This window comes from Nostoc sp. (assembly GCF_036916655.1).
Taxonomy (GTDB): Bacteria; Cyanobacteriota; Cyanobacteriia; order Cyanobacteriales; family Nostocaceae; genus Nostoc.
In genome coordinates, this window is the sequence record NZ_JBALFY010000041.1 from 1 (window position 1) to 43,372 (window position 43,372).

The following is a 43,372-nucleotide window of genomic DNA, read 5'->3' on the forward strand; positions in this document are numbered from 1 at the left end:
CAGTGGAGTATGCTTTCATTCCAGATACACTTTGCTACAACATTCATCATCTTCCCACATTGTGTATTTCACTCAAGCGAGAACCGCTATAGTAACTTTATTGCACGTCTGTTCGGTTGCCGATGTACAGATTACTGAACTGAGATTACTAATGAAATTGAGCCAGGATCAAGCCACTCATTTCCTTCGTAGTAGTCAAAGTGGTGATGATAGCCTGATTCTGTACTATTGTCAAAATTAAACCAGTCTGCAAAAACTTCCAGTTTCTCTGGTGTTCCTTCAATCTTTAAAGAACTGCCAGCAACCATAACTTTGAGAGAACAATCACTCTTACGAATGAGGAACGAATTTAAACAAGAATCATAATGTGCTGGATCAACTTCATTAGCAGGAATACAAACTTGCACATCCTCAGCTTGAAGCAATTCAATAATCGATTGGTGAATGCTTCTCAAATCTCCCGGTGTACCTGATAGATCAATCTCACCGCCATAATGGTTGTCACTAAAACGGATATGAATCATACTTGTCCATCTCAACCATCCATTACCTTAAGCTGGATTTTTACTATTCCTGTAAAACGGTCTTTGATACAATCCTAGTTTTCTTGAGATCTGCTTCCGAAAGTTCTTCACCAGCTTGCAAGCGAGTGGCTGAAGTTTGCAACACTGTCGCCGCCCCTTTATCTCCGATTTGTAAAGCGGTTTTAGCTGCCGTTTGTAGCATTGTGGCTGCACCAGTGCGATCGCCTTGTTGCAATTTCGCCTCAGCTAACTGGGTTTGGCGATACTTGGCTAATGCTAAAATAGACTGTTGCACCTGGGGATTAGAAGTCGGTTGATACGTCCGCACTACATCTGCATAAACTGGCATCAAGGGCGAAAGTAAACCTTCTTCGTTAACCAACGGGTCATCATAACGGATTTGCAGATGAGCGATCGCTTGTTTACCTTCTGGCAATTGTCCCAGATAAATGTTTGCCAAAACTACCCTTTCCACATCCTGCATCAAATCTCCCAAACGGACAGCAAAGCTACCATCGGCTTCGGATTCCACTGGTAACTCGATTGTGTCTGGGGCAACCTGGGCAATGGGTTTCAATTCTGCTAGTCGGACATTGGGCACTAGAGATAAGAGCAAGTAGGCATTAGTTAGCCCAATCGATTGAATCCGTCCAAACAGTCGGCTAAATTGCTCTAGAGCTTGTTCAGGATGCTCAATATGGGCTAAAGTCCCACCACCGACATCGGCAATTTTTTCTAGCAAATCTTGATTCCAGCTATTGCCAAATCCAAAAGTGTTGATAGTTAGGTTTAGCTTGGCAGCCTTTTGCGCCAGTTTGAGACAGCGCTTGTTGTCATCTCGCCCGATATCCCATTTCCAAATCCGCAAAGCGCTTTCACCATGCCCATCCGTCAGCAGAAACGCCTGGGAAACAGCGCCTCTCGTCCCCTTCATCAATTCTGTAATTCCCAGTTCCAAACCATCAGCGATCGCAGTGCCACCGCTAGCAGTCAGTTTGCTTTTTATTTGAGATTTGATGCTTTCGGGGTCTTCGATCGCTTGGTTAGGGATAATGACTTCCGCAGTGCCAGAAAAAGCCACAACTGAGATGCGATCGCCTGGTTTCAACTGATCGATTAATCCTTCCACTGCCTGGATCACCGTCTTAATTGGTTGTCCATGCATGGAACCACTTCTATCCAAAATCAAGCAAAGATTAAGGGGGAGATTTTGATCGGACTCACCAGCGATGGCAAAAATTGTTATTGCTAGTTGACGTTGGCTACTTGTTTGAGCCACATCAACATTATTGTCATTTAACGCCGAGAGCAATTTAACTTTCATTGGGGAGGGGTATCTTGCAAAATTGTTTTGGAGACAATTCTGGTTTTCTTGCGATCGCTTTCAGATAAATCTCCACCAGATTGTAGCTGGGTGGCAGAAGTTTGCAACACTGTCGCCGCCCCTGTATCTCCCATTTGCAAGGCAGTTTTCGCAGCCGTTTGTAACATTGTCGCCGCACCAGAGCGATCGCCCTGTTGTAATTTCGTCTCGGCTAGCTGGGTTTGGCGATACTTCGCTAATGCTAAAATAGAATGCTGCACCTGGGGATTCAGGTCTGCTTGGTAATTTTTGACTACATGGGCATAAACTGGGATATTTGGTGTAACTAAACCTACTTTGTTGGCAGATGGATCGTCGTAGCGGACTTGCACATTAGCGATCGCTTGTTCACCTGTTGGCAATTGTCCCAAATAAATATTAGCTAAGATTACCCGTTCTGCATCTTTCATTAAATCTCCCAACCGCACAGCGAAACGTCCATCAGTTTCTTGTTGCAGTGGTAACTCAATTGTGTCTGGGGAAACTTGAGCAACCGGTTTGAGTTCCGCTAGCCGGACATTGGGCATCAGGGAGAATAACAGATAAGCGTTAGTCAATCCCACCGTTTGAATGCGGCTGAATAGGCGATTAAACTCTTCCTCTGCCTGTTCGGGTTTTTGAATATAAGATAAAGTACCTAAACCAGCATCAGCAATTTTTTCTAAAACATCTTGGTTCCAATTGTCACCAAATCCCAAAGTGTTCAAAGTCAAATTATAGCTAGCAGCCAATTGAGCAAATTTTAAACAGCGATTATTATCACCGTGTTCATTTTCGCCATCGGTTAAGAGGAAAGCTTGGGAAACAGTATCTTTTTTGCCCTTCGCCAACTCCTCAATCCCCAAGCGTAGTCCTTCATCAATGGAAGTTCCACCATCGGCGGCTAGGCGGTTAATTTGCTGTTTGATTTTTTCTGGATCTTCGATACTTTGACTGGGTACTAAGACTTTGGCACGGTGATCGAAAACTACCACACTGAGGCGATCGCCAGGATTGAGTCGATCTACCAGACGATTCGCTGCTTTTTTGACCGTTTCTAGCGATCGCCCATTCATTGAACCACTATGATCGAGAATTAAGCACAAATTCAGGGGTACATGGCGGTCTTGAGTCTCTGCGATCGCCGAAATCGAAACTCCTAACTGACGCTGACTGTTCAGTTGATTCGCGTCCAAATTACCATCATTCAAGGCAGGCTGCAAGCTAACCTTCATAACTCAAAGTCCTTATTCAGGAGATACATATTAAAAAATAACTTCAAAGCACTACTTTAACTCTACGGAAAACCTATCTAACACAAATACACTAATATAATCAGAATATCTTAGAAGCCAAGCATTGGCAGATGCGAAGCCGCCTTGAGCATTAGGGAGAAATCCGCACCTTGAGGGAGGCGTGCATCGCGCTAGGATGTATTACAGTTAACGGCATAGTTTCAGGCGATCAGTTGCTATGGACATTTCCCCAATTAAGGCTGTTCAAGCCCCATATTACGGCGATAACTTTTACCGGACACCGCCGCCAGATTTACCTTCCCTGTTATTGAAGGAGCGAATTGTCTATATTGGGATGCCACTGGTGCCTGCTGTCACCGAATTAATCGTGGCCGAATTGCTGTTTTTGCAATCCGACGACCCGGAAAAACCGATTAAAATCTATATCAACTCCACCGGCACTTCCGGCTACAGTGGCGAACCCATTGGCTTTGAAACCGAAGCCTTCGCCATTTATGACACCATGAAATATATCAAGCCTCCTATCCACACCATCTGCGTCGGTTCCGCGATGGGTATGGCAGCAATGCTACTCAGTGCTGGTACAAAAGGTTGCCGTGCTAGTTTGCCTCACTCCTCAATTATCCTGCATCAGCCCAAGAGCTACGCCCAAGGTCAAGCAACGGATATTCAAATTCGCGCCAGGGAAGTTTTGGTAAATAAAGGGGCGTTAGTTGATATCTTACATCGCACCACTGGACAGGCCCCAGAAAAAATTACTAAAGACATGGATAGGTTGTTGTATCTGACACCTTATGAAGCGAAGGAATACGGTTTGATTGACCGAGTTTTTGAGAAAGAAGAACTTGCAAATCCCCCACTCCCTGCCAGTGTTCTTTAATTTGTCCTACCCTGCGGGAAGCCGCTGGCGCGTCTATGTCATTTGTCCTTTGTCTTTTGTTAATAACCAAAAATTATTAATGTTAACGACCAATGACTAATGACCAATGACTAATGACTAATGACTAATGACTAATTAAAAACGGAGTAAATTATGCCTATAGGCGTTCCTAAAGTTCCTTACCGGATGCCCGGTGGACAATATACAGATTGGATTAGCATCTATGATCGCCTTTACCGAGAACGGATTATATTCTTGGGGCGTGATATTGATGATGAAATTGCCAATCAAATTATTGCTGTAATGCTGTATCTGGATTCAGACGATCCAGGTAAAGATATTTATTTATACATCAATTCCCCCGGTGGGATGGTTACATCTGGCATGGCGATTTTTGACACCATGCAACATATCAAATCAGATGTAGTGACTATTTGCGTAGGTTTAGCTGCTTCAATGGGGTCTTTCCTGCTGGCAGCTGGCACCAAAGGCAAACGGTTAGCATTGCCGCACTCACGGATTATGATTCACCAGCCTTCAGGTGGCACGCGTGGACAAGCAACCGATATCGAAATTGAAGCTAGAGAGATCCTGCGGATTCGTCATCAGCTTAATGGTATCTATGCCGATAAAACAGGTCAGACCATAGCAAAAATTGAAAAAGATATGGATCGTGACTTTTTCATGTCTGCCGAAGAAGCTAAAGAATACGGTTTAATCGACCGTGTGATTGAAGAACGAACCTCGGTAATAACTGGGGAGTAGGAAGGCAGGGGGCAGGGGGCAGGGAGCAAGGGAGGAGAGTTTTCCCCTCTGCCCCCCGCACCCTGCCCCTCTGCCTCTTTCCCACTCCCCACTCCCCACTCCCTTCTTTAAACAAACTGTCAACATTGAACTTTAAAAAAGCAAATTAGCCCTTATTATTGATAGTTCAGGCGTGAAGCTGATAGCTGATAGCCTCTAGCTGCATATTCGATAGCTCATAGCTCAAGATGGATCTTGGAGATTGCTACCGTTTATTGGGTTTAAGATCGGGAGCTTCTTTTGCTGACATCAAGGCGTCTTATCGACGACTGGCGCAGCAATATCATCCCGATATCAACCCAGATGACAACAAAGCCAAAGATAAATTTATTGCCTTAACAGAGGCTTACAAACTCCTGCTGACAGTAGTACTGCCAGAGGAAACTGCTGCACATTCAAGTCAGGTGTCAACATCTGGGCATGATGATACCAAGGCAACGCAGCGGCAGAAAGCACCAGTAACAACGGTGACAAGCCAAGAATCAGGGAAACCAAAGCCGCCTAATCTGTTGGAAATAGAAGAACGGCTGAAGTGGAAGACTTATGAGCAATTACAGCGATTTTTGCAAGAAAGACGATTTCCCCAAGCGATCGCCCTAGCGGAAGCTTTAGCAGATCGGTTGTCAACAGATGCAGAAGTTCGCCAATGGCTAGCGATCGCTTATCAAATTTGGGGACGGGCGTTAATTTCGGAAAAACAACTACTCAAAGCCAGAATTTATCTCAAAAAAGCTCTGAAGACAGACCCCCATAATAAAAGTCTCTGGTATGAAGTCCAGCGCGATTTTCAACGTTTAGAACAAATTTTTTAAGCTTACAAACTTTTCAATCTTGTTTTCATGTCTAAGAGGCTGTTTGAAAAGTCTAATTTAATACCAACCCTGGCGATTAGAAATCGCGGCTATACAGACAAAACCCACCTCCGTGGGTTGAAGAACTTGATTTTGTGTTAGTCCTCGGAGGCGGACTTCGCCTGTGTAGTAGCGAATTCTATTCGCCCACAACTTTTCAAACATCGTCTAAGAAGGAAATGCTTTTCGTTGCTGGGAACAAGGTAACAAATTACGAATTACGAATTACGAATTACCGCCATTCGCGCAACACTTTTCCCAAGACAGCAATTCCTTCGACAATCTTCTCCGTTGTTTGAAAGCTAAAAGCTAGTCTGATGGCATCATCTCCCTGGCCATTGGCATAGCAGCGAGTTCCTGGTAGAAAGCTGATGCCGTATTCATTGGCAGCAGTTAGGAGTGCTTTGGCGCTGATATGTGGTGGCAATTTACACCAAACGAAAAAGCCGCCACCTGGTCGCAAAGCAACTACATCACTGGGAAACTCGTGAGCGATCGCTTCTAACAACAAATTACACTTATGTTTGTAGCAAGCAATTAGCTCCTGAATGTGATGATCTAGTTTGCCTGTAGCACAGTAGCGAGCGACCACATGGCTGACAAATGGCCCCACAGGCCCCTCACTTTTGAACATTGCCAGCCGTTGAATAATTGCTGGATCGCCGCAAGCCCAACCCAGCCGGATACCAGGCGCAATAATTTTTGAGAAGGTACTCACATATAAAACCCACCCATCCTTGTCAAGGCTTGCCAGAGAGGGCACTGTTTCACCTTGAAATCGCAAATCGCTATAAGCATCGTCTTCCACTACCAGCACACCATATTCAGCCGCTAACGCTACCAGTTTTTGGCGGCGAGATAATGGCATAGTCGCGCCTGTGGGATTATGAAAGGTGGGGATAGTGTAAATAAATCGGGGTCGAATCCCCTGTTTTTTCAAATCGCTCAAAGTTTCTTCTAAAGCGTCCACATCCATTCCTAATTCATCCACAGGAATGCTAATTAGGCGTGCGCCAGCGTGGACAAATCTAGTCACTACTCCCAAGAAGGTTGGCCCTTCCACAATTACCACGTCACCAGGTTCGACAAATACATCTGGTAGCAAACCCAAAATCTGACCAGAACCGTAGCCAATAATCACGCGATCGCGATCAGCAGGGATTCCTTGAGCCTGCAAGCGGACGATAATTTGCTCATAAAGTTGGGCTGAAGGTGGCCCGTAATTGAGAGCGATCGGAGCCTCTTCTGCCAGCACAGCTGCACTTGCAGTAGCCAAGTCGGCATGGGGAAAGAGAATTGGGTCAGCTAAACCATAGGCAAAGCTAACAGTGATAATTTTGGTTAATTCAGTGCCATAAGTTGGTGGTGCGATTTTTATCGCTCGTTCGGCGAATAAATCAGTAATTTGGTAAGCAGAAGTGGTGGGAGGCATAGAGAGGGAGTTGTCTTCTAGGTTAATGTGAAATCAGCATTTTCTCGAACAAATACTAATATTAAAGAGGCAGGAGGACGTTCGCGCAGCCTGTCGTAGACAAGAGGTAATCCCCATAAATAAATTTAGTTGCTCTGAGACCTTGTGGCAGAGGGCAAAAAAAATATTTTCTTCCTCCTGCCCTCTGCCTTTCTTCGGTCAGTTTTATTCTAAGCACTGGCTTCTCTGTGTGAGGTCAAAAAATCTGAAAATCAGTGTCAGGTGAATTAGTGCGATCGCTGCACGAACAAAACTTGGATAGTGGTCTGAATCCCCGAATAATTTTTCCAGTCCCCAGTCCCTTTTTCAACCACATCATATTTGCGAAACCGCCTCACCACCCAAATAAGCATCACGAATTTGCGGGTTATTCAATAATTCACCAGATGAGCCAGACAGCACAATTTGACCATTTTGAAGTACATAACCATAATGAGCAATTTGCAGTGCTAAATTGGCATTTTGTTCAACCATAAATATGGTTACACCCTGCTGATTAATCGTCTCAATTAATTCCAGCACGCGCTCGACATACAAAGGTGAAAGACCCATCGTTGGCTCATCCATGCAAATTAAGCGGGGTCGGCTCATGAGTGCGCGAGCCATTGCTACCATCTGCTGCTCACCGCCGCTAAGTGTCCCCGCACGTTGGCGCAAGCGTCCACCCAGGCGGGGAAAGAGTTCTAGAACCCGCTCAAAGTCTGCATTGATTGTTGCGCGATCGCTACGGGTATAAGCTCCCATTAACAGATTTTCCCGTACTGACATCGCCCCAAATAGCCTTCGCGCCTCTGGTACTGAGGCAATTCCGCGTCGAATTAGTTGTGGCGTGGATAAACCTGTAACAGTCTCGTTGGCGAAGGACACAATACCACTACGGGGACGCACTAAACCCAAAATCACCTTCATGGTGGTTGATTTACCGCTTGCATTGCCACCAAGTAGACAAACAATCTGTCCTTGATTTACTGCCAAGCTTAAATCAAAATGTACCTGTACTGAACCGTAGTAAGTGACAATTCCATCTAGTTTGAGAAGTGCAGTACTCATGTTTCTGCCTCCACTCCCACCATCGCTGCCCCGATTTTGCGATGTCCCAAGTATGCCTCAATTACTTCTGGATGGTTACGCACAAATTGGGGTAACCCTTCAGCAATTTTTTTACCATTATCCATAACCACTACGCGATCGGAAAGCTCCATTACTAGTGACAATTTGTGTTCAATCAGCAAAATTGTCAGACCACCAGCTTTCAGTGTGCGGAGCAATAATAGCATCTCGGCAGTTTCGGTGGGATTCATGCCAGCAGTTGGCTCATCTAGTAACAGCAGACGCGGCTGTAAAGCCAGGGCCCGAGCGATTTCGATGCGCCGACGGTTGGCGTAAGATAGACTATGAGCAGGCAGATTTGCTCGTGGTAAGAGGCGATCGCCAAATAAGCTGAGAATTTTCAGCGCCTCCTGACGTAGTTTTTCTTCTTCTTCCCTAACAGCAGCAGGCTGTACCAGTGCCAATAGTAATTCTGCCAAGGGCCCCAGCAATGGCAATTTGGGACGCACAGCCCGTAGTCTGGTATGGGCACCCACTAGTACGTTATCCAGTACACTGATATTTCCGAAGACTCGCCCATGCTGAAAAGTCCGGGCTAATCCACGGTAGGCGAGTGCTTCTGGGCGCAATCCGACAATTGATTGATTGTAAAATTGGATACTACCTGTGTCTGGTTGGTCTAATCCACTAATTAAGTTAAAAAGTGTAGTTTTGCCTGCACCATTTGGCCCAATTACACTAACTACCTCACCGAGTCCTACCTTGAGGTCGAGGTTATTGACAGCGACTACTCCCCCAAATGAGCGAGAAAGCTTCGCAACTTCCAGGATATTCATATTGTCCCCATCAGTCCTTGGGGACGGAAGCGAATTAATACCACAAGTAATACGCCATAAATCAAGATCCGTTCTTCGACAAAACCCCGAAAGAACTCAGGGAGGATAATTAACAAAATTGCACCGATTACCGCACCGACGGTATTACCCAAACCTCCGAGAATTGCCATTGTCAATCCCAGAATCGAAATCGTGTTATTGAAGGTTTCGGGGTTGATATAAGAGTACATGTGTGCTGTGAACGCCCCACTAATTCCCGCAGCAAAGCTACTAACGGCAAAGACTAGAGTTTTATAGCGATTCAGGCTGATGCCGTAACATTGGGCTGCAACTTCATCTTCGCGGATGGCTCTGAGGGTACGTCCTAAATGCGATCGCACCAGGCGCATTTGCAGCAGTGCTACCAACAACAATAGAATCAGCGCTAGCCAGTAAGTAGCTTGCGGTGTAACAATCTGCTGTCCTACCAAAGTTAGCGGCGGAATGTTATTTAAACCCACAGGGCCAGCCGTCAAACTTTGCCAGTTAAGCAAAATTAAACCAACACTTTCACCAATACCCAAAGTGGCGATCGCTACGTAATGGCCCCGCAGTCGAAATGCAGGTAATATCAACAACGTACCTAAGCCAGCAGTAATTAATCCCGCCGCAGGTAACGCTACCTCAAAGGGCAATCCTAACCTCATCACCAATAGCGCCGAGGCATAGCCACCAATAGCTAATAATCCCGCGTGCCCCAAGGACATTAACCCTGATGTCCCTGCAACCAGTGTGAGGCTGAGAGCTAGCAAACCATACAACCAAGCGTTGGTAAGAGTTTGTAATACATAACCGTTGGAAACAAACAAAGGTAACGCTAAAGCTAGCAAGCTCAAACCCCACACAAGTCTCGGTGGTAAGCGTAACGGCCGACTGATGGCAATAAATGTACCTGTAAGCGGCTCCGGTGGTAGCCCCCGCTTCCCACCAAATAACCCATTGGGAAACAGTACCAATACAATCAACAAGATGATAAAAGCAAACAGATTGCGATAGCTAGCTCCCAACCATGCCACCCCGTAGCTTTCCGTTAGTCCTAGTATTAAACTACCAGCGATCGCACCAGGGATATTACCCAGTCCTCCCAGTAGTGCCGCCGCAAAGCCCTTGAGTCCTGCCTGATAGCCCATTGTCGGAAAAACAACGTTGAAATACATACCCACGAGCATTCCGACAATCCCTGCTAGGGCTGAGGCAATGGCAAAAGTCCCCTGGTTAACTAAATTTACATCCACACCCATCTGCTGCGCCGCATCCCGATCCTGAGCCATTGCCCGGACTGCCCAGCCCAAGCGGGTGAAGCGCAAAAAGCAGTAGAGAAACAACCCACTAGCAAGACTGATTCCAGCAATCAGCAAATCTAGAACACCAATGCTAACTCCAGCAATGGGAATGCGTTCTGAGGGTAGTGGACTGGGAAATGCTTGGGGAAACGGGCCAAAAACGATTTGGGCTGTTTGTTCCAGAATCAAGCTGATACCGAGAGTTGCCAGCAAGGGTGCAATCCGGGCTGAACCGTAGAGTGCCCTTAGTCCAATGCGCTCAATTCCTATCCCCAAACCCCCACAGAAAATAGCCACTAATCCAAAGGTTACTACTAACGGCAAGTGCAACCGAGTGATACATAGCCAACCGACATAAGCACCAGCCATGTGAACTGAGCCGTGGGCAAAATTCAGTACATTTGCCACTCCGAATATCAGCGCTAACCCAATAGCTACTAAGGCATAGAGATTACCAAGTACCAAACCATTGATAGTTTGATCGAGCAAAGCAATACCAATCTGCTCAGACATATACTTGTACCATAGCCTGCGCCAACTTCTTGCCGTCCCAGAGTACGAATTTTCCGTTTTTAATGATTAAGCGCCTATCTACTGGTTTAACTGCCCGCCGTGTTTCTGGATTGAAAGTAACTTTGCCATAAATAACGCTAGGTACATCTTTGAGTTTACCCAGTGATTCTTTAATAGCGGTGCGATCCGGGCCACCCAAGTCAATCGCAGCTGCCACTAACTTAATTGTGTCGTAAGCGTGGACGGCAAAGGAATCTGGTTCCTCATGATATTTAGCATCGAACTTTTTCAAGTATTCCCGTACTTCTGGGCGTGAATCAAAGGGTGAAAAATTGGATGTCAGATAAATGCCTTCTACTGCCTTACCACCAAGTTCGAGAAACTTGGGTGAGTGGTTTGAGCCAGTGGTGACAATTGGTAAGTTGATGCCCAGCGATCGCGCCTGCTGAATAATCAACGCGGCGTCACTATAATATGAAATCAACGCGATTCCATCAGGTTTAGCTTCACGTACACGAGTTAGAGAAGTCCGAAAGTCTTTTTCATCAGCCAAATAAGGTTCTGTGAATAAAATCTCAATGCCGTTTTCTTTAGCTCTTTGAGCAAATAAGTCATAGCTAGTTTTTCCCCAGTCAGTGTTGAGATGGAATACGGCAATCCGCTTTAAACCCAAGGCTTGGATATAATTGGCGTGTAGTGGCGCTCCATCTTTTTGACTAACTGCATTACTCCAGATATAATCACCGCCCTTGGTGAAATCGGGATGGGAGTTAGTAAAGCCAAACTGAACTAGTTTGTTACGTTGATAAATTGGCGATGCAGCCATTGATGCTGGGCTGCTAAAATCTCCCAATTCAATGACAATTTTAGGGTCAGCAACAAATTTCTGAGCAATAACCACAGATTGCTTCGGATCGCTCTGGCTATCTTCAAAAATATATGCCAGCTTACGCCCTTTAATACCGCCAGCCCCATTGATTTCGTCGAGTGCTAAATCAAACCCTTTTTTCCACTGGGCACCATACTGGGCATTATTACCAGTCAATGGGCCACTCACCCCAATGTAAATTGGCTCCGTCGCTGAGGATTGTACTTGTTGAGAACTGGCACTACAAGCGACCACAATAAAAGTTAGCAGTCCAAGTAGTACGTATGTATATAGCGATCGCTGCAAATTTGACAGAAGTGACATTAATCAACCCCTCCGGGAATTAAAATCGAAAATTTCTACAGAGCAATCTCAATAGCTCAAAAAATGTATGTTTACAGGTGTAGATAAAAGCAAAATTAAACTAGTCACGTAGTCGCGGCGATCGCGCAGCTAATACCCAATCTCCAGTTCCTTTTACAAATATGTTGGTTGATTTCCACCATGCTGTAATAGCCTTATCCTGGGGTTGAGAAGCTGGAAATCTCGCTAAAATCATTTAAACTACGGCAAGCTAATCGATTTACCGTTGTATTAACTGAGTAAGAACATCTCACACCTAGCTAGAAAAATCAAGAGGGGTATTGGGCATTGGGCATGGCCCAGATTTCTCACGAGTGAGAAATCCAGGTTTAGCTAGCTTAAAGTATGTGATTCTTCTATGCCTAGAATATGTTTTTTAAGCAAGCGGATTTCTACTGCTAATTCTTGCCGAGTCGAATCTTTGAGCAAATAGCGGAAAGCAAACCAAATTGTGTAACCAAGTCCAATTAATTCGAGAAATGGAGAAACTAGGGGAATATCATTTATGGCCTTGAGTACTGCTAGAAAAATTCTTAGTGCTGTAACTGTTATCACAAGCAACACAAAATAGACGCTGTTGCAGCAAAAAAAAGTCTTGACGGTAATTTTTATTCCAACCTCTTGCCTTATTCACACAAGGTTAACAGCCGCCTCTAACATTTGTATTGTCCCAAGTTCAGCATTTATTTCCACTTCTACACCGATTGGCAAGGTAAATTTATCCTTAATATGACCAATCATGGAACCATACCAAGCGGGAATACCTAAAGGAAGTATGTGTTGTTGCAATACTTGCATTAACGTAAATGACGGTTCATCTCCAAGACTACATTTAGTGCATTGCCCAAAGATAAAACCTCTAATTTGATTCAGTATGCCAGCAGTTTTTAATTGCGTCAGCATCCTATCTATACGATAAACATCCTCGCCAACTTCTTCCACAAACAGAATGCTTTTGTTCCAAGAAGGTAGGTAAGGTGAACCTACCATTGCTGATAGTACTGATAAGTTTCCACCCACAAGTTTACCCCTCGCCTTTCCTGGTGCTATTATCTCCAAGCGTACTTCGCTAGGGTTGAGATTTTGCATAGTTACCGCTTCACCATTAAATAGGATGCGCTTGAAGTAATCTACTGTAAATTGATTCCAGGTAGATGTAGCAACTGGCCCATGAAAAGTAATCATTTGACTACGGGAATTAATTGCTAACAACAGGGTAGTAATATCGCTGTACCCGATGATAATTTTTGGATGGGAACGGATCAGCGAATAGTTGAGTAAGGGTAAAATGCGATTGCAGCCCCAGCCACCACGCATAGGAATAATTGCTTTGATGGTGCGATCGCTAAACATCAAGTTTACATCATCGGCGCGATCGGCATCTTTACCTGCTAAATAGCCGTAATGGTCTAAAATATGCTTCCCCAGCTTGACTTTTAACCCTAACTGTGAAAATGATTGCTGCGCTGCTTCAATATCTTTGGCGTCAACGATACCCGCAGGGGAAATCAATCCTACTGTATCACCAGCTTGCAGGCGAGGCGGCTTGCTGCTGGTGTTTAGAGATGGCTTTCCTTGGGCGGTAAATGATGGTATCTGGGTGGCTAAGGTAGCAAGTCCACAAGTTGTGATAAATTCCCGACGTTTGATAGTCATAACCATTGAGTTGGGGACTAGAGATTGTTTTCCTAATACCCAGTACCCAGTTTGGCAAAGATGTAATTATAACATAATATGCTTGGGTTAAGACTAAAACCCTTTGTCAAAGTCAATTTTTTTAACGTAGACGCAAAGCGCTGCTGAACCCGGAGGGCTTGCCGCAGGCTACCACAGAGACGCAGAGAAGCCAGTGCGTTGGGCGGGTTCCCCGACTTGTTCGCGTAGCGTCTTCCCCTGGGAGAAGCAACTGGCGCGGCACTGAGAGAAGAGACAAATGCTTAACTTAACTGTATTGTGTATAACTAAATACAGTTAAGAATGAGCAACAAAACACTTGTAGAGACGGCGATTTATCGCGTCTCGAAAACCCAAGCGTATTGTAATATTAGGACTTCTAGAAATCAATATTATTGCTGACTACTTAAAATTTGAATAGGAATTTCAATTTGAAATTCAGTCCCCTTACCTAATGCAGAGATACAACTGAGCTTACCCTGATGCTTTTCGACAACTATTTGATAACTGATGGACAACCCTAAACCAGTTCCTTTACCAATAGGTTTAGTAGTGAAGAAAGGATCAAAGATATGTTCTTGAACCTCTGGATTCATACCAGAGCCATTATCTTTAATACTAATTAAAACTCTCTCTTTATCTATAAGTAAAGTCTTAATTTGAATAGTTGGTATCTGGTTTTCAGACTGCCAAGATTGAATATTCTCCTTTAAGGTATAAATTGCGTTATTAAGAATATTCATAAAAACCTGATTCAACTGGTTTACATAACAACTAACCTTTGGTAGGTTACTATAGTCCTTAACTATCTGGATATGAGGTAATTTATTGGGCAGAGTCAACTGATGATTCAGAATCATTAATGTGTTATCTATACCTTCATGAATATCTACAGACTTCATTTTTGCTTCATCTAGTCGTGAGAAGTTCCGTAAGCCAAGAACAATTTCTGTAATTCGCTCACTACCTACTGTCATAGATGTCATTAATTTAGGTAGATCGTCACACAAATACTCTAGATCAATAGTATTTATTTTGGCTGCTATGTTGGGATTTTCTTGAGGATATTGCTCTTGATAAACTGCAATTAAATCTAGTAAATCATTGATGTAGCGATTTGCATATCCGAGATTACCAGCAATAAAACTAATGGGATTGTTAATCTCATGAGCAACCCCCGCTACCATTTGTCCTAAACTCGACATTTTTTCACTGTGAACCAGTTGAGCTTGTGTATGTTGTAAGTCAAGCAGAGCCTTTCTTAATTCAGCTGTTCGTTCTGTAACTTTTCGTTCTAACTCGTTGTTAGCCTTTTGTAAAGCTTCTGCGGCTCTGACGGTTTCTGTTGCAATACTGGCAATATGAGTAGCTGTTTTCAGAATTTCTAGATGATGCGGAGTTGGATGACAGGGAAATTTATGAGATATAGCAAATGTCCCTAAAACTTCACCAATTTGTGAAGTAAAAGGTGATGACCAACAAGCTCTAATATTGTAACTCAAAGCGAAATCTCGAAAATCAGCCCATAAAACATCAGTAGCAATATCATTAGCAAATACTGAATCTCCTCGATAAGCAGCAGTACCACAAGAACCACAACATTCACCAATCATCAAACCATCCACACCCTTAGCAAATTCTTCTGGCAAAGTTGGTGCTGCTCCTCCCCGCAGTTGTCGATTTTCTCGATCTACAACTAAAATTGAGCAATACGCCCCTGGTAATTCTTGCTCTAGCAAAATACAAAGATTATTAAAAATTTCATATAGGTTAACTCCAAAAGTCACTTGTTCTAAAATTTTGCTTTGGGTGTACATTAACGCTTCTGAACGTTTGCGTTCAATCGCTGTTGCTAAGATATGGGTTACAGATTGCAAAAAATGAACATCATCTGAAGAAAAATCTCTCGCCTCACTAGCATATACTTCTAGGAAACCTAAAGCTTTACCTGCACCAGGAATTAATACACTCAAACCAGTAACGCTATCTGGAGGAGAAGGGATAGTTAAATCATCTATCTCACAAAAGGGCGTGTTGAGCTTAATAATTGGCTGAGTATTCTCTAATAATTGTTGGACTTGTTGATTAGTTGTGATATTAATCTCGGTAGAGTCTGTTTCTAAGGGTGTTTCTCCAACGCTAGCGACTTTACGTAAAGAGTTACTATCTGAAAGTAGTTGCCAAATTCGACTATATTTTATATCTAGTATTTGAGCTACTAACACAATTGTATCTTGGAACAAATACGACAATTCAACCCCTGAAAGTGCTTTTTGTCCTAGTGCATTCACTGCGGCTTGATAGCTGAAACCCATTGATAAATTATCAGCTTTATACCAGTTGTTGTTTGAATCAGTTGTTTTGCTTGATGTCTCTAAATTTAAGTTCATAAACAAAGTATTATCTTATCTGTGTATCTAATGCTCCCCTAAAAAAGGTTTAAATTCAACCCGATATTAAGAAATTTAAGAAAATAGAATAATTTATAAATCAAAGATAAAGTAGGGGGCAAACTAAATACATTTAAATTATTAAACATATTTCCCCCTAAGTACTTTCTCGTAATATTTTTCAAAGAGTCATCTGGATTCCTATATAAAATCTGTATTACCAATTACGGGCAAAAGATTGTCATATAATTGCATCGCCTGCAAACAAGTATTAATACTAGAAGTGGCTGAATTATATGCGCCAATATTTTCTTCAACAATATTTAATAATCGGCGATTATTCGCAATTTTTTCTTCAGCTTCTTGTTCTAGTGTTTTCTCTAGATAAGCACGCGCCTGTGGATATTGCTGCAAAATCTCATCTGCTTGCTGATCTGCCATTGGTAACAACTGAGTTTTGAGTGTTTGGTTGATGGTTTGACGGAAAGACTTACGAATAGTTTGGGAAACTTTGGGTTCAAAATCTAACTTTAATAACTGTCTAATTGCTGGTTCTGCTTCTATGATACTTTCAGCGTCATAACCTTGAGAAGTTTGTGATAAAGTTTGGCGAAATTGATATATAGAAAAAGTACCTTCATCGTAAAATCTGGGGCTTTCTCGCACGAAGCGATCGCACTCTACGCTAGCTGCACTAACTAAGGCTTGACTAACTTGTTTTTCTAAATTTCTCATCTCTTGTTCAATGCCGCCATCACAATCTAATAAACGATACAATTGGCGATAGTATTCTGACTTACGAATCTTTTCAATCAACCGCTGAAAATAATTTGCAACTAACTGCTGAGAAGATTCAACCAAAATATCTTCTAATTGATTTGCTAAGTAATAAAATGCCTCTACTAAAATAGCAATCAAAGGTGCAGTGGCGTTGCGGGGATGGCTGATGGTTGCACGTCGATAAGCATAAGCTACAGAAAAAGTATCTAGCAATTCATCTAGACGGCGAATCATTCGTGATTGCAATTGCTTAAAATCTGCTTCAAAACTATCACAAGAATTATTAATTACATGGTTAACTTCTTCTGTGATATGCTCACTAAAATCTTTGCCAATTTGTTGGAGTTGCTGATTTAGTCCTTGCAATTCTTGCGCCTTCATCGTCTCAATTTCTTGAGGCTGACTATCTAAATTGCGTTGGACACTCTGATAATGTTTCTTCAGTTTAATACAAATATCTTCCAAATCATCAGCGAGATTTTTAAATAATTGTGGGCGCTTTTCTTCGGTAAGATAGCGAGTAATTGCTGTCCGAAATTCTTCAGTACCACTATCTTGAATTAGCTGTTGTGTTAGTTCATTTCCCCAATCTCCCAAAATCCGCACATAATTTTGATTTGGGGTTTCAAAGCCATTCACAGAGACACGAAATTTAGTGGAAGACAGTTTTCCTGAATTTACACAGTAATTGTTAAACGCATAGACAAATTGTGGTGTTTCTTCTTTACCATCTAAACCTTTGATACTTTCTGCGAAAACAGAGTCTAAACCAAATCTATCTTTTTGGCTTGTCTGTTTAATCTGACTGCCGTAAAATCCTAATAATCCACTGGTTTTATAAACCTTGCTGGAATTGTGAAACTGCCCGCTAATTAAATCGTCTAATCGTTGTCGTAGTTGGGTATTGTACCAAGTCTCATCGATGCGGTTGAAGATATAGAAGACGCGATCGCGTACTCCGGTGTTCTCTCGCATTAATTCCAAAAGTTCGGTTTCTTCTTTTGTCATCTCACCCGCTGAAGCAGGCTTTAACACACACACCACTGCTGAAGTATCAGGATGTTGAATTTTGGCATAAGTTAGCTGTGCATCCTTTTCTACTGGGGCATCGATACCAGGAGTGTCAATAATTACATTACCATCTTGCAGTAGTGAGTGATTACAGTAATATTCTATTCGCTTCAATACGGCACTGTTAGAACCACGACGGGCATATCCCGCAGCTTCCTTGAGGTTAGAAAAATTAAATTGCTCCATTGAATATGTAGCATTAGTTACAGTGTTGATGCGATCGCGGTTTGCCCAATATCCCTGTAGCAACAACATTAACGCCTTCGCCTGTTTTGCACGTTCTGATTTACTCTCACCACCTTCCTGCTGAATAATTGCTTCAGAATCTTCACGTAGCAAGTTAATTACATCATGTTGGTTGATATTAGCGACTATTTTAAATTCTAAGTGCTGACACAAAGAAGCTACTTGTTCGCGAATCTCTGCTTCACTTAAAAAAGTTAAAACAACACGTTCTTTATCTACTTCTGCATACTCGATTTTGCATTCTGTACCTGTAGCATGTCCCTCTGCACTGTAGAGTAATTCCCTCTCTAGTAGTGCATTAATTAGCATTGATTTGCCAGCACTAAACGCACCTGCAAACACAATCTCAAACTTGGGAGAAATCGCTTTACTTAAAGAAGTTTGTACAGGTGTAATATCTTCAGAACATAGGGTTGGTTCTTGTTGTAAAAGTTGTAATATAGATTCAACCTGCTCTTTCAAATTTTTGCACTGAAGCGGAAAATCTAACATATTTGGCATCCTGATAATACTTATCTATATATTAGTAATATTTATTGTCTTGATGGTTCAGTAAAAATCCTGATAATTTTCACATAGTTTAATTGCTGGATATTACTTAAACAACCAATTAATGACTATTGACTAATGAAAGTTTTTGCGATCAGATTGAAACCCCACGAGGATTTAAGACAAAGCTTAAAGAATTTTGTCAAACAGGAAAATATCAAAGCAGGATTTATATTAAGTGCCATTGGTAGCCTAGAAGCAGCAAAAATTCGCTTTGCTAATCAAGACGTTAGTACAGTGTTAACTGGAAAATTTGAAATCATCGCTCTCAACGGTACAATAGCAACTACAGGTGTGCATTTGCACATTGCTATTTCTGATCGAGAAGGCAAAACTATCGGTGGACATCTCGACGATGGATGCATTATTTACACAACTGCTGAAATCGTTATTGGTGCAAGTGAGAAATTTACTTTTAATAGAACTTTTGACCAAGAAACAGGTTATCAAGAACTAGAAATTATCGAACAGAACTCAGTAGTCAGAAGTCAGAATCCAGAATGAATTTTGTACGACTGACGGATACGCAGCGTTAGCGAGTCAGACGCTCAAGGATTCGCTTTGCGTGATATCAGAGTTATTGACTATCTATCTTTATAGATTGTTAAACACCACACAAATATTAACATTATGTAATGTACTAGACAGATACAATAGAAAATGGTTAAAAATTATTGCTAGCTACAAGATTGTTGTGCTTACGGCTAAAGTAAAACAAAATCTTTAAGTCGGCATTTGTTGTTAGACAAAATTGAAATGTAATTTGTTATGCAACCTTCTCTGCCTCTTGCTGGCTTAAATATTCTTGTAGTTGAAGATGATGATGATATTCGCTTTTTTATTACTACAGTATTAGAAGCAGATGGAGCCACCATTGTAGCAGTTCCATCAGCACCAGCAGCACGGGAAGTCTTACCCCAATTGCAACCTGATGTCTTAATTTGTGATATAGGTATGCCTGGCGAGGATGGCTACACTTTTATCCGAAAAATACGGGCGCTTAAGCCAGATATGGGTGGAAAAGTTCCAGCTATTGCCTTAACTGCTTATGGCGATAGCGAGAACCGGATTCGCGCTTTGGAAGCTGGATTTCAGACTCATGTATCTAAGCCAGTTTCTCCAGGAGAACTAGTTGAGATTGTCGCTAATTTGTTTGCTTCTTGTAATTGGTAATCAGATCATATTTTTATCAAGTTGAGAAACTAAACCCAACATATTACAACGTTTGTTGGGTTTAACTTTGTTCCACCCAACTACTAAGGGACTAACAATTAAAAAAATATCCAATTAACTCTTGTGGGGTGGGCATCTTGCCCGCCCAGTGCATAAGGTGGGCATCTTGCCCACCCCACAATATTGGATAATTTATTTCTTGGATTTCCCTAATATTCTTAACTGCCTCCTCATCTCTTTTGAGGGACTAATACAGGCAGTTGGCGGGCACCGGCTACAAATTTGGCGTGTTGTCCAACAGTCAAAACATTAAACTGACTGGATATAATTTCTAAACTTTTGTTTACTATTGCCAGCTTTTTGTAGGTAGGGACACTCATACCAGGAAAGAATGATAATTCTGGCACATCCTCTTGACTGATAAAGTCTGTGGGATGGAGTAGCAAAGAAGGCTGGACGCGTGTAAGTTTACACAGCCACAGAGCAATTCGCAAGTAGAGTAAAGCCAATTCTGAAGAAAATGTACTCAGAAACATGATGTAACTGAAGTGAATTGGCACTTTAAAAATGGGCATGGTGGTAACGGGAATCTCTGTTAGTTTATCCTTACCCAGATGCCATTGATAAGGTTTTAGAGGCTGCAAACCCTCTTTAAAACCGCCAAAAAGCGCTTCCCGTTTCTTACGTTCTTCTTTGCTTAATTTACAGGTTATTAAATAATAGGCTCGTGCTATTGGCCCCAAAAATGTGGGAAAAGTTGAAGCATCATATTCGTATCCCCGTCGTGCTAGAACTTTTAATACTGCTGGAGAGAAACTGTATCCTGGCCCTCGAAAACCGATAGGATGCTGATGAGTGACGCGTTTGATATGTTGTTCGGCGAGGGCCACTTCTTCTTCAATTTCATTCTCTGAATATAAATGTAGCCAAGGATCGTGATAAAATGAATGATTGCCAATTTCGTGACCGGCATTCGCGATCGCTTGTATAGCCTTAGTATTCTTTTCTAGCGCTGCATCCTGACCTACAATGAACACTGTGATTGTCAAATCCCATTGTTGAAGAATATCTAAGAAACGAGGCACTGCGATATCTAGGTAAGATGGGAAAGTCTCCCAACCGGAAGCGCCCTGATTTTTTAAATAAGACCAAATATTATCCAAGTCTAAAGAAAGACTGGCTATTGGTCTATTTCCTTTTTGCTTGGTTTTCATTATTAGTTCAAGTATTTGGACAATTTTAAGGGTAAATATAGTCTTAGGTTTGGGCTTTATCGGTAAAGTTTCATACTTCCAATTAGAGATGTTTTCAGTGTAAACCTTATGTCAAAAGGTTTACTGGTTCTGAACTTTAAGAACAGCATTCTGCGGGCGTAGCCTATAGTAGACATCGCTGAGATTAGTGTCCCATATTTATAAAGAAATTCTGCTTCTCTGAAAATATTCCGGGTGAATTTAGATAATAATTTTCTTTCTAGCGCTGCTTTGACTCGACTCGATCAGTTTTTCGGACAATTTTTTACCCTCATACTTAGGTACTGGTAATTAATATATCATAACTAAGATACATTTCAACTTATACAAGCAAGTTTTAGCAAGTAATGATTTGGGTGTTGAGTTTATACAATCGCCTGAAATCAAAAGCAATCATACAAAAATTTGATTCACATCTTAGATATTGATTTGCTGCTTCTGGGTCAAACACATTGCAATTCCTTTTTCGTAGTAAGCTGCTTCATTAATAAAAATCGGCCAAACGGTAGATGCACCCTCATAAACAATTGTTTTACCATCAAAGGCTATAAAAATTGGATCTCCGGGATTCAAGGCTTGATAATCATTGTCCTGAAGCTCTGGATGAATCATCCCAAAGATTGTTCCATCGGATTTTTTTGGGTAGTCCACAGTTGATAAGTGGTCATAGAGAACCAACGTTTCGTTATTTGATGGGATTTCACCCTGGTTAAACTGTTCTAGATAGTCTAGAAGCGCGTGAACAAGTTCCTCTGTTTGTTGGAATAATGTTGCTTTTAAGATACCTTGGGCAATCGGCCCAACCTCGAACGCAAAGCCTAATTCGCACAGAGAATTTACAAATGGGTTTTCTTCAACAGATTGAAATGAACAGCGATAAATTCTAACCAAAGGATTAATCCGGCTTAGATAAGCAGCCAATTTCAAGTTTAAGGGATGATTGTTTACCAAAATAATTGTCAAACCCATATTAGCTGTACTGCTGTGCAAGTCTAAGATGAAATCTGCTTGTTTATCCCCATTTGATGTTAGAGCATTCTGGATTAATTTAGCTTGCAATTCTTCATAACTTTTCAGAGTTGGATCTTGTAAATCTTCCTTGAGAAAACAGCGATTTAAATCTTTCTCTACATATCGTCTCCTGGCGGCAAAAGCATTGGGATTTGCTAATAGAGTGACTGTCTTAAAACTCGATCTAGTAATTAAATCAGGAAACTGGGCAAATTTTTGGATCAGGTAAGCTCCTGTAAACTCATTGCCATGAGTTCCACCGACAATTGCAACTCGATTAATCTGGTTCATAAAGCATTCACCTTACCAATGCGATCGCGATCGTGTGGTTGATTAAGATAGGACATATCAGGGCCATTGGGAATAATACCGCCGGGGTTGAGTGGAAATAAGTTTCCGTAATAGTCCCGCTTCACGGTTTCTACGTCGCAAGTCTCAGCCACACCTGGAAGCTGATACAAATCGCGCAGATAAGCTCCGAGATTATGATAGTCTCGAATTCGCTGCTTATTGCATTTAAACAGCCCATAGTAGGCACTATCAAATCGAAATAAGGTTGTGAATAACCGCACATCTGCAAGTGTCAGATGTTCACCGCAGAGATAGCGATTAGTCTGCAATGCAAGCTCAATTTCATCAAGAGTTGCGAACAATTCATTACAGGCTTGATTGTATGCTTCTTGAGTCTGGGCAAAGCCGCAGCGATACACACCGTTATTTACCGCGTGATAAATCTTCTCATTCCACCAGTCAATTTTCTCTTTAAGTTCTTCTGGGTAAAGATTTAGCGTCGGATTGTTGGCGAACTCGTTAAACTCAGAGTTCAGCATGACAATAATCTCTGAACTCTCATTATTGACGATCGCTTTTGTTTGGTTATCCCATAATACTGGAACTGTAGAGCGTCCACTGTAGCCGGGTTCTGCCTTCTGATAAAATTCAGCTAGTGTCCGACAACCTTCAACTTCATCGTTAAATATCCAACCGCCTTCAATGGGAGAAGGAGAGACGATACACACTGATATTACCGCTTCGAGTTTTTTGAGCGATCGCACAACCAAAGTTCGATGCGCCCAAGGACAACCCAATCCAACATAGAGTTTGTAGCGCCCCGTTGCTGCTGGGTGGGGATTTCCTTCGTCTGTGCCGATGAACTTGCGAAACTGGCTATTAGGACGAATATATGCTCCAGACTGATTGCGAGGAGCAAGGTTTGACATCATTATCTGCCACATAGTCGTCCAGACAAACTTTCCTACCCAGATAATCAGCTTGGGAGGAAGCGACTTACCTTTCTTCTTGGGGAGCTTTTTCTCGTCATCCATTGGAGTTGAGTTAGTCATGGCGACAATTTTGCTTTGGGAGCGATCGACGTACCTTCAGATTTCTTACTTTAACTCTACTACGCTTTGCATGAACTATTGGAGCTATATGACAATATTGTTGATACCGATATCGATTTAAAGACAACTCATAAGCTAGCGATCACTTATTTTTAAGAATAGTTTATTCTGTTTCAGAATCTCTATCCACCTTGTAAGCCTGTAATAAATATTCTCCATTGAAGTGAATGAGATGAGTAGAATCTTCCGCAACCCAAACATCCGTTTCCCAAGCAATTTCAGCCAAATACTCCACCATTGCTTTCCGACTTAAAAAGGTTGTTACCATTACAATGGGAATTTTTATATCGGCAAAGATAACTTCAAGTTCTTTCTTTCGTTTAGGGTTAATTGGGCCATGAGAAGTTACAGCTTCAATTAAAACAAGCCAATCATTTTTTAGATAATGGATAATCACATCAGGCATTTTTCCATGAGAATCGATAGTAACACCTAAATCTCTCAATGCCACTTCATTAAAATGCGCGAATTTCTCATCTGTATCACCAACATAAATCAGTTTTGCTCCAGGTGTAAAACGTTCTGCAAAGTCCTTAATAATCTTTTCGATCAGAATATTCTGTCCACCTGGCGATAGAGTTTTCACCTCTCCTTCAATTACTATCGGAATACGTGATAGTTCCCGTTCTTGAGCATATCGTTTTTTCAAAGTTTCAACTGAAGCTAGGTAAGTATGAATACTCTTTTTCCATTCAGTAGTTCCATAAGTACGTAAGAGTTCAAGCGCACTTTCTTCAATCTGATATACTGTTTTAGGGCTATTAACGGGGCGTTCAGGTGCATCTGGATTTACAATTATCAAAGCCGCATCTAAGAATTGATGGACTGTTTGGCGGCGAACAGTTTCCCGTGTATTAGGTTTATATGTTTTGCCATAGTGCAGTGCCATAAATTCCATCATTGGCGTAATTCCCATTAATGGAAATGCAGCAGTTTCCCAAGAATCTGTTGGCTTTAAGTTAAGTAGAGCCAGCAGGGTTAAGGCTGAACGCTCATTAAGTTGTGCCCGTGGAAGTCCAAGTTCAATTAGAATTTGGAGTGCTTCATCAATACGGGTTTTAATTATTAAGGGGTTGTTTTCAGACTGATTGCTCATACTCAGTAACTCTTCTTGCAAAAGTTGATCAATTTCTTTTTGTGATGGAAAATGCTCAGTAATATATAGCCCTACGTTCATTAGTTGTGCTATTGTCGGATATTTTAAATTTCGTAAATCGGTTGCATTAACCTGAGTATGTCCATTAAATAGCCGAAAAAATGCGTCAACGAGGCTAGAGTTAAGATATGCAGCAAGACCACGTGCTAGGGTAAGATTAAGTCCTCCTCCGTCCTTGTGAAAATAATTCAGGTGATTTTCAAAACCTACCCAAGAACAATTAATTTGATTAGCATCATATACAACGGCAACAACTCGTTTTTTTTCCTCTTTTGAGGAGAATCGTTTAGTTAAAACATAATGTTCATTGGGTACTAAAAGAGAGATAGTTTCTTCTGCATAGACCAGAGCTTGGTGTTTTTTAGTTACTTTGGGATAATCAACATATCCTGCTGAAAAATTCAATGGATAAATCAAGGGGACAGTATCTTCTTTTGGCATTAAACACAGATATTCTTTAGCACGAAAATCTACAACCCGCCCAGTTGATACGGTTAATTCTAGGTCTTTTAATGTGCAGGTAAAATTAGCCATTTTTTTAATGACCTCCTGACTTAATGTATCGGCGATAATGTGGATAAATTGTTGTGAGTCGTTGGGAAGAACTATCTCTGTATAAGCTAATGAATTGGACAAAATGAAATCATCATCAGCATTTGAACTTGTACTGATGATTACATGGTCAAATTTTGGTTTTTGTTTAACAGCATGAATAATAATTGTTTCCTGCAAAACTTCATCATCACTAAAAGCCTCCTGTCTGGAATCAAAAAGATGTATCTGGTCTAAAGCCATGATTTCCAAAAACATTCTGCGGAAGTCTCGAAAATATGGCCCATTACAGAAACTACGCGGCGAAATAGCTACAAGCTCTCCTTTTGATTCAAGAAGCTGAACTGTCGCAGCGATAAAACCTGTATATAGATTGCTGGTTTCTAATCCTATAGAACGTAACAAATCACGAACTTTGGAATGAGCGTTAATTTTTAAATATGGGGGATTGAGAATAGCGTGGGTAAATCTGTAATTGTCAGGATTATCGAATAAACTAGGGCCAAGAAGTCTGACTGCATCCTCAATAAAATCCGTATTCCGGATCTCATAGTTTAAAGATATCCCAGCTATTTGACATTCTCTATCACATAATTTCAATGTCTGATGCAAATACCCAATCAGAAAAGGATCGATTTCATAGGCAACAATATCTAAATTAGCTGGACGTTTTTGGCTGTGACAAAGTTTAGCTACAAAGGCTGCAAGTAATGAGCCAACTCCTGCTCCAGCATCAAGTAGAGATATTTGAGGACGAGCGTATTCGCCAAACATCCCAACCATTAATTCTGCGACTGGAGCAGGTGTCAAAAATTGGCCTAGTTTTCCTTTTTGCTTTTGATCCTGTTTCAAGGTTGCAGCAATCCTCAGAAAGTCTACTTCACCGAGCAAGTTTCTGGCAGAACATTTCGACAAGCTTTTGAATTCCAACGGCTTGTGATGATTGTCTGTAGACTCTCTACTGCTTGATTGGAACATCACGGCTCATTTTCACAGAACAAAAACCAACTTTATCAGGTTTTGAATTTACGCCATGATATTTTAAGGACAACTGATGCAAGAAGCGTCCCTTTATCCAAAAATTATTTTAAAACTATGCTTCAGGCTAAAGTCTTCGTCACTCGTCGCCTACCCATCGAATTAGAGCAACTGCGATCGCTCGCCATTGTCGAAGTTTGGCCAGAACGCCAACCCCCTCCATACGAAATTTTACTAGAAAAAGTCAAGGAAATAGATGGATTGCTATGTCTGCTGACTGACCAAATCGATCGCCAACTCATCGAAACCGGGAAACTTAAAGTCATCAGTCAAATGGCGGTGGGTTACGATAACATTGACATTGCAACCGCTACAGCACGACAAATTCCCGTCGGTAATACTCCTGGCGTGTTAACGGATGCTACCGCAGATTTTGCCTGGGCATTATTAATGGCAGCTGCACGGCGAGTAGTGGAGGCAGATCGGTTTACCCGTGCAGGTTTGTGGCAGACTTGGGAACCAGATTTGTTACTGGGGCCAAATGTTACAGGTGCAACCTTGGGGATTGTTGGTTTTGGGCGGATTGGACAAGCAGTTGCTCGTCGTGCCAAAGGTTTTGAAATGCAGATTTTGTATACGAGTAGGCAACGATGCAGCCCAGAATTAGAACAATCTTTAGGTGTGGAGTTTGCTACGTTAGAACACTTACTGCAAGAGTCAGATTTTGTGACACTGCACACACCTTTAGCTGATGATACCTATCATTTAATTAGCGCTCGCCAATTTGAGTTGATGAAGCGATCGGCTATTTTGATTAACACGGCGAGGGGAACTATTGTAGATCCAGATTCTCTGTATCGCGCCCTTGCCAGTGGTCAAATTGCGGCGGCGGCTGTAGATGTCACCGAACCCGAACCGATTCCCAGCGATAGCCTATTGTTGACCTTAGATAATCTAATTATTGCACCTCATATTGGCAGTGCCAGCCGTCAAACGCGCTCAAAAATGGCAACAATGGCGATCGCTAATTTAATCGCGGGATTGAGGGGCGATCGCTTGGCTAATTGTGTCAACCCTGAAGTTTATGAGAAGAATTCAGAACCCAGGAGTCAGAATTCAGCATGAATTATGTACAAGTGGGTGATAGCTTGCTGAGTGCGAGTATTCTTACCCCTACAGGGAAGCAAGCTACACTTTTAGTTCTTGTTGCAGCAGAGTTTCTCGATCTAGACGGTTGCGATCGCTGAGAATACCTGTAACAATCAGGGCAAAAATTGCAATTAATCGACAGCCTTAACCTTTTTCCATAAATCCAACATCATCAAATGTAAGTTGCTGGGATACTTAACAAGTTTTTTGGTTAGCTTCTGGAACATGAATATATCAGCAGTAAGTTTATTTATTAAATCTAACCAATCCTTAAAGAACCAGTTGACTTTTTTGACAAATAACTGTTGATTTACAATCTTATTTAATTTATATACTTGCAGATATATATACAGCTAAATGCTCTATATATCTAGATATACAGGAGCTACCTAACTCATATATCTTAGTTTAAATATTAAGTTATACCTTGTTTTCTGACAAAAAAAGCTCCATGATTGATATCAAAAGCACCTAAATACATGGTGAGTAGTGCTTTGAAGATAGGAGACATTTGCACGATTAACACCGATACTGAGTACTTATTCGGCAATTATTCAGATAAATTTGGCTCCAGGTTTTGGCATCTAATATGCTAATATACTTCATTTATTTTTGTGAATCATGAAAGTAAAATATCTAATAACCATCTCAAATTTACTCATATCGGAGTTTAACTAACTCATGCTACAAGGATGGATTCAAATCGGATTAACGTTACTAATTATAGTAGCGATTACTCCCTTATTTGGGAGATATATAGCGCGTGTATTCCTAGATCAAAGAACTTTTCTCGACGTGATTTTAAATCCAGTTGAGCGAATACTTTACTCTTTGGTTGGTGTTCCAACCCAAGAAAATATGACGGGTTGGCAGTATGCGCGATCAATCCTGTACAGCAATGTAGTCATGGGGTTGCTGATATTCTTCATCATTGCAAATCAGGGATGGCTAGCGCTTAATCCAACCAAGGTAGATGCCCCAACCTGGGACACCATTCTACATACCACTATTTCCTTTATTACTAACACCAACCAGCAGCATTATTCTGGTGAAACCTACTTGAGTTACGGTAGTCAAATGTTGGGGCTAGGCTACCACATGTTCACCTCTGCGGCAACAGGTATCGCAGTCGCGATCGCCTTTATTCGAGGATTGACGGGTAGACCTTTGGGTAACTTTTATGTAGACCTAATTCGCTCGATTACCCGAATTTTGCTACCGATTAGTATTGTTGGCGGCATCATCTTTATTGCCCTTGGTGTGCCAGAAACCTTAGCTGGCCCAGCAGTATTTCCGACCTTAGAAGACCCTAACATTAGTCAGGCGATCGCTCTTGGCCCAGTTGCCCACTTTGAGATTATCAAACAGCTAGGCGAGAATGGCGGCGGCTTTTTTGCCATCAACTCGGCACACCCCTTTGAAAATCCCAACGGCTTTTCTAATTTAATTCAGATTGTGGCCATGCTTTCGATTCCCACATCCCTGATTTATACTTATGGGTTGTTTGCAAATAACACCAAACAAGCCTGGTTACTCTACGGAATGGTGGGTATAATTTTTGTCGGATTTCTGATTGTCACCGCCATTGGAGAATATAACGGCAATCCGGCTGTAAATACGCTTTTGGGCGGTCAGCAACCGAACCTAGAGGGGAAAGAAGTCCGGTTTGGTTGGGCAGAATCCGTGCTGTTTGCGGTAAGTACAACTGGTACTATGTGCGGCGCTGTCAACAGTTTCCACGACTCCTTCATGCCCGCAGGCGGTTTTATTTTTCTCTCGAATATGTTCCTGCAAATCATGTGGGGTGGACAAGGCACTGGAACAGCTTACCTCTTTGCCTATAGCATCTTAGCAGTATTCGTCACAGGTCTGATGGTGGGACGCACCCCAGAATTTCTGGGACGCAAGATTGAAAAGCGTGAAGTCGTCCTGGCTAGTTTCCTAATTTTGCTAGTTCACCCTATCGCCATTTTGATTCCAGGGGGAATCGCCTTAGCTTTTCCTGACCAATTGGCAGGGATTAGTAATCCTGGCTTTCATGGCTTTTCTCAAGTTATCTATGAATATGCCTCAGCTGCGGCTAACAACGGCTCTGGGTTTGAAGGTTTAGGCGATTCACAACCCTCTCCCTTGGCGATCGCAACTGGTACAAAAACTACCGTAACCGCCCTCTGGTGGAACCTAAGCACCTGCTTCAGCCTCTTAGCCGGACGCTATGTACCAATCATCGGTCTACTGCTGCTAGCAGATAGTATGTCCCGCAAGCAAGCTGTTCCCTACACAACTGGTACATTACGAACCGACACCGGACTATTTACAGGTGTCACCGCAGGCGTAATTTTAATCTTGGGCGCACTCACATTCTTCCCAGTGCTGGCATTGGGGCCCATCGGTGAAGCCTTTTTTATCGGCAAAGGTATCGGGTAGGGAGTGGGGAGTGGGGGCTGGGTACTGGGGGCTGGGGACTAGGTACTGGGTACTAGGAACTAAAGACTTAATTTTCTTGCCAATGCCCAATGCCCAATTCCCAATCCCTAATCCCCAATCCCCAATTCCCAATCCCCAATCCCCAATCCCCAATTCCCTAAAATTTAATCTATGCCAACTACTACTGATTCTCCTTCATCCCGGATTCCATCTGGAACTCGTGACTCGCGCAAGCATACTCCCAAAGCTGATTTACAGGGACTTTACCAAAGAGCAGTTCGTGAGTCATTTATCAAGCTCGATCCTCGAATTACTGTCAGAAACCCAGTTATGTTTGTTGTTTGGGTAGGGACAATTGTCACCTTTCTTGTCACCCTTAACCCAAATCTGTTTGGCACAATTCAGGCAGATATCAACCAACAACGCCTTTTAAATGGGTTGATTACCTTCATTCTCTTTTTCACACTCGTTTTTGCAAACTTTGCCGAAGCCGTTGCGGAAGGGCGCGGTAAAGCACAGGCTGATTCACTGCGATCGACGCGATCGGATACGATCGCTAATAAAATCCTCCCTGATGGTTCCATAGTAAAAGTCAGTTCTACGGAACTGCGACGGGGCGATATAGTTCAGGTGGTGGCAAATAACATGATTCCTGCCGATGGGGATGTTATCAAAGGCATTGGTTCAGTGGATGAGTCGGCCATTACTGGGGAATCTGCCCCTGTACTAAAGCAACCAGGTACAGATATTGCCAGTTCGGTGACAGGAGGTACACGCTTACTTTCCGACGAGTTGACGATTCGCATTAGTGCCGATCCTGGTCAAGGCTTTATCGATCGCATGATTGCCCTAGTAGAAGGGGCACAACGCACTAAGACACCCAACGAAATTGCTTTGACGGTATTGTTAGCAGTACTAACACAGGTGTTCTTGATTGTAGTGTCAACCATTCCCCCCTACGTGGGTTACATTGCCACCTTTATCAGCACAGCCTTTGGCCCTGAGGCGGGAAACAGTTTGCGTACAGGTGCTAGTGTTGCCATTCTCATCTCACTACTGGTAGCTTTGATTCCCACAACTATTGGTGGTTTGCTCAGTGCGATCGGGATTGCGGGGATGGACAGAGTTGCCCAATTTAATGTCATTGCGACCTCTGGTAGAGCGGTAGAAGCCTGCGGTGACATCAATACCCTGGTGCTAGATAAGACAGGCACTATTACACTGGGGAACCGGATGGCTGACGAATTTATTCCCTTGAATAACCACTCACTAATAGACGTGGCGCGAGTTTCCTTAGCTGCTAGCTTGTTTGATGAAACGCCAGAAGGCAAATCAATTGTGATACTAGCAGAAAAATCCCAGGCTGGGGTAGATTTCAATATCGACAAAGCCGAAGGTGTGGAATTTTCGGCAAAAACCCGGATGAGCGGCACGAATTTACCTGATGGCAAACAAATTCGCAAAGGGGCGGTAGATGCCATTAAAGGGTTTGTCCGTTCTCGTGGCGGCCAGGTTCCTGATGATATAGACGCAGCTTATGAGCGAGTTTCTCGGTTAGGAGGTACACCCTTAGCTGTCTGCCAAAATGACGATATTTATGGTGTTATTTACCTCAAAGATATTGTCAAACCTGGACTGCGGGAACGGTTTGACCAACTCCGCCGCATGGGTGTTCGCACCGTCATGCTGACAGGTGACAACCGAATTACGGCTTCGGTAATTGCCGAAGAGGCTGGGGTGGATGATTTCATTGCTGAAGCAACTCCAGAAGACAAAATTGAGGTGATTCGCTCGGAACAATCTCAGGGTAAGCTGGTAGCAATGACTGGAGATGGTACGAACGATGCACCTGCCCTCGCTCAAGCAAACGTGGGTGTGGCAATGAACTCTGGGACGCAAGCTGCCAAAGAAGCTGCTAACATGGTGGACTTAGACTCTGACCCCACAAAGTTAATTGACCTAGTAACCATAGGTAAACAGTTGCTAATTACTCGTGGTGCATTGACAACATTTTCCATCGCTAACGACATTGCCAAGTATTTTGCCATCATTCCCACGATCTTTGCTGCGGCTGGCATCGGCGCACTGAATATTATGGGATTAAAGAGTGCCCAATCTGCGATCATCTCAGCGCTGATTTACAACGCCCTGATTATTCCGGCATTAATCCCGCTAGCACTCAAAGGGGTAAAGTTCTTACCTTTAACAGCAGATCAACTGCTACGTCGCAACATCTTGATCTATGGCCTTGGCGGCATCGTTGCTCCCTTCATTGCCATCAAACTGATAGATATTATCCTACCTTTGTCTTAATTTACTATGAAACCTGTTCATCTCCGCCGCACTATCATTGCATCCCAAGTATTAGAAGAAATAACTGAAATCTGGTATCAATGGCGTAGACAAAAGCTACCACTGTATTTGTTCCTGGCGATGTGTTTCAACCTAGTGGTTGCGCCTATGGTCTATGCCGCAACTGGTGAAGACCTTTCCCGCAGTCAATCTTGGGGATTGGGATTGTTAGGACTGACGACGCTAGGACTTTCCATCTATTTATTCTTTGTAATGTTTGTACCGGAGAAATTCTAATGAGTTTTGCACGCGAAGCTAGTAGAGCTATTCGTTCTACCTTGGTACTCTGGGTGATTGGAGCAATTATTTATCCTTTTGCAATGATTGCCATTGGGCAGATTGTGTTTCCGTTTCAAGCAAATGGTAGTTTACTAAAAAATAGCGCCGGTCAAGTTGTGGGTTCTGCCTTGATTGGTCAACCTTTTACTAGCGATCGCTATTTTAACAGCCGTCCCAGCACCACGAGCTACAGCACAGCCGATCCCAAAAAAGATGATGGGGGAGTTTTGAAAACCGGGGTTTCCGGTGCTAGCAACTTGGCTCCCAGTAATCCCGCATTACTGGAACGCATCAAAGGTAAAGATGACCCAGACCCCAGCAAAAAAATTGAAGGTGACTTGAATCGTCTGAAAAAAGCAGGTGTGCAACCCACTGGCGATTTAGTCTACACCTCTGCTTCCAGCCTTGACCCCCACATTACCCCGGAAGCTGCGATCGCGCAAATTGCACGAGTAGCCAAAGCGCGGGGAGTTCAACCGAACCAACTGGAAACTTTAATTTCCCAAAATACAGATGGCCGCTTTCTCGGCATCTTTGGCGAACCTGGAGTTAATGTTTTAAAGCTGAATTTAGCTCTCGATCAGATTAAGGGATAAACGCAGATTAGGGACTGACAAATAGAAAAATATTCAATTAACTCTTGTGGGGTGGGCGTCTCGCCCGCCATACAGACTGGGCGCTCATGTTGCCCACCCCACAACATTGGATAATTTATTTCTTGGAGTTCCCTTACTTACAGCTATTTATAGACCACGCGGTAGGGGCACAGCAATGCTCATAGGTGTCAACTTCAGCCAAAAATAGCGTACTCATTGGGTGTTGTTCACCCGCCAGCCCGCCAGGGAATATAATTCCCTGACTAATAGCGCAAGTCTACTTCAGTAGACTAGGGATTTTTGGCGATATTTTAGTCATCTTCAGATGACTTTAGCTGTGAGACAGGGATTGTAAATCCCTGGCAGACGTGCGGTTTCACGTTAAGTTGACACCAATGAGCAATGCTGTGCCCTTACGACTCTCTTCCTCTGTGTTCTCTGCGCCTCTGCGGTTTTTTATTTAACTAGAAATTGTTGATCTATATCATAACTATATCTCTAAATATATACCTAACTAACTAATCAATAAACATACAAATATTCGCTCAATACATTTTATATACCTTCAAAATATACCTACAGAAAAATATATTTCTCTTTAAAATATTGGACAATATTATTAGAGTTAAAAAATGTTTTGTGCTAGAAAATAACAAAGTTTTAAATCCAAGCCTACTTGGTGTTTTTATCGAAGATAATAGCGTCTACTGCGGTCTTCATTTAACTGAAATAAATTTACCTCAGCGATGCGTTTTTGTAGGGATTTTAAGAGAGAGTCAAGTAATCTCAGCAACAGATAATCCAACTATTTTGGCTGGAGACTACGTTTTAGCAATAGCAACTCATTCCATGATGGTTCCCGCCCTCAAAGTAACTCTCAAGAAAATTCATTCTGTTTACTATTCTTTCAACAATTGCTTGTTGGAATCTGTTTAATTTAGATGAATTTTACTGAATATGAGTTCGATTAACAAAAGGTTTTTAATATGCATACTTCGGAGATTTTCCGACTTGATGTATCTGCCCAAAAAAGTGTTAGCCAGTCCACTCTCCTGGAAGCGAACCTGGCGAAGATAACACAGAATGATACAAAACCACAGAAGGGAGACATCCCTTTTGTAGCAGTGTTTTTGGCTCACATTTCCTTCATGATTGTTTGGGCAATGGTCGTTTATCTCGTTTCATCTTTCTGCAAAGCACTAGAAGATCCCCCACAAAATGCGGCACAAGAGAAAGACGAAATAGTAACCATCAAACATTTACAGCAATATCCCTGTGAAAACTGCCATTTTTTTAACAACAACCGTTATCTAAAGTGTGCAGTACAGCCCGCTATTGCTCTAACACAACAAGCACTCAATTGCTCCGATTACAGTCCTGAATAGGTGAGTTTCTCACTACGCTTATCCTATCATGCAGACAATCCGTACCCGCCTCATTTGCCAGCTTCAAAAAACAATGATATCCAGAGCCGTAATTATATCAAGTTGTAGCAATCAACTATTTAATAGCAACTCAGGTTTTTCATCAGGAGTAAATTAATGTTACAGCCCAATTATGAAGATAAAAATAGTTTTCTCTATCCTCGCGATCGCTACCACGGTAAATTTCAGCCAAATAACTTAGTCTTTAATGCCAACCTCCAAGAATTTTCTCAAAAAATTAGTTATATCACTAGCTTAGAGACTGGTGGCAAACTATCTCCAGAAGAAGCATTCACCAAAATTGCAGCACTCTGGAAACAGTTGGAGGATAGCAAAAATAAGCTGGGAATTGGTAACGATCTATCAGCTTAATTTAATTTATTAATTATGCATACAACGATTAGTAAGCTGATAACTCTGAAATAGAGTTTGAATTGTTAAAAATTTACTTGAGAAACCTGAACAAATTTTATGAAACAGAAAGAAACGGTATTTGTTATTCCGACTCATCGACTGAGAGATGTAGCAGAGACTATCGAAAAGTATGATGAGAATTTCCGGGCAAATGGTCATGCTGTAAAAATTATCGTTTTCGATGATTCCAGCATTGCCAACCATGAGAAATATTACCCACTTTTAGAACAGACTAAGACAGTCAATGACGTGTTTTATGTAGGGCCCCAAGAGAAAGAGCAATTTATTACATTTTTAAACGAAAGACTGCGCGATCGCAAGCTAGAATCACTAGTCAAAAACCTGTTCCGACCTAGTTATGGAGGAAATCGCAACTTCACGCTGATGTATACCCTTGGCCATTTAATGGTTAGTGCCGATGACGATATGCGACCAGATGCCTTAATTGAAACTAGCCCAGAATCTTTATCAGGTGATGAAATATGTCGAGGGAAATTAATCAAGTCTAATCAACAAGGTGGCTACGTCCATAAATCTTTTGACTTACTCACGGCTTTTGGTGATGTTCTTGGTCAAAAAGCCAGTCATGTACCAGAAAACTTCGAGGCTGGAGAATTGGTTCTTGATACAGCAATGGATTTAGAAACTAACACAACTAAGGGTTACTTTCGAGAGAACAGCCTCTTATTACAACCAGGGAGAGTATTAAATAATGCCATCGTCAAAATTGCCCAGACCTTTCGCACAGGAACTAATGATATCGATACACTTGATTTTATTCACATGTATCTCAATGATGAGAACCAAATTAGTCCAAATGACCTAAATGATTTTTATATTCTTACTAATTTTCGACCTGTTATTACTAACAAAAACTGGAGAATGGATTGTGGAGTCGCTGGATATGATAATCAGCTAGGTTTACCACCATTTTTTCCAACTAGACTCAGATTTGAAGATTATATCTACAGAATTTGGATACAGCAAGAGGGGATTGTGGCTGCACACGTTGATGCTGTCCAAAACCATATTAGAAATAACTATATGCGTAATCCTCTCGCTAGTGAACTCTTTAACGAGGAAATATGTAGCCTCCTTAAAAGGAAGATTAAAAGTAGTGTTTATCATCTTGATGACTTGGGAATCAAGTTCGATTACTCTGGCGAGGTAACATTGCAAGACTCTGAGGAAATTCTGGAAAAAATCGCTGCTATCCACAGACAGGTAATCAAAGCCTCAATGTCTGCCCAGAATGAAGAACGTAAGCTATCCCTTCAATTATTTGCTGAGAATTTATCAAGAGTATTTTATGGATTTGAACCAGACTTTTTCCAGCAAAACGTTTCTAGAATTATTGATGATGTCATTAGCCAATTTCACGGTTCTCTAGAAATATGGCCAACTCTAGTGGAAATCTGTTACTTTTACAAAGATAAAAAAGACCTACCACAAATCAGGGTTAAAAACAAGAAGGTAAAATCTAGAAATGGCACAAAATCAAGCGAAATTCTCGTATAAATATGACGTTTGGCAAACAAACCATTATTCATACGGGAAAACTTTCTTAAACCCTTTCTTTTTGAAGATGTGCCTATAGAACTTAATCCAGATCCCCGACTTCTTCAAGAAGTCGGGGATCTAATTTTTCACGAATGATTTAGGATTGCTATATGTGCTAGCTAATTGACTATATATGCAAACCTTAATTATTGATAACTATGACTCTTATACCTTTAATCTTTACCAGATGATTGCCGAAGTAAATGGGGAACTACCTCTAGTAATTTATAACGATCAGCTTAACTGGGATGAATTGAAAGAAATTGCATTTGACAACATTGTGATTTCACCTGGCCCCGGTCGTCCAGAGAGATCAGAAGATTTTGGAGTCTGTCGGCAAATAATTGAGAATGTAGATGTGCCCTTATTGGGAGTTTGTCTAGGACATCAAGGACTTGGCTACCTACATGGTGCAAGAGTGATTCATGCACCGGAAGTTAGACACGGTAGACTCAGTAAAATTTATCATAATAATTCAAAATTATTTCAAGGCATTCCTAATCAGTTTTCTGTGGTGCGTTATCACTCGTTGTTAGTTGCTGATGAACTACCTGAGTGTTTAGAAAAAATTGCTTGGACTGAAGAAGGATTGGTGATGGGATTGCGTCATCGGCATTTACCTTTTTGGGGTGTGCAGTTTCACCCAGAGTCTATTTGTACAGAATATGGGCAAAGATTACTAGCAAACTTTCGGGATATAACGCTGCAATTTCCCAAAAAATCGTCAACAACTCTAGAAAAACAGTATTGGATTGGATATGAATCTGTTACTCCTGTTATGGATAAACCATACCAAAAACAGGAAGATAAATTTGAATTATATACGCGCAAGTTAGATATCTGCCCAAATACAGAACAAATATTTATACAGTTATTTGAGAATGCACCGAACGCTTTTTGGCTAGATAGCAGCCGTGTGGAACTTGGTCTATCTCGCTTCTCGTTTATGGGTGATGGAAGTGGGGTAAACAGTTTATTGGTGCGATACCATACCCAAACGCAAGATATCATCATCACCCAGTCAGATACAGTGACTCGTCGCACCGAAAGTATTTTTGAGTATTTGAAGCGAGAAATAAACTGCCGATTTTGTCAATCTGATGAGTTACCTTTTGATTTCAACTGTGGATTTGTTGGCTATTTTGGCTATGAACTTAAGGCTGAATGTGGATCTTCATTGGTGCATTCTTCACCATTACCCGATGCAATTTTCTTACTTGCCGATCGCATGATTGCTATCGATCATCAAGAACAGTGTATTTATTTGCTGCAATTAATTAAAAAAGGACAAACAGAACAGGTAGAAACTTGGTTTGATACTATCCAACAACAACTCACAACTTTAAATCCTCTTTCTCCCCTTGTACCCCAAGAAAATTGTCAGCCACTTAAGTTCCGTTTGAGTCGCAGTTATGAAAATTATATCCAAGATATTCGCCAATGCTTGGGCGAAATTCACGAAGGTGAAACCTATCAAGTTTGCCTGACTAATCAGCTTTACACCGATGCAACTCCCGATCCATTGACGTTCTATCGCACATTACGTAAAATCAATCCGGCTCCTTATTCTGCATTTTTACGCTTTGGTGAAATTGCGATGCCTGCGGCCAGCGTAGCGATCGCCTGTTCATCTCCAGAACGGTTTCTACACATCGATCGCCAAGGTTGGGTAGAAACTAAGCCCATCAAGGGAACCCTACCACGTGGAGAAACCCCTGAAGCCGATTTTGTCCTCCGTGAGAAGCTACGCAACAGCGAAAAAGATCGGGCTGAAAATCTGATGATTGTGGATCTGTTACGCAATGATTTGGGGCGAGTCTGTAAAATTGGTAGCATTCACGTACCAAAATTAATGGATGTGGAAACATACCCAACAGTACATCAGTTAGTGACAACGGTACGCGGGCGGTTACGTTCAGATTTACAAGCGGTGGATTGCATACAGGCTGCATTTCCCGGAGGATCGATGACTGGTGCGCCCAAAATCCGCACCATGCAAATTATCGATCGCTTAGAACAAGAGGCGCGAGGCGTGTATTCAGGTGCGATCGGCTTTTTAGGCTTAAATGGTTCAGCCGATTTGAATATTGTGATTCGGACTGCTGTTTTGACTCCCGATCAAACCTCAATTGGTATCGGTGGCGGAATTATAGCCCTTTCTGAGGCGGAGATGGAGTTTCAGGAAACGCTGCTAAAAGCCAAAGCTTTAATCGACGCTATGGTTTTGACAATGTATGGAACCTCTGATATTTATGAAAAATTAACTGCTTGAAAAAATAAGAATTCAGGAGTCAGAATTCAGGAGTCAAAATAGTTAAAGAATAAGAAGAATGTTTGATGAATCAATATACTAATTATTGTATATTTCTGATAAATTCTGACTCCTGGGTAGTGTTTATCATAAAATCCTGTTTTTAACAAGAAGCTAAAGTCTATAAAATTGCACAAAATCGAGCAAAAATCCCCGATAAACTCAACCTGAGATCAACAAGCCATGTGCAATACTTTACGATTCTTCATCAGGGAAAATTTGATTAGATATAGCTGAGGTAACAGCAATCTGATAAGATTTCTAAACAAGTAGAATAATCGCTTATTCTCTTTTTCTTGAACCAACTGATTTCGGTTATTTTTTGGGAAAGGAAAATATAAAATGTCTCATCTATTGTGGAAAACTCTGGTACTAAGTCCAGTAGTTTTGGGAGTAACGGTATTGGTTTCCGCTAGAGCTATAGCTACTTCAGTAGCAAGTTCTTCTGAAGATACAAAGGCAAAAGCAGCTCAAACAGAAGCACCAATAGCTTCTGGTACTCCAATATTCATTCAAACAGAGCAACCAAAAGTTAATCAGCAGTTGTTTGCCCAAAAGACTGATGATAATAAAGTTTTAGAAGAAGTTAATCGCTACACCACCGAAGGCAAAAACCAGAATTCACTGTCTCAAGTTACATCAGTTTCTCAGTTTTCTGATGTACAGCCGACTGACTGGGCATTCCAAGCTTTACAATCCTTAGTTGAACGATACGGTTGTATAGCCGGATACCCAAACTCTACTTATCGTGGCAATCGGGCACTGACTCGTTATGAGTTTGCCGCAGGTTTGAATGCTTGTTTAGATCGGGTTAATGAACTGATTGCCACAGCCACCGCTGACTTGGTGACAAAACAGGATTTGGCTACTCTCCAGCGTTTGCAAGAGGAATTCTCGGCAGAATTAGCAACTCTGCGTGGTCGAGTAGATTCTCTAGAAACACGGACTGCCCAACTGGAGGCACATCAGTTTTCTACTACCACAAAATTGGTAGGTGAAGCTGTTTTTGCCGTGACTGATATATTTGGCGGTAATACCGGCAATGCTAATAATACTGTCTTTCAGGATAGGGTACGTTTAGACTTGCAAACCAGCTTCACGGGTAAAGACGTTTTACACACCCGTCTTGCCGCTGGTAATGCACTAGCCTTTAATCAAGTAGGGAATGGTGGCGGTGCTATCAATACTGCTGAAGGTACACAAACATTTCAACTCAACGGTGGAAGCAACAATAACAGTGTCAATATAGACTGGCTGGCGTATTACGTACCCATCGGCCCAGCCCAAGTTTACTTGGCAGCCACCGGAGGTATTCATAGCGATTATGTAGCCACTAACAACCCTTACTTTGAGGACTATGATGGCGGTAATGGGGCTTTGTCTACCTTTGCTTCTGAAAGTCCCATCTATCGTATTGGTGGTGGTGCTGGTGCAGCACTAACTTTACCCTTTGGTAAGGGTGGCAGCTTTTTTAAACCAAGTTCACTGACTATAGGCTACTTGGCGTCAAATGCTAATAATCCTGGTGCAAATCAAGGTTTGTTTGAAGGCAACTATGCAGCTCTTGGACAGTTGAACTTTAGTATTGGCGATCGCTTGGCGATCGCTGCTACCTACGTTCACGGGTATAATGGTGCTGGAGGTGGTAATTTATTCGATTTAGGTGGTGGTTTGGGTAGTACTGCCCGCGTTGTAGGTACTAATCAAGCTAACACCCTCCTAAACGCATCTTCCAGTAATTCTTATGGTATAGAAGCAGCCTTCAGACCTAGCGACAAACTGTCAATTAGTGGCTTCGTTTCTTACCACGATGTCAGAGGCGTTGGTGCTAATGATGATTATGAAGCTTGGAGCTACGGTCTTGGGGTAGCCTTACCTGACTTCGGTAAAAAAGGTAACGTATTGGGCCTGTTTGCAGGTGCAGAACCCTATTCTTTTAACCGACCAGGTTTTGCTGGTACTGGTAATGATATACCTTATCACTTTGAAGGCTTCTACAAGTATCGCGTGTCAGATAACATCTCAATTACGCCTGGTGTTATCTGGTTAACTTCTCCTGGTCAAAACAGTGCTAACGATGATGCAATCATTGGTACGCTGAGAACTACCTTCACCTTCTAAAGTGTCCTATTAATGCGGGGCTGCTAGATCCCCGACTTCTTGAAGAAGTCGGGGATCTGAACACCACTAACTTCACTGGATCACGAACCGCAATTTCACCTCTACAATTTGTTAGGCTGAGATAGCTGCCCCTGTAGTCGGCTTAGGAGGCTGAATCTGAGCGCTTATCCGCGCCCGATACAACTCTACTAATCGCTTTTCGGATTTCAATAAATCCTGATAAATTTCTTTGAAAATAGCAGTTGCAGCTGGGTCGGTGAACATCGCCGACAAATTACCAATATCGCCAATACCCGTTTGCACATCCCCCAAAGCGGAACGTAATTGATAGATGTCATCACTTCCTGTTAAAGCAGTTTTCACCTTGGCATACTGATTAGCAATATTTGACCCTAAAGAGGGTTTCTCACCTAGATACTGAAGATAGGTTTCCAGTTTTTCAATGTGGCGTTGTTTATGAGCAATTATCTCTTGAAAGAGTAATTTTACTTCGTTATCTGATTCCTTTTCCAAGTACTTATTCAGTGCTTCTAGTGAATAACGTTCACCAGTAAGGGCGGTATTTAAACCTCTGCCAATATCACCTTTAGTTGAGCCACCCCAAGCATCAGCGAGTTTCCACCATTCAGCACTTGTGTCTTCTTCATTTGGCAATGCAGCATCTTTACCACCATAGCCTAAACGGCTCAAAATAGCGGTGGTGAAAATTGCTAAATCTCCAGGTTCACGAGATGTAATTAAATTACCGTCAACGACCAAAGGCTGATCTAAATAATTTGCACCAGCGTTAATAATGTCTTTGGCAATAGCAATAAACCCAGTGACTTTTTTACCTTTGAGCAAGTCGCTTTCAATCAAAACTTGTGGGCCGTGGCAAACCGCAGCGACCAACTTTCCTTGCTGTATCGCCTCTTGTACGAATCTTACTGTATTCGGGTTCCGTCGCATTTTATCGGGAGCCATACCGCCCGGAATCACTACGGCATCATATTCGGCTGCGATCGCTTCCGTTGTAGTACCATCAGCTTGAACACTAAGTTTGCCGCGTTTACCCTTATATTTTTCATTCATGCGGGAACCAAGCACTACGACCTCGATTCCTGCTTGTTTTAGTCCATTATAAGGAACTGTAAATTCTGCATCCTCTACCGCCTGTTCAATGAGGATTGCAACTTTTTTCTTGCCGGAATGATTATTATTGTCAGTCATTGATGGTATTACCTATTTATTTCTAGTATTGAATATTTTGTTGTTTAGCATTTAGGTAGGCAATTTCAAAAAATAGTTATGAGCGAGAATTTAGCAACTGAATAATTTCAGTTTTATAATTCTTAACTCATAACTAAAAATTTCAACTACAAGTTGCTTGACCATGAATTTACATATACAATCTTATGAGGCGATCGCTAGTTTAGCTTCGTTCCTAGGGGATAGATTATTTTGTCAGCTATACATCTCTAGTTAGACAAAATAGTGACAGGAAAACGTTATTGTAAGAATGCACAAAAGAGGTATTATCATGGCAGAAAAAAATCATCCTGACAAAATTAAAACCGAAGATTTGCCACAAGAAATTACCGAATCTTACGGAACTGGCGTGAAAGACTTGCCGGGATACAATATTGGCGGGCGCTCAATCAAAGCAGAAAGAGACGAATATACAGAAACTAGTCCTGAACTCACTGGTGGGGATGTTGATGCTTATTGGCAAGATGCAGATGCCGTTGGGGATGAGGCTGTTGGTGGTAGTACTGCCACTCCCGATCAAAACGTCACTGAGGAGCTAGAAACAGCAGTGGGGCTAGAAATGGATGACTCTGAGTTTCTCCATACCAACGATATTTTAGAGCAACGTGATGGCGATCGCTGGGAGTTAGATCCAAAGTCTTCTGAAGATTATCAAAACCGCCGAGAATAAGCTTGCTACTAATACCTCTGCCAATTTACGAGGATTATCAAAAACGATCAGATAACTAAAAAAGTGTATCACAGGCTACTATTCTTTGGCGATGGCTACGCCCGCCGAACGCGAGTGCGTCTCGTAGAGAAGGCATCGCAAAACTTTTCGGTCTACTGAAACTGAGTAACTTTACTTGCTTGAGATAAAGAAGTTAGAGGCTATTTATAAAGTAAATCTAAAGGGGAATACAAAAGAGTTCTTACAACAATAGGATACTTTCTATGTAGTGTATTTACATACTTGCTCATGACACGAAAGTCTTATCCGACGGACTTAAATGATATGGAGTGGGAAATCCTTGCTCCTCTAATTCCACCGGCTAAGTTAGGCGGACATCCCCGCACAAGACTTTGGTTAGAACTCTTGCGTAAATATTTTGTGGTATAATTTGGGGTTGTTTTATTTTAAATTTTGGGACATTGAAATAGTAAGAGGCTATCATTTTCTTCAAGCAAGTATTATA

At 41.9% G+C, this 43,372-nt stretch carries 37 protein-coding genes and 1 pseudogene; 19 read left to right on the plus strand and 19 right to left on the minus strand.

The genetic code is table 11. The features are described 5' to 3' along the window. Positions 1-131: 131 nt before the first annotated feature. From V7L31_RS11345 to V7L31_RS11355, 3 genes are read right to left on the minus strand one after another with little or no spacing between them, the layout of a single operon-like run. Positions 132-524, minus strand: a complete 393-nt coding sequence (locus V7L31_RS11345) for an Imm32 family immunity protein (protein WP_334696311.1) — start codon at positions 522-524, stop codon at positions 132-134. Between the two features lie 43 nt (positions 525-567). Then, a complete protein-coding gene (locus tag V7L31_RS11350; RefSeq protein WP_334696312.1) occupies positions 568-1,848 on the minus strand; it encodes a vWA domain-containing protein in 1,281 nt (426 codons plus the stop codon). Beyond that, complete coding sequence (locus tag V7L31_RS11355) at positions 1,845-3,101, minus strand: vWA domain-containing protein (protein ID WP_334696313.1); 1,257 nt, start codon at positions 3,099-3,101, stop codon at positions 1,845-1,847. Before V7L31_RS11355 ends, V7L31_RS11350 begins: the two co-directional genes overlap by 4 nt. A gap of 238 nt (positions 3,102-3,339) precedes the next feature. Here V7L31_RS11355 and V7L31_RS11360 point away from each other — a divergent pair, with 238 nt between their 5' ends. From V7L31_RS11360 to V7L31_RS11370, 3 genes are all read left to right on the plus strand, one after another. Further along, positions 3,340-4,002, plus strand: coding sequence for an ATP-dependent Clp protease proteolytic subunit (locus V7L31_RS11360; protein WP_179067383.1), 663 nt, complete (start codon positions 3,340-3,342; stop codon positions 4,000-4,002). A gap of 153 nt (positions 4,003-4,155) precedes the next feature. Further along, the gene (locus tag V7L31_RS11365) at positions 4,156-4,767 is read left to right on the plus strand and encodes an ATP-dependent Clp protease proteolytic subunit (RefSeq protein ID WP_334696314.1); all 612 of its coding nucleotides are present in this window, start codon (positions 4,156-4,158) and stop codon (positions 4,765-4,767) included. Positions 4,768-4,994: 227 nt separating this feature from the next. Beyond that, the gene (locus tag V7L31_RS11370) at positions 4,995-5,618 is read left to right on the plus strand and encodes a J domain-containing protein (protein WP_334696315.1); all 624 of its coding nucleotides are present in this window, start codon (positions 4,995-4,997) and stop codon (positions 5,616-5,618) included. Between the two features lie 57 nt (positions 5,619-5,675). Here the strand turns inward: V7L31_RS11370 and V7L31_RS11375 are convergent, their stop codons facing one another. The 11 genes from V7L31_RS11375 to V7L31_RS11425 all read right to left on the minus strand — a co-directional run bounded on the left by V7L31_RS11375 (position 5,676) and on the right by V7L31_RS11425 (position 18,733). Beyond that, positions 5,676-5,822 (minus strand): hypothetical protein, encoded by a 147-nt coding sequence (locus V7L31_RS11375; protein WP_334696316.1) that lies wholly within the window; start codon positions 5,820-5,822, stop codon positions 5,676-5,678. A 67-nt stretch (positions 5,823-5,889) separates the two neighbouring features. After that, positions 5,890-7,089, minus strand: a complete 1,200-nt coding sequence (locus V7L31_RS11380; protein WP_334696317.1) for an aminotransferase-like domain-containing protein — start codon at positions 7,087-7,089, stop codon at positions 5,890-5,892. 354 nt (positions 7,090-7,443) lie between these two features. Then, a complete protein-coding gene (locus tag V7L31_RS11385; RefSeq protein WP_334696318.1) occupies positions 7,444-8,178 on the minus strand; it encodes an ABC transporter ATP-binding protein in 735 nt (244 codons plus the stop codon). Further along, positions 8,175-9,014 carry an ABC transporter ATP-binding protein gene (locus V7L31_RS11390; protein WP_334696319.1) on the minus strand — a complete coding sequence of 280 codons (840 nt, stop codon included), beginning with the start codon at positions 9,012-9,014 and terminating at the stop codon, positions 8,175-8,177. Before V7L31_RS11390 ends, V7L31_RS11385 begins: the two co-directional genes overlap by 4 nt. Then, entirely contained in the window at positions 9,011-10,849 is a 1,839-nt protein-coding gene (locus V7L31_RS11395; RefSeq protein WP_334696320.1) for an ABC transporter permease, read from the minus strand. Before V7L31_RS11395 ends, V7L31_RS11390 begins: the two co-directional genes overlap by 4 nt. Further along, on the minus strand, positions 10,842-12,041 hold the full coding sequence (locus tag V7L31_RS11400; protein ID WP_334696321.1) for an ABC transporter substrate-binding protein: 1,200 nt from the start codon (positions 12,039-12,041) through the stop codon (positions 10,842-10,844). The genes V7L31_RS11395 and V7L31_RS11400 overlap by 8 nt, the downstream gene beginning before the upstream one ends. A gap of 100 nt (positions 12,042-12,141) precedes the next feature. After that, a complete protein-coding gene (locus V7L31_RS11405) occupies positions 12,142-12,276 on the minus strand; it encodes a hypothetical protein (RefSeq protein ID WP_334696322.1) in 135 nt (44 codons plus the stop codon). A gap of 137 nt (positions 12,277-12,413) precedes the next feature. Continuing rightward, the gene (locus V7L31_RS11410) at positions 12,414-12,635 is read right to left on the minus strand and encodes a CAAD domain-containing protein (protein WP_334696323.1); all 222 of its coding nucleotides are present in this window, start codon (positions 12,633-12,635) and stop codon (positions 12,414-12,416) included. Positions 12,636-12,710: 75 nt separating this feature from the next. Further along, on the minus strand, positions 12,711-13,736 hold the full coding sequence (locus tag V7L31_RS11415; RefSeq protein ID WP_334696324.1) for a S66 peptidase family protein: 1,026 nt from the start codon (positions 13,734-13,736) through the stop codon (positions 12,711-12,713). Positions 13,737-14,146: 410 nt separating this feature from the next. Beyond that, entirely contained in the window at positions 14,147-16,144 is a 1,998-nt protein-coding gene (locus tag V7L31_RS11420; protein ID WP_334696325.1) for a GAF domain-containing sensor histidine kinase, read from the minus strand. Between the two features lie 201 nt (positions 16,145-16,345). Continuing rightward, positions 16,346-18,733, minus strand: coding sequence for a dynamin-like GTPase family protein (locus V7L31_RS11425; RefSeq protein ID WP_334696326.1), 2,388 nt, complete (start codon positions 18,731-18,733; stop codon positions 16,346-16,348). A 135-nt stretch (positions 18,734-18,868) separates the two neighbouring features. Here V7L31_RS11425 and V7L31_RS11430 point away from each other — a divergent pair, with 135 nt between their 5' ends. Continuing rightward, positions 18,869-19,294 (plus strand): PPC domain-containing DNA-binding protein, encoded by a 426-nt coding sequence (locus V7L31_RS11430; RefSeq protein ID WP_334696327.1) that lies wholly within the window; start codon positions 18,869-18,871, stop codon positions 19,292-19,294. Between the two features lie 264 nt (positions 19,295-19,558). Beyond that, entirely contained in the window at positions 19,559-19,963 is a 405-nt protein-coding gene (locus V7L31_RS11435; RefSeq protein WP_179067364.1) for a response regulator, read from the plus strand. A 230-nt stretch (positions 19,964-20,193) separates the two neighbouring features. Here V7L31_RS11435 and V7L31_RS11440 read toward each other — a convergent pair whose 3' ends face one another. The 4 genes from V7L31_RS11440 to V7L31_RS11455 all read right to left on the minus strand — a co-directional run bounded on the left by V7L31_RS11440 (position 20,194) and on the right by V7L31_RS11455 (position 26,190). Further along, positions 20,194-21,177 carry a polysaccharide deacetylase family protein gene (locus V7L31_RS11440; RefSeq protein ID WP_334696328.1) on the minus strand — a complete coding sequence of 328 codons (984 nt, stop codon included), beginning with the start codon at positions 21,175-21,177 and terminating at the stop codon, positions 20,194-20,196. Positions 21,178-21,633: 456 nt separating this feature from the next. After that, positions 21,634-22,518 carry an aspartoacylase gene (locus V7L31_RS11445; RefSeq protein ID WP_334696329.1) on the minus strand — a complete coding sequence of 295 codons (885 nt, stop codon included), beginning with the start codon at positions 22,516-22,518 and terminating at the stop codon, positions 21,634-21,636. Further along, positions 22,515-23,570 (minus strand): glutathione S-transferase family protein, encoded by a 1,056-nt coding sequence (locus V7L31_RS11450; protein ID WP_334696330.1) that lies wholly within the window; start codon positions 23,568-23,570, stop codon positions 22,515-22,517. The genes V7L31_RS11445 and V7L31_RS11450 overlap by 4 nt, the downstream gene beginning before the upstream one ends. Positions 23,571-23,733: 163 nt before the next feature. Continuing rightward, positions 23,734-26,190 (minus strand): BsuBI/PstI family type II restriction endonuclease, encoded by a 2,457-nt coding sequence (locus V7L31_RS11455; protein ID WP_334696331.1) that lies wholly within the window; start codon positions 26,188-26,190, stop codon positions 23,734-23,736. Between the two features lie 243 nt (positions 26,191-26,433). On the opposite strand from V7L31_RS11455, the gene V7L31_RS11460 reads away from it, so the two are divergent. The 12 genes from V7L31_RS11460 (at position 26,434) to V7L31_RS11515 (ending at position 40,949) form a co-directional block, all read left to right on the plus strand. After that, positions 26,434-27,441: a 2-hydroxyacid dehydrogenase gene (locus V7L31_RS11460; protein WP_334696332.1), complete on the plus strand. Its 1,008-nt coding sequence runs from the start codon at positions 26,434-26,436 to the stop codon at positions 27,439-27,441. Then, on the plus strand, positions 27,438-27,563 hold the full coding sequence (locus V7L31_RS11465) for a hypothetical protein (RefSeq protein ID WP_334696333.1): 126 nt from the start codon (positions 27,438-27,440) through the stop codon (positions 27,561-27,563). The genes V7L31_RS11460 and V7L31_RS11465 overlap by 4 nt, the downstream gene beginning before the upstream one ends. Before the next feature lie 583 nt (positions 27,564-28,146). After that, positions 28,147-29,892 carry a potassium-transporting ATPase subunit KdpA gene (kdpA, locus tag V7L31_RS11470; RefSeq protein WP_334696334.1) on the plus strand — a complete coding sequence of 582 codons (1,746 nt, stop codon included), beginning with the start codon at positions 28,147-28,149 and terminating at the stop codon, positions 29,890-29,892. Positions 29,893-30,063: 171 nt separating this feature from the next. Then, a complete protein-coding gene (kdpB, locus tag V7L31_RS11475) occupies positions 30,064-32,205 on the plus strand; it encodes a potassium-transporting ATPase subunit KdpB (protein ID WP_334696335.1) in 2,142 nt (713 codons plus the stop codon). A gap of 6 nt (positions 32,206-32,211) precedes the next feature. Further along, entirely contained in the window at positions 32,212-32,481 is a 270-nt protein-coding gene (locus V7L31_RS11480; RefSeq protein ID WP_334696336.1) for a potassium-transporting ATPase subunit F, read from the plus strand. Next, positions 32,481-33,119 carry a K(+)-transporting ATPase subunit C gene (gene kdpC, locus V7L31_RS11485; RefSeq protein WP_179067354.1) on the plus strand — a complete coding sequence of 213 codons (639 nt, stop codon included), beginning with the start codon at positions 32,481-32,483 and terminating at the stop codon, positions 33,117-33,119. Before V7L31_RS11480 ends, kdpC begins: the two co-directional genes overlap by 1 nt. Positions 33,120-33,758: 639 nt before the next feature. Then, positions 33,759-34,055, plus strand: coding sequence for a TrkA C-terminal domain-containing protein (locus V7L31_RS11490; RefSeq protein WP_334696337.1), 297 nt, complete (start codon positions 33,759-33,761; stop codon positions 34,053-34,055). Between the two features lie 50 nt (positions 34,056-34,105). Then, positions 34,106-34,504, plus strand: a complete 399-nt coding sequence (locus V7L31_RS11495) for a hypothetical protein (RefSeq protein ID WP_334696338.1) — start codon at positions 34,106-34,108, stop codon at positions 34,502-34,504. Positions 34,505-34,660: 156 nt separating this feature from the next. Continuing rightward, positions 34,661-34,915 (plus strand): DUF7219 family protein, encoded by a 255-nt coding sequence (locus V7L31_RS11500; protein WP_334696339.1) that lies wholly within the window; start codon positions 34,661-34,663, stop codon positions 34,913-34,915. A 99-nt stretch (positions 34,916-35,014) separates the two neighbouring features. Continuing rightward, positions 35,015-36,475 carry a hypothetical protein gene (locus V7L31_RS11505; protein ID WP_334696340.1) on the plus strand — a complete coding sequence of 487 codons (1,461 nt, stop codon included), beginning with the start codon at positions 35,015-35,017 and terminating at the stop codon, positions 36,473-36,475. A gap of 175 nt (positions 36,476-36,650) precedes the next feature. After that, positions 36,651-38,789 (plus strand): aminodeoxychorismate synthase component I, encoded by a 2,139-nt coding sequence (gene pabB / locus V7L31_RS11510; RefSeq protein WP_334696341.1) that lies wholly within the window; start codon positions 36,651-36,653, stop codon positions 38,787-38,789. A 381-nt stretch (positions 38,790-39,170) separates the two neighbouring features. Next, positions 39,171-40,949 carry an iron uptake porin gene (locus tag V7L31_RS11515; RefSeq protein ID WP_334696342.1) on the plus strand — a complete coding sequence of 593 codons (1,779 nt, stop codon included), beginning with the start codon at positions 39,171-39,173 and terminating at the stop codon, positions 40,947-40,949. Positions 40,950-41,060: 111 nt separating this feature from the next. On the opposite strand, the gene V7L31_RS11520 is transcribed toward V7L31_RS11515, so the two are convergent. Continuing rightward, positions 41,061-42,158 carry a DJ-1/PfpI/YhbO family deglycase/protease gene (locus V7L31_RS11520; protein WP_334696343.1) on the minus strand — a complete coding sequence of 366 codons (1,098 nt, stop codon included), beginning with the start codon at positions 42,156-42,158 and terminating at the stop codon, positions 41,061-41,063. Between the two features lie 310 nt (positions 42,159-42,468). Between V7L31_RS11520 and V7L31_RS11525 the strand changes: the two genes are divergently transcribed. Both V7L31_RS11525 and V7L31_RS11530 read left to right on the plus strand, forming a co-directional pair. Then, positions 42,469-42,867, plus strand: a complete 399-nt coding sequence (locus V7L31_RS11525; RefSeq protein WP_334696344.1) for a DUF6335 family protein — start codon at positions 42,469-42,471, stop codon at positions 42,865-42,867. A gap of 288 nt (positions 42,868-43,155) precedes the next feature. Next, a pseudogene (locus V7L31_RS11530) lies at positions 43,156-43,254 on the plus strand (transposase); the annotation flags it as partial. Between the last annotated feature and the right edge of the window lie 118 nt (positions 43,255-43,372).

Coding starts and splice junctions, on each gene's coding strand:
- V7L31_RS11480 (WP_334696336.1), top strand. CDS start 32,212: ATGAAACCTGTTCATCTCCGCCGCACTATCATTGCATCCCAAGTATTA.
- V7L31_RS11380 (WP_334696317.1), bottom strand. CDS start 7,089: ATGCCTCCCACCACTTCTGCTTACCAAATTACTGATTTATTCGCCGAA.
- V7L31_RS11365 (WP_334696314.1), top strand. CDS start 4,156: ATGCCTATAGGCGTTCCTAAAGTTCCTTACCGGATGCCCGGTGGACAA.
- V7L31_RS11440 (WP_334696328.1), bottom strand. CDS start 21,177: ATGAAAACCAAGCAAAAAGGAAATAGACCAATAGCCAGTCTTTCTTTA.
- V7L31_RS11425 (WP_334696326.1), bottom strand. CDS start 18,733: ATGTTAGATTTTCCGCTTCAGTGCAAAAATTTGAAAGAGCAGGTTGAA.
- kdpA (WP_334696334.1), top strand. CDS start 28,147: ATGCTACAAGGATGGATTCAAATCGGATTAACGTTACTAATTATAGTA.
- V7L31_RS11400 (WP_334696321.1), bottom strand. CDS start 12,041: ATGTCACTTCTGTCAAATTTGCAGCGATCGCTATATACATACGTACTA.
- V7L31_RS11500 (WP_334696339.1), top strand. CDS start 34,661: ATGTTACAGCCCAATTATGAAGATAAAAATAGTTTTCTCTATCCTCGC.
- V7L31_RS11385 (WP_334696318.1), bottom strand. CDS start 8,178: ATGAGTACTGCACTTCTCAAACTAGATGGAATTGTCACTTACTACGGT.
- V7L31_RS11355 (WP_334696313.1), bottom strand. CDS start 3,101: ATGAAGGTTAGCTTGCAGCCTGCCTTGAATGATGGTAATTTGGACGCG.
- V7L31_RS11445 (WP_334696329.1), bottom strand. CDS start 22,518: ATGAACCAGATTAATCGAGTTGCAATTGTCGGTGGAACTCATGGCAAT.
- V7L31_RS11430 (WP_334696327.1), top strand. CDS start 18,869: ATGAAAGTTTTTGCGATCAGATTGAAACCCCACGAGGATTTAAGACAA.
- V7L31_RS11435 (WP_179067364.1), top strand. CDS start 19,559: ATGCAACCTTCTCTGCCTCTTGCTGGCTTAAATATTCTTGTAGTTGAA.
- V7L31_RS11395 (WP_334696320.1), bottom strand. CDS start 10,849: ATGTCTGAGCAGATTGGTATTGCTTTGCTCGATCAAACTATCAATGGT.
- V7L31_RS11525 (WP_334696344.1), top strand. CDS start 42,469: ATGGCAGAAAAAAATCATCCTGACAAAATTAAAACCGAAGATTTGCCA.
- kdpC (WP_179067354.1), top strand. CDS start 32,481: ATGAGTTTTGCACGCGAAGCTAGTAGAGCTATTCGTTCTACCTTGGTA.
- V7L31_RS11415 (WP_334696324.1), bottom strand. CDS start 13,736: ATGACTATCAAACGTCGGGAATTTATCACAACTTGTGGACTTGCTACC.
- V7L31_RS11345 (WP_334696311.1), bottom strand. CDS start 524: ATGATTCATATCCGTTTTAGTGACAACCATTATGGCGGTGAGATTGAT.
- V7L31_RS11405 (WP_334696322.1), bottom strand. CDS start 12,276: ATGATTTTAGCGAGATTTCCAGCTTCTCAACCCCAGGATAAGGCTATT.
- V7L31_RS11520 (WP_334696343.1), bottom strand. CDS start 42,158: ATGACTGACAATAATAATCATTCCGGCAAGAAAAAAGTTGCAATCCTC.
- V7L31_RS11495 (WP_334696338.1), top strand. CDS start 34,106: ATGCATACTTCGGAGATTTTCCGACTTGATGTATCTGCCCAAAAAAGT.
- V7L31_RS11505 (WP_334696340.1), top strand. CDS start 35,015: ATGAAACAGAAAGAAACGGTATTTGTTATTCCGACTCATCGACTGAGA.
- V7L31_RS11420 (WP_334696325.1), bottom strand. CDS start 16,144: ATGAACTTAAATTTAGAGACATCAAGCAAAACAACTGATTCAAACAAC.
- V7L31_RS11350 (WP_334696312.1), bottom strand. CDS start 1,848: ATGAAAGTTAAATTGCTCTCGGCGTTAAATGACAATAATGTTGATGTG.
- V7L31_RS11515 (WP_334696342.1), top strand. CDS start 39,171: ATGTCTCATCTATTGTGGAAAACTCTGGTACTAAGTCCAGTAGTTTTG.
- V7L31_RS11375 (WP_334696316.1), bottom strand. CDS start 5,822: ATGTTTGAAAAGTTGTGGGCGAATAGAATTCGCTACTACACAGGCGAA.
- V7L31_RS11450 (WP_334696330.1), bottom strand. CDS start 23,570: ATGACTAACTCAACTCCAATGGATGACGAGAAAAAGCTCCCCAAGAAG.
- V7L31_RS11360 (WP_179067383.1), top strand. CDS start 3,340: ATGGACATTTCCCCAATTAAGGCTGTTCAAGCCCCATATTACGGCGAT.
- V7L31_RS11390 (WP_334696319.1), bottom strand. CDS start 9,014: ATGAATATCCTGGAAGTTGCGAAGCTTTCTCGCTCATTTGGGGGAGTA.
- kdpB (WP_334696335.1), top strand. CDS start 30,064: ATGCCAACTACTACTGATTCTCCTTCATCCCGGATTCCATCTGGAACT.
- V7L31_RS11370 (WP_334696315.1), top strand. CDS start 4,995: ATGGATCTTGGAGATTGCTACCGTTTATTGGGTTTAAGATCGGGAGCT.
- pabB (WP_334696341.1), top strand. CDS start 36,651: ATGCAAACCTTAATTATTGATAACTATGACTCTTATACCTTTAATCTT.
- V7L31_RS11465 (WP_334696333.1), top strand. CDS start 27,438: ATGAATTATGTACAAGTGGGTGATAGCTTGCTGAGTGCGAGTATTCTT.
- V7L31_RS11460 (WP_334696332.1), top strand. CDS start 26,434: ATGCTTCAGGCTAAAGTCTTCGTCACTCGTCGCCTACCCATCGAATTA.